The 42504-nt window shown below is 48.8% G+C and carries 32 protein-coding genes; 1 reads left to right on the top strand and 31 read right to left on the bottom strand.

All coding sequences use genetic code 11. From position 1 onward, the window contains the following. The 4 genes from KKC1_RS10405 to KKC1_RS10390 all read right to left on the bottom strand — a co-directional run. Positions 1 to 981 (bottom strand): Wadjet anti-phage system protein JetD domain-containing protein (locus KKC1_RS10405; RefSeq protein ID WP_088554397.1); only part of this gene is annotated, 981 nt, incomplete at its 3' end. A gap of 11 nt (positions 982 to 992) precedes the next feature. Continuing rightward, on the bottom strand, positions 993 to 4310 hold the full coding sequence (locus KKC1_RS10400) for an ATP-binding protein (RefSeq protein ID WP_088554396.1): 3318 nt from the start codon (positions 4308 to 4310) through the stop codon (positions 993 to 995). Next, on the bottom strand, positions 4288 to 4905 hold the full coding sequence (locus KKC1_RS10395; protein WP_088554395.1) for a DUF4194 domain-containing protein: 618 nt from the start codon (positions 4903 to 4905) through the stop codon (positions 4288 to 4290). The genes KKC1_RS10400 and KKC1_RS10395 overlap by 23 nt, the downstream gene beginning before the upstream one ends. Beyond that, positions 4902 to 6329: a Wadjet anti-phage system protein JetA family protein gene (locus KKC1_RS10390; RefSeq protein WP_088554394.1), complete on the bottom strand. Its 1428-nt coding sequence runs from the start codon at positions 6327 to 6329 to the stop codon at positions 4902 to 4904. Before KKC1_RS10390 ends, KKC1_RS10395 begins: the two co-directional genes overlap by 4 nt. Positions 6330 to 6517: 188 nt before the next feature. Between KKC1_RS10390 and KKC1_RS10385 the strand changes: the two genes are divergently transcribed. Beyond that, positions 6518 to 10015: a UvrD-helicase domain-containing protein gene (locus KKC1_RS10385; RefSeq protein WP_088554393.1), complete on the top strand. Its 3498-nt coding sequence runs from the start codon at positions 6518 to 6520 to the stop codon at positions 10013 to 10015. A gap of 35 nt (positions 10016 to 10050) precedes the next feature. Here KKC1_RS10385 and rnr read toward each other — a convergent pair whose 3' ends face one another. From rnr to ftsX, 27 genes are all read right to left on the bottom strand, one after another. Then, positions 10051 to 12168: a ribonuclease R gene (rnr, locus tag KKC1_RS10380; RefSeq protein WP_088554392.1), complete on the bottom strand. Its 2118-nt coding sequence runs from the start codon at positions 12166 to 12168 to the stop codon at positions 10051 to 10053. A gap of 74 nt (positions 12169 to 12242) precedes the next feature. Continuing rightward, the gene (locus tag KKC1_RS10375) at positions 12243 to 12794 is read right to left on the bottom strand and encodes an HDIG domain-containing metalloprotein (RefSeq protein ID WP_088554391.1); all 552 of its coding nucleotides are present in this window, start codon (positions 12792 to 12794) and stop codon (positions 12243 to 12245) included. A gap of 22 nt (positions 12795 to 12816) precedes the next feature. Then, on the bottom strand, positions 12817 to 13212 hold the full coding sequence (locus KKC1_RS10370) for a PaaI family thioesterase (RefSeq protein ID WP_088554390.1): 396 nt from the start codon (positions 13210 to 13212) through the stop codon (positions 12817 to 12819). Between the two features lie 133 nt (positions 13213 to 13345). Next, positions 13346 to 15361 (bottom strand): sodium-translocating pyrophosphatase, encoded by a 2016-nt coding sequence (locus KKC1_RS10365; protein WP_088554389.1) that lies wholly within the window; start codon positions 15359 to 15361, stop codon positions 13346 to 13348. Between the two features lie 44 nt (positions 15362 to 15405). Next, positions 15406 to 15627 (bottom strand): preprotein translocase subunit SecG, encoded by a 222-nt coding sequence (gene secG / locus KKC1_RS10360; protein WP_088554388.1) that lies wholly within the window; start codon positions 15625 to 15627, stop codon positions 15406 to 15408. Positions 15628 to 15795: 168 nt separating this feature from the next. Further along, positions 15796 to 17091 (bottom strand): phosphopyruvate hydratase, encoded by a 1296-nt coding sequence (gene eno, locus KKC1_RS10355; RefSeq protein ID WP_088554387.1) that lies wholly within the window; start codon positions 17089 to 17091, stop codon positions 15796 to 15798. A gap of 23 nt (positions 17092 to 17114) precedes the next feature. Beyond that, entirely contained in the window at positions 17115 to 18647 is a 1533-nt protein-coding gene (gpmI, locus tag KKC1_RS10350) for a 2,3-bisphosphoglycerate-independent phosphoglycerate mutase (protein ID WP_202820039.1), read from the bottom strand. 39 nt (positions 18648 to 18686) lie between these two features. Next, positions 18687 to 19442 (bottom strand): triose-phosphate isomerase, encoded by a 756-nt coding sequence (tpiA, locus tag KKC1_RS10345; protein ID WP_088554385.1) that lies wholly within the window; start codon positions 19440 to 19442, stop codon positions 18687 to 18689. 18 nt (positions 19443 to 19460) lie between these two features. Continuing rightward, entirely contained in the window at positions 19461 to 20645 is a 1185-nt protein-coding gene (locus KKC1_RS10340) for a phosphoglycerate kinase (protein WP_088554384.1), read from the bottom strand. Positions 20646 to 20726: 81 nt separating this feature from the next. Continuing rightward, positions 20727 to 21734: an ArsJ-associated glyceraldehyde-3-phosphate dehydrogenase gene (locus tag KKC1_RS10335; protein WP_088554383.1), complete on the bottom strand. Its 1008-nt coding sequence runs from the start codon at positions 21732 to 21734 to the stop codon at positions 20727 to 20729. A gap of 330 nt (positions 21735 to 22064) precedes the next feature. Then, complete coding sequence (gene rpoN / locus KKC1_RS10330; protein WP_088554382.1) at positions 22065 to 23453, bottom strand: RNA polymerase factor sigma-54; 1389 nt, start codon at positions 23451 to 23453, stop codon at positions 22065 to 22067. A 97-nt stretch (positions 23454 to 23550) separates the two neighbouring features. Beyond that, positions 23551 to 24150, bottom strand: coding sequence for a DUF1405 domain-containing protein (locus KKC1_RS10325; RefSeq protein WP_088554381.1), 600 nt, complete (start codon positions 24148 to 24150; stop codon positions 23551 to 23553). After that, positions 24131 to 24658, bottom strand: coding sequence for an acyltransferase (locus KKC1_RS10320; RefSeq protein ID WP_088554380.1), 528 nt, complete (start codon positions 24656 to 24658; stop codon positions 24131 to 24133). Before KKC1_RS10320 ends, KKC1_RS10325 begins: the two co-directional genes overlap by 20 nt. 13 nt (positions 24659 to 24671) lie before the next feature. Continuing rightward, complete coding sequence (gene whiA / locus KKC1_RS10315; RefSeq protein WP_088554379.1) at positions 24672 to 25628, bottom strand: DNA-binding protein WhiA; 957 nt, start codon at positions 25626 to 25628, stop codon at positions 24672 to 24674. A 40-nt stretch (positions 25629 to 25668) separates the two neighbouring features. Continuing rightward, positions 25669 to 27003: a gluconeogenesis factor YvcK family protein gene (locus KKC1_RS10310; RefSeq protein WP_238134275.1), complete on the bottom strand. Its 1335-nt coding sequence runs from the start codon at positions 27001 to 27003 to the stop codon at positions 25669 to 25671. 2 nt (positions 27004 to 27005) lie between these two features. Then, complete coding sequence (gene rapZ / locus KKC1_RS10305; protein ID WP_088554399.1) at positions 27006 to 27878, bottom strand: RNase adapter RapZ; 873 nt, start codon at positions 27876 to 27878, stop codon at positions 27006 to 27008. Between the two features lie 90 nt (positions 27879 to 27968). Further along, a complete protein-coding gene (locus KKC1_RS10300) occupies positions 27969 to 28703 on the bottom strand; it encodes a PHP domain-containing protein (RefSeq protein ID WP_088554378.1) in 735 nt (244 codons plus the stop codon). A gap of 102 nt (positions 28704 to 28805) precedes the next feature. After that, positions 28806 to 29609: a Cof-type HAD-IIB family hydrolase gene (locus KKC1_RS10295; RefSeq protein ID WP_088554377.1), complete on the bottom strand. Its 804-nt coding sequence runs from the start codon at positions 29607 to 29609 to the stop codon at positions 28806 to 28808. A 46-nt stretch (positions 29610 to 29655) separates the two neighbouring features. Next, positions 29656 to 29994, bottom strand: a complete 339-nt coding sequence (locus KKC1_RS10290) for a phage holin family protein (protein ID WP_088554376.1) — start codon at positions 29992 to 29994, stop codon at positions 29656 to 29658. 11 nt (positions 29995 to 30005) lie between these two features. Further along, complete coding sequence (gene uvrC, locus KKC1_RS10285; protein ID WP_088554375.1) at positions 30006 to 31832, bottom strand: excinuclease ABC subunit UvrC; 1827 nt, start codon at positions 31830 to 31832, stop codon at positions 30006 to 30008. Beyond that, the gene (gene uvrA / locus KKC1_RS10280) at positions 31795 to 34659 is read right to left on the bottom strand and encodes an excinuclease ABC subunit UvrA (protein ID WP_088554374.1); all 2865 of its coding nucleotides are present in this window, start codon (positions 34657 to 34659) and stop codon (positions 31795 to 31797) included. Before uvrA ends, uvrC begins: the two co-directional genes overlap by 38 nt. Further along, complete coding sequence (uvrB, locus tag KKC1_RS10275; RefSeq protein ID WP_088554373.1) at positions 34649 to 36664, bottom strand: excinuclease ABC subunit UvrB; 2016 nt, start codon at positions 36662 to 36664, stop codon at positions 34649 to 34651. The genes uvrA and uvrB overlap by 11 nt, the downstream gene beginning before the upstream one ends. A gap of 113 nt (positions 36665 to 36777) precedes the next feature. Further along, on the bottom strand, positions 36778 to 37809 hold the full coding sequence (locus KKC1_RS10270) for a bis-aminopropyl spermidine synthase family protein (protein ID WP_088554372.1): 1032 nt from the start codon (positions 37807 to 37809) through the stop codon (positions 36778 to 36780). A gap of 109 nt (positions 37810 to 37918) precedes the next feature. Then, positions 37919 to 39163, bottom strand: coding sequence for a PDZ domain-containing protein (locus KKC1_RS10265; protein WP_143288733.1), 1245 nt, complete (start codon positions 39161 to 39163; stop codon positions 37919 to 37921). Positions 39164 to 39247: 84 nt separating this feature from the next. Then, on the bottom strand, positions 39248 to 40423 hold the full coding sequence (locus tag KKC1_RS10260) for a S41 family peptidase (RefSeq protein WP_088554370.1): 1176 nt from the start codon (positions 40421 to 40423) through the stop codon (positions 39248 to 39250). Between the two features lie 137 nt (positions 40424 to 40560). Next, a complete protein-coding gene (locus KKC1_RS10255) occupies positions 40561 to 41712 on the bottom strand; it encodes a murein hydrolase activator EnvC family protein (RefSeq protein ID WP_088554369.1) in 1152 nt (383 codons plus the stop codon). A gap of 13 nt (positions 41713 to 41725) precedes the next feature. Next, the coding region (ftsX, locus tag KKC1_RS10250; protein ID WP_088554368.1) for a permease-like cell division protein FtsX at positions 41726 to 42504 on the bottom strand (779 nt) is incomplete at its 5' end.

The following is a 42504-nucleotide window of genomic DNA, read 5'->3' as shown; positions in this document are numbered from 1 at the left end:
TATGCCCCGCCTGTAACGGCACGCGAAGTCGTAGATTTTGCGCAGGAATTGTCTCCTTTGGCGATTGTGGTAACCGCCAAGATAGATTACCAGATGGTCTGCCGGCCCTTCATCAACATAGTGATAAAAGGAAGTAAGGTTCTCTACCGTTACCACTGCTTTCGCTTCCAATCCCGTTATCTCCAGATCTTCAACCATCTGCGGCGCCAGGCCCAGGTCCGGGTAAAAGGAAAAAAGGTTGATCTCGCCCCGCGGAGTACGAAACTGAAGCGGTCCGGCAATGTTGATATGCCCGGGATTATCCAAAAGCCCCAGTTCGGAAAAAATCTCCTCATCCTCTAGTTCCTGGTCCTCTGGTGACAAACAATAATTCCTAAGTACCCAGAGCACCGGTTTTTCCAGCTGGTCCCAGCGTTTTGAATCCCCGAAAAGTTTTACACTGAAACGACGTTTGGGCACCTCCTGTTTCAGTTCCAGCAGGGCATTGAGAGCCCGAAAAAGCTGAGACCAGTCTTCAAGACCTTTCAAGGAGTTGAGCCCCGGAGGCAGCGTCTCATAAGCAGAAAGACGTTCCAGCAAGTCCCGGTAAAAGGGCTGTAAGGCCTCAGGAGCGCTTTCTTGCCATTGGAGAACAAGCTCCTGCAGTCTATGGTAGCGGTCTCTTTTAGCTTCGCGCCCCAGCTCCCGGTAAATAGAGGGTAGTTCTTCTGTATTAAGGATCACGCGTTTCAACGTCTGGTTCCGCTCAAATTCCTCCCATTCTAATTTTACCCAACCCCGGCGCTCTAATTCCCGCATCTCCATGTTGAAGCGGCGGCGAAAAGAGGCATCACTGATATGGAAATAATCGGGGTAGTTTCTGGCATTTATCCTGAGCATGGTACGGCGGTTATTCACCTGAATTTTGCCGTAATCCCGGCGGGATTCATATTTATCTAGCAGTTTACTCATTTCCCGTTTCTGCAATTCCGTAAGTTCCATACCTCACCACCCTACTGCTTTTGCGCCCAGTTTTCTATGTCCTTACGGGTAACCCGTTCCACGAAGCTGTGATATCCTTCCCTCATAACAATGATGTTAGTATTGACATGAGGCACTATTAGCTGGATTTTCCCGGTGGGCGCCACAATCAGCGCCTGGAATCCCAGCTTCCGGATAAACCGCACGCACTCCTCCACGTTGTCGGCATCCATGCGGTTGAAGGCTTCGTCAAATACTACCAGACGCAGCGTGTCTTTCTTGCGGTAGAGGTGATAAGCCTGGTAGAAGGAGGCCAGGATGGCCACATAAAAGGGTACTTGGGTCTCGCCCCCCGATTTATCCCGGGAAACCCTGGAAAAATAGCTCTTGTTACCCTGTTCGTCAGTAATGACTATCTCAAAGTCTAGGTAGGAGCGATAATCAGTAAGCTGCTGCATCCTTTCCTGGAAATCCTCGTCTTTGACGGTAATCTCCCGGAAAAGGCGGTCCAGGGTGTCACCGTGCCTGTCCCGGAAGGCCTGGCTGAAAAGAGTCTCCCCCATGTGCAGGTTAGGATCCATAATCATGTCGTAATATTCCCGCATCCCCGGCCGGGGGGAGAGGCGAAAACTATAAGAATCCTTTCCAAATTTAAGGTCTTTAAGGGCGCGATTGAGCTCTTTAATTTCTTCCCGGGCAAGTTCAATGGACTCCCGCAGCCGAGCCACAAAGTGTTCCTTGAAAGCCTGTTCCGCCTTCTCGCGGGCTTTTCTTGCCTCCTCGCGGTATTCCTGCAGGTGGCTTTCCACCAGCAGGCGATGGCGTTCTTCATAGGCTCTATTGTCCTCTGCCCTGGGATCGCCGGCAAAATTAAACCTGTTGTTGAAGTCCTTTCTCAATTCCACCAGCCTAAGCATGCCGTTATTAATCCTGGTCCGCAGGCGCTGAATATGACTGCCGTAATTGCGTTCCAGTTCTGACGGGACTTTCTTCCGGCTTTCCCGTTCCCATTTCTGCCGGCATGTACCCAGTAGATCGTCTGAAAGACTTTCGGCAAAAGAAAGGTATCTACCGCGGCATTCCTTTTCCTCCAGGGAAAGGCGTTTTAGCTTCTGGGCCAGGAAATCGAGTTCTGTTTCCAGTTGGCCTTCTTCCTTATCAAGTCCGGATCTTTTCACCCGGCATTCCTCGATCGCGGCCTCTTTTTCCTTTTTCTCCTCTTCCAGCCTGTCCAGCTCAGAGCGGTCCAGGGAAAGGAGCTCCTGGTTAACCTCGTACAGTTCTCGGCCCAGCTCATCCAGCTCCCGACATGCCGTGAACTCCTCGAGCCATCTCTGGTAACGGTCTGCTTTACTGCTCTCCAAGTTGGAAACGCTCGCCACCGCTTCAAGCCGTTCCTTTAAAAGCGACAGTTTCCTGCGACATTCCTCCCATTCTTTTTGCTTTCTAGCAAGTTGTACCTTCACCGCTTCCCGCCCGATATAGGGCACCTCGTAACGGCTTTTAGGAATTTGACGGGCCGTGTGATTCTGGTAGAGCATACAGGTGGGAGTAATAGCCCGGCGGTGCCGTTTTAATTCTTTTTCGGTTTCACACTTCATTACTGCTCCCAGAAGCCAGTTGGCATAGGCAAGGACATAATCTTCATCGGCTACGATTTCTTCGGCAAGGCTTCCCTTGCGCGCAGGTTTCGCTTCCAGTAACAGTTTTTCCGTGTTGACCAGTCCCACGTTTTCGATGCCGTGGGTAAATTTGTACCGTTCATAAATATCCAGCGCCTGGTCAAAATATCCCGGCGGCACCAGAAGGTCGAATTTCTGGGTATGGAGGTAACCTTCAATAGCATTCTGCCAGCGCCGGTCACGGATGTCGATAGCTTCACAGAAGACATAGACCGGAATACTTTCCCTTCCGTCGTTGGGTATCATGTGCTCCTGCAACAATTTCTTCAACTTCATGGCGGGAGAAGCGCTACTTAAAACCTGGTTCTTCTGCAATTCTTCGATTGTCTGCTTCAGTTCAGCCTCTTTTTCTTCCCACCTCTTTTTTTCTTCCTCCCAGCGGGCCTCCTGCCGGGTAAGCCAGGTCATGCACTCGTTCCAGTTGCGGGACTGCTCTTCAAGGTCGACCGGGAAAGAAGTCCCGTCGTCGAGAAAACGCTGCCAGTCCTCCCGCCCTCCGAGCAGGGCTTCTGTCAGCTCGAAGGGGGCATCTACCCGGCGCAGCACTTCCAAAAGCCGTTCCCTTTCAGCGATCTCAACCCTTACCTGGTGGAATAGATTGGTCCGTATTTTTTCCAGTTGTTGGATTTGCTGCTGCAACCTCTGTTTCCGCTCACTGAGTTCCCGCTCCCGCCGGGCAACCTGGTGGTCGGCGATCTTTGTCTCGATTTCTTCCTTTTCACTTACCAGTTGTCGGCGCCGGTTTTCTAACAGCTCCATTTCCCGACGCAGGTCTACAAGCCTCTCCCGTATCTGTTGTTGACGTTCTTGCGCTTGCACCAGTTCCAGTTTTTTCTGTTCCCATCGAGCCCGGTATTCCATGTACTGGCTGATTTGTTCCTGCCGTCGAAGGTTTTCAATTTCACCGTACTCTTGGGATATTAGTTCCAGCGCCTTTATTTCCTGTTCCGTCTCCAAAATTAGGTTCTCCACCTGGCGGAATTTTTCGAAGTAGTCGCGCATGGTATCAACATCTATACGGCGCTCTTCCAGGATGTATTCGTAGACGAAACTGCGCAGATTGGTTATGGGCGAAAAGGAAATCCCCTTACCAAAAAGGGAAAAGAAAGATTCTTTAACCCCACCGAATAACTGACGCAGGTCGCTTAGGTAACCCTCAATATCGTTACGATACTGACGAAATTTAAGCTTTTTTACTTTTAGGTGGTGGAAAAACTGCTGCCTGTTTCGAGGCACGCCATCCTGGAAAAATAGACTGTCCTCCAAGGGGTGCTCGTCCACCCGGAAAAAGACGTGTTCCTCTTCCCCCGAAGAGCTAAAGTAATCAAAAACCACACCGATCAGGTAGGGCTTCTGGGTAGGCGTATGGGTTATCTCCAGCACGACATAGCTGGAAAAATCCCTTTCCCCCCGCAGGTAGGTGTTCCCCTCGGCGCCGGTCTTACCGCGGAGATAGCTCTTGAGATCCCTGGTAGTTTTCTCATCGAAAGCGGAAGAGTTAAACTTGATCTTCTTTAAATTGGCTATGATGACCACTTGCAGGGCATCAATCAAGGTGGATTTGCCTGCGCCGTTATCGCCCGTGATAAGGGCACTGCCCTCCAGAGGAATAGTTTCATTGGTAAAATAATGCCAGTTAATCAGTTTAATCTTGGTCAGAGATCTCATCCTCCAGCCCCTCCTTTACCCCTTGTTCAGCAATCCACTGAGCCAGGTTTTCCATACCGGTTATGTCCAGTACCAGGGTCAGCGAAGGGTAGAGGACGTAAACGGCATCTGTTTCCTTCCAATGGCCCCGCTTGAGATCTAAAAGAGAAAAACGGTTGAACAGCCTAAGTATTCTCTGCATATCCTCCTGGGCCGGCAGGCGGTTTCTGATTTGTAAAGCCATGTATTTTTCCTGGATATCCCGCCCGGATACCAGTACCTGTTGAGTCAAACGCAGGTCCCGCTGTTTTTCCTCGTAAAGTAAACGAAGGATGAAAAGAAAAATGGTTTCCTGCAGGGTAAAATTATAACGGTTTTTTTCATAACGGTTATAAAGCTGAATAACTGCCAGGCGTTTTATATGCATCAAATCCCATCCGGAGAGGAGAAAGTAACCGGTAAATACCTCAAGATAACGTTCTACAAAACGATAATAAGGACGGTCCGCCTCCCGCTCACTAACGAGGAATGTCTGTCGCAAAAGCAGGTTGGCTGCTTCCCGGAAGGTCTCTTTTTCTTTGTTGGTAAATTCCTCATACTGCTGGTACCAGCTCAAGCCTGTTTCTCCTTTCTCTTAATGACCAGATTGGGAACTTCTACCTGCCCGCCTTTAAGGGTTACGGTTTCTCCCCTTTTCCCTTCCAAGCGATAGAGAGCACGGCGGGAGCGGCTGAAAAGGATAATATAGATGAGCCTGACCCACTGGTCCGGCGTTTCCAGCGGAACCTCATGGAGGGGCATGGTTTCCCTATCCCCCAGGATTCTTTTCACGTAATGATTGATCTGTTCCACCGTAACCTCCTGGGCTACCCGTTTACCGAAACGGGACAACTTCTTGGAACGGACCTCGGTGGAAACAGAGATTGCGGCCAGGGGTTCCGGCCGGTGGGGCTGCCGAGCCGCAGGAGGTTTTTTCGGGCTGAATTCGTCCACGACCCGCTGGGGAAAAAGACAGATATACCGGCTTATTTCTTCCGGTGTCAAGGCCTTTTCTCCCCACCGCCTGGCAAGTTCAGCCAAATAAGCCAGGACGGTAGACAGCTGGTTGCCGATCCCTCTGCCGTGACGCAGTTGAAAGCGCAGCCGTTCCGCCGCAGCCCTAGCGTAAAGGGCATTGCGGTAGTCGATTTCTTCCAGCAGTTCATCCATTTGAGTAAAGGATTTTTCAATAAAATCCAGCCATCCATAAATCATGTTCTCGGCGGTAAGCCTGTCGGGGGCCTGCTTTTCCTCCACCATAAGAGCGGCCTGGTTGAGAATTTGCGGCCTGTTGGACTGCCAGTCCCTGACCCGCCGTATAATAGCGGTACGGTATTTAGAAATGTGTTCTGACGTCTTAAGTCGGTAGTACTGCTCGCCTAGCACTTTGACCTGGTATTCATCAAATATCTGGCTTAGGATGGCCCTGGCATCTTCTGCTTCCAATAATTTTTCCGTGTAGTGCTTGATGCTGTGGTTAAGGCGCTTGAGCCCATCAATCAATTCCCCGGTAGATTCGTAGGCCTGGTGCAGGGCCACGTAAGAAAATCCCTCTTCACCGGTAAGGTTCTGGAAAATGCTCAGCACCCTGCCTTTGAACTCCATTCGGTAGCCGGTGCGGATTTTGTCTAGAGTTTCCAGAATTCCCACAGCATAGTCGGGAAGAGTCAGCTTGAACGTGTAATCAAAATGCTGCTCCTGGACGATCCAGCCCGCGTCGACCAGCCGCCGGAGAAGTTGAAAGGCCCGCTCGCGGGCGCTTTTTGCCACCTCTTCCTGATACTCTTCCTCCTCGAGGTGCCAGACTGCTTCATCCAGGGATTCCAGGTATTCAGTAAAGAGGTCAATAATCAACTCCCGCGGAAGAGTATAGATGGTTCTGCGATACTGCTCGTAGACCAGAAGTAACAGATCGGCGTAGACTTCTTTCAGTTGTCCGGCGAAGACGGAAAAAAGAGTGGGTGGGATGCGTAGAAAAAGTTCAGCACCAGGTCTAGACATAAGTTCTCCCCTTCTATAAAAGGGTATGTTCAGTTTTTCGACATCAAATGCCATAATCCTTCGTTGCTGAAAGACCCGATTCGATCCCTCTTTAACCCTAACCCTTGCATATTACATCCTTATCAGGTAAAATTTTTTTAAAATTTGAGGGTTGAACATATGTATCAGCAGAAATAAGGTGATGGCTTATGAAATTCGTGGCTGACCTCCATCTCCACTCCTGTTACTCTAGGGCAACCAGCAAAGAGGCTAATCCGGAAAACTTCTACCGGTGGGCAATTTATAAAGGTGTAACCCTGGTGGGTACCGGTGACTTTACCCACCCGGCGTGGCGGGAAGAGTTAAAGGAGAAGCTTGAGCCGGCAGAGGAGGGGCTTTATCGCCTTAAAGAAGAATATAGGAGACTGGTGGATGGAGTACATACAACCGGATCTGAGGCGACAGGGTTTTCCGCCGGTTTGGATTCTTTCGGCGAACCTCTTGTCCGCTTCATGATCTCTGGAGAAATTAGCACTATATACAAAAAAGGCGGACGGGTACGGAAAGTTCACCATCTCATCCTCTTACCGAGCCTGGAGGCGGCCGATGAGCTCAGCCGGCGTTTGGAAGAAATCGGCAACATTCGCTCCGACGGCCGTCCTATTCTTGGTATTGATAGCCGCCAGCTACTTGAGATGACCCTCGACGTGTGTCCGGAGGCTCTATTTATACCGGCCCATATCTGGACGCCGCATTTCTCCCTTTTCGGTGCCAAGTCGGGGTTTGACGCTATTGAAGAGTGTTTCGAGGATCTAACCGACCACATCTACGCCGTTGAAACAGGACTGTCTTCAGACCCGCCTATGAACTGGCGTCTCTCAGCACTGGACCGTTTTGCCCTGGTATCCAACTCCGACGCCCATTCCCCCCGAAACCTGGCCCGCGAGGCCAACCTCTTTAATACAGAACTTTCCTATTATGCCATATACCAGGCTTTGAAGGAACGAGACGGCACGCGTTTTTTAGGAACCCTTGAATTCTTCCCGGAGGAAGGCAAATATCATTACGACGGACACCGGGGCTGTAATCTCCGCTGGAAGCCTTCCCAAACGCGGGCCGCAGGAGGAGTTTGCCCTGTATGCGGCCGGAAAGTGACGGTGGGCGTGCTGCACCGCGTAGAAGAGCTAGCCGATCGCGAGGATAACGTTCGCCCTCCGGCAGCCCGTCATTTTGAAAGCCTAATTCCTCTCCCGGAGGTAATTGCCTCAGCTCTGGGCGTGGGAGCATCGACCAAACAGGTTACCCAGCGTTATTTCTCCCTAATCCGTAATCTAGGTCCCGAACTGGTAGTACTGCGTGAAACGCCTCTGGAGAAGGTGTTAAGGGTAGGCGGCCCGCTGATTGCGGAGGCCGTCCGGCGCATGAGGACCGGAGAGATAGAAATCCTACCGGGATATGATGGAGAATACGGTAAAATCATCTTGATGCGTCCGGAAGAAAGACAGGACCTCTTCCAACAAGCCACCCTCTTTACACATACCGTACGGGAAACCGCCTCGTCCGCCGTTCCGGCAAAAGAAGAGACTTCTGTTCCTCCTGTGGCGGAACAGAAAATATCCGGCGAACTGCCTGTTTATGAAAGTAACAGCGGCCAATCAGCGCAAGAGAAGGGAATTCTTGCCGGCCTTAATCCTCAGCAGCAAGAAGCAGTTACCGCTAAAACAGGCCCGGTGATTGTAATTGCCGGACCGGGGACGGGCAAGACGCGTACCCTGGTTCACCGTATTGCCTGGCTTATCGGAGATCAGGGAATAGCACCTCATCAGATCACGGCCGTTACTTTTACCAATAAAGCAGCTATGGAGATCCGGCAACGGGTGGCTAAGCTTTTAAACAAGGTCGAAGGTATTGAAGAGCTAACCGTGGGGACGTTTCACAGCATCTGTCTAGACATACTCCGCAGTTGCCGGCGGCAAAGTCCTACAAATCACCGTGATTTTTCTGAGCTCCTTGAATTAACCGTTCTTGATGAAGCCGACTCCCGCGAAGTTCTGGAAGAAGTGCTACGGGAAAAGGGCAGGCGCGGACACCAGGAGGGGCTTAAGGTCCTGAAGAGAATTTCCTTCCTCAAGAGCCGCGGTATCTTACCTTCCTCTCCTGAAGTCCCCGCAGATCTAAATCCTATTTACACAGCTTATCAAGAGAGGCTGGGCGAGTACCGCGCCCTTGATTACGACGATATTCTTCTGCAAACGGTCAATCTGTTTGAAAGGCTCGAAAAAGAAAACGTGCCCGAGCTACAACATATACGAAGCCGGTTCACCCACCTCCTAGTTGATGAATTTCAGGACGTTAACCCTGTCCAGTATAAATTGGTCAGACTTTGGGCCGGAAAAGGCAAAAACCTCTTCGTCATAGGTGATCCCAACCAGGCTATTTATGGCTTTCGCGGGGCAGATTACCGGTTTTTCAAGAAATTAAAGGATGACTTTCCTGGAGCGCAGATTTTCAAATTAACCTTAAATTATCGCTCCACTCCCACCATCATTCGCGCCGCCTCGGCCGTAGTCGCTAAAAACTCGGAAAATAACTTTATTTCCGGGTTAGAGAGTACGATTGTGGCTACAAAAACCAAGGGCCCTAAAATCATCCATTTGCAGGTGCCCAGCGAGATGGCCGAGGGTATTGCTATTGTAAAAGAAATCGGCCGCATGGTAGGAGGTACTACCATGCTCCAGGCGCATGATCAACCCAGTGGAGCATCAGAGCGAACCTGGAGCTTTTCTGACATAGCAGTCCTTTTTCGGACCGGACGTCAAAGCGAAACCCTGGAGGAATGTTTTCTTAAAGAAGGCATTCCCTACCGCATTGTAGGGCGAGAAAGCTTTTTGGAAGAACAGCCCGTCCGGGAGACTCTGGCCTTTTTCCGGTGCGTAATACAGCCAGAAGATGATTTTCATCTCTATCGATGTTTGGGCAGGGGCCGTTTCGACCTAGGGCGGGAGGGTATAGCTTTGGTCCGGGAAACAGCCAGAAAAATGAACTGTTCAGCCTGGAAGGCGATAACAGAATTAACGGAAGGCGGGAGAGCGTCCGGGACAGCCCTTACGGACAGGCTGTTGGCCTTCAGAAATGCGCTGGAAAAATACAGGTCTTTGATAAAAACCGAACTTCCGAGTAAAATCCTGGCTCATTGGATAGAAGAAAATAATCTAGGGCAGATACAAGCTATGGACCGGCTGCTGCAAGTGGCATCCCGTTTCAGCGACCTTCCTGCCTTTCTACACAGGATCGTCCTGGCACAGGAGGCCGACTATGAGCGCATGGGCAATAATAAAGCTTCCGTGGAGACAGTATCTCTGATGACCTTACATGCCGCCAAAGGGTTGGAATTTCCCGTAGTATTTATTGCCGGTGTTGAAGATGGATTGATTCCCCTGACCGAACGGAAAACTTCTACGGCAAAAGAGGATACCCTGGCGGAAGAACGCCGCCTGTTCTACGTTGGCCTGACCCGGGCCAAAGACATGCTCATCCTGTTATCCGCCAGGAACCGGGCGCGCTTCGGGTCGAAGGCTTCCTCCTGCTGTTCTCCATTTGTCCGGGAAATTCCTCCGGATTGCCTGGAACAGAAAAGCTGGGTAGAGCAGGTTAACCAAAAAAATGTAAATAGCAACCCAAAATTTAAACAGTTGAGCCTGTTCTGAAGAAGCGGACTGTCTCCAACCTATCTATATAGCGTCTAGCCGGAAACCAACTCACAATCTATCCTACGGGCTTCGGTATCCACCCGCACCACCTGTACCGTAACTATATCTCCAATGCGATAGCTCTTCCTGGTATGCTGCCCCAACAAGCAAAACTCCGCCTCCTGGTATTCATAGTAGTCATCCGTCAAGGTAGAAACATGGACAAAACCTTCCACCAGGTTTTCCATTTCCACAAACATACCGTAGGGGACTACGTTGCTGACTACCGCCGGGAAAACATCGCCCAGGTGCCTCTGCATGTATTCCACTTTTTTCAAATCCAGGGTTTCCCGTTCCGCCTCTTCCGCCACCAATTCCCTTATGGAAGACTGCTTCGCATAATCCGGCATCTTTCTCTCCAGCTTGGCTTTGCGCCGAGAAGAAAGAGCTCCTTTATTCAATATCTCACCGATCACCCGGTGGATAACCAAGTCCGGATAGCGCCGGATGGGGGAAGTAAAGTGACAGTAGTAGGGAGCAGCCAGTCCAAAATGCCCCAGGCACTGCGAGGCGTAACGGGCATGTTTCATGGAGCGTAACATTACCGTATTAATGATTCTGGCCGAAGGCTTCCCTTCTACCTGCTCAACCACTTCCTGAAAAGCCCTCGGATGTATTTCATTCTCGACTCCCTTGACGTGGTAACCAAATCTTTTTAAGAATTGATTGAGTTGCTTCACAGCTTCTGGGTCGGGTTTCTCATGCACCCGGTAAACAAAAGGAGCTTCCAGCCAGTAAAAATGTTCGGCCACCGTTTCGTTAGCCAGTACCATAAATTCCTCAATAATCTGTTCGGCAATGCTTCGTTCCACTCTAATAAGCTCCACAGGCTTACCCTGTTCATCAAGCCTTACTTTGACTTCGGGAAAATCAAAATCAATAGCCCCTCTCTCGAGCCGCCGCCGGTATAAAATCCGGCAGAGCTGTTCCATCAGGCGAAAACTACCTATTAGTTCCCCGTACCGTTCCATCAATACTGGATCTTCTTCCAGTAGTATTTTCCTTACATTAGTATAGGTCATACGCTCTTTAACTCGGATTACGGACTTAAAAATATCATAGCGAACTACCTGTCCCTCCCGGTCAACCTCCATGAGAACCGTTACCGTCAACCGGTCTTCTCCGGCGTTTAGGCTGCAAATACCATTGGAAAGCCGAGGAGGTAACATGGGAATCACCCGGTCGACCAAATAAACACTGGTTCCCCGCCGGTAGGCCTCGCGGTCCAACTCACTTCCTTCTTTAACATAGTGAGATACATCGGCAATATGCACGCCCAGCAGAAAGTTGCCGTTGTCAAGTACTTGTATGGAAACTGCGTCATCAAGATCCTTGGCATCTTCTCCGTCAATAGTCACAATTGTCCAATCCCGTAAATCCTTCCGGCCTTGGAGATCCTCTTCGGAGATAGTAAGGGGTATCTTCTCCGCCTCCTTCATGACCGGTAGAGGAAATTCTTCCGGCAACTGGTATTTCCGCATTATGGATATAATATCTACTCCTGGCTCTCCCCGGCGACCCAGAATTTCAACCACTTTTCCTTCCGGGTTGCGTCTTTTTTCGGGCCACCGAACAATCTCCACGACCACCTTATCGTTTTGACGCGCCCCATTAAGGTCGTTCCGGGAAATAAATATATCTTGAGCAATCCTGGTTTCGTCCGGTACTACAAATCCAAAATGGCGGCTTCGTTCCAGAGTTCCTACTACAAACCGGTTGGCCCTTTCCAAAATACGAATTATCTCTCCCTCCGGCTGCTGCCCATCAACCTGTCTCCGATGGACACGGGCCACCACCCGGTCATTGTGCATAGCTCCGTTGAGACCATCGGCACCAATATAAACGTCCTCCATCCCCGGGGTGTCGGGAATAACGAAAGCAAACCCCTTCGGATGTCCGTGAAGTCTCCCTACCACCAAGCCCATCTTCTCCGGCAAACCATACTTTTTTTTCCGCGTAAAGATTATTTTACCCTCCTGCTCCAATTCCCGCAGAAGGGCCAAGAAATGTTCAATCTCGCGGACCTCTAGGGCATTAACCAGTTCTTCTGCCGTCATCGGTTTGTAAGTTTTTTCCCGCATGAAGGCGAGTATTTCTTCTTTGGTAATCAAACTAAAGCCTCCCTGAAGAAATAAAAATTTTGATTATGTATAAATATTACCCTGATTTTATGAATTTAAACTTTTTACAACCCTAGCTCATTGCTGATGCCCCGCATGGCCTCTAGTCCCAATTCCATAAATTTTTCCAGCGAAAGGCCCATTTCACTACAGTAATCAATAGTTTCCCGGTCGGCACCCCGGGCAAAGGATTTTTCCTTATACCGATTTATTAAGAAAGGTACATCAATGGCCGCCAGTTTCTTTTCCGGGTGAATAAGAGCCGCCGCCACTATTAACCCGGTTAGAGGGTCCGTGGCGTAAAGAGCCTTGTCCATAAGACTTTTAAGGGGGAGACCATGATAATGGTTATGCGCCCTGACCGCGTAGACAACCTCTTCGGGCAGTCCTTCTTCCGCCAGCAAATCTGCACCTACTTGGCTGTGACGCTCCGGATTGTCCTTAGTATCTTCATAATCAATATCATGAAGAAGTCCGGCTAGACCCCAGAGTTCCTCATCCTCGCCAAAATGTTTCGCCAAGCGACGCATAACTGCTTCTACGGCCAGACAGTGTTTTCTCAAATTTTTATTTTTGAGATGTCGCTTTAGCAATTCCCAGGCCTGATCTCTAGTCATGATTTATCCCCTCCTCATAATTTTACCTCTTAACCAGCAAAAACTTACCCCGGGCCTCGGCAGCCTTTTCACCGTTCGGCAGTTCTATCCAGGCTTCCGCTGTAATCAATCGCCTGGTTTCATCTACCACCTTTCCGTAGGCTCTGACCGTTTCTTCCACCGGTATGGGTTTAAGAAACCTCACCTGCAGCTCAACGGTCACCGAGGATAAACCTTTGGTGTAAAGATAATGACCCATCACTTCATCCAAAACGGTAGAGGTGATGCCTCCATGCAGAATGCCTGCCCAACCCTGAAATTCTTTTCGGGGAGTGAATTCAGTCATATACAACCCATTCTCTTCCCGGAAACTCAATTTCAAACCAATAGGATTATCCACTCCGCAGGCAAAACACATGGTATCGCCCTGGAGTTTCATTTCACCTTCCCCCTTTTACACGGAAATAAAAGAGCTCCGTATGGAGCACCTTACTAATAGTATACCAATTTCTGCTATGAATTCAAAAAGTGTTGGGAGAACTTTTCTCCCAACACTTTTGATTACGTGAACGCTACATAAAGAGCGGGGCAAACACCAGAGATACAATAGTCATCAGCTTGATCAGGATGTTCAAGGACGGTCCGGAGGTATCCTTGAAAGGATCTCCTACCGTATCGCCGTTAACAGCCGCAGCATGCGCTTCCGATCCCTTTCCGCCGTACTGACCGCCTTCGATGTATTTCTTGGCGTTATCCCAGGCTCCACCGGCATTGGCCATCATAACTGCAAGCAAGAAACCTGAGACTAATGCTCCAGCCAGCAGTCCACCTAAGGCCTCTTTGCCAAGGCCTGGTATAAGTCCTACGGCCAGGGGTACAACCACCGCCAGCAGACCCGGAATAATCATTTCCCGCAGAGCCGCACCAGTACTAATACGCACGCAGTTAGCATAATCCGGTCTAGCTTTGCCTTCCATCAGACCCGGTATGGACCGGAATTGACGGCGCACCTCCTCAATCATATCGAAGGCCGCCCGTCCAACTGCCTGCATGGTTAAAGCTGAAAACAGGAAGGGAAGCATGCCGCCTATAAACAGACCGGCAACCACATTCGGCTGGGTTATATCAATAGCTTGAATATCCGCCGCTTTGGTATAAGCGGAAAACAACGCCAAAGCGGTCAAAGCAGCAGAACCTATGGCAAAACCTTTTCCGATGGCGGCTGTAGTATTACCTACTGCATCCAGGGCATCGGTTATCTTACGAACTCCCGGCTCGAGACCGGACATTTCAGCGATTCCCCCGGCATTGTCGGCAATGGGACCGTAAGCATCTACGGCCACCACCATTCCGGTAGTAGAGAGCATTCCTACCGCGGCCAGAGCAATGCCGTACAGACCTGCCAGTTTATAAGCCAATAAGATGGCCACCACTATAACAACTATAGGCAGAGCCGTACTCATCATTCCGGTGCTGATTCCGGCAATAATGTTGGTAGCAGTTCCCGTCTGCGAAGCCTTGGCTATTTCTTTAACTGGATTGAAACGGTCGGCAGTATAGTATTCAGTAATCTTACCAATAAGAACCCCCGCCAGCAGGCCAGCAACTGTGGCTCCAAATACGTTTAGGCCGATATCCGGTAACAGGCTGGTGGATAAGAAATAGGTGAAAGCGATAGCTAGGATACTGGCCACCAAAGTTCCTGTATTCAGGGCACTCTGCGCCCGGGCGCCTTCGTTGGTACGCACGAAGAAAGTACCGATAATCGCCGCTATTACACCGGCAGCCGCTATGTATATCGGCAACAAAGCGGCGTTAACGCTGTTGCTGCTCATGGCAGAACCCAGGGCAATTCCCGCAATAATGGAACCGACATAGGATTCAAACAAGTCGGCACCCATACCGGCTACGTCACCGACATTGTCTCCCACGTTGTCGGCAATAACCGCCGGGTTACGGGGATCGTCTTCCGGAATACCGGCCTCTACTTTACCCACCAGGTCGGCACCTACGTCTGCCGCCTTGGTGTAGATACCGCCACCAACCCGGCCGAAGAGAGCGATGGAACTGGCTCCCAAAGCAAATCCGTTGATAATAGCAGGGTCTTTAAAAATGATACTGATAATTCCTAAGCCTAAAAGTCCTAACCCCACAACTGACATTCCCATAACGGCGCCGCCGGAAAAAGCTACTCCTAGAGCCTGGTTGGCGCCTTGCCGGGCTGCATTGGTAGTCCGCACGTTGGCTAGGGTAGCGACGTTCATTCCAATAAACCCGGCTCCCAACGAGCAGATGGTACCCACCAGGTAGGCAATGGCGGTGGCAGGCTTCATACTACCGGCGCCCTGGGTCATAACTCCTGCCACTACAATAACTATAGTCATGGCCAAAATAAAATAAATCAAGGTTCGGTATTCTCGGAAAAGAAAAGCCATAGCTCCTTCATGAATAGCTTCCGCTATTTCTTTCATTTTCTCTGTCCCGGGATCTACTCGTTTAATCCTTGCCACCAGGTATCCAGCAAAGATGAGGGCAATAATCCCGGCAATAGGAGCTACATATAAACCTCCGGAAAATGACTCAGGCATGCCCATCTACCTCCTCCGATATATTTACCTAACCCTAAAAGGCTTTAGACCAATGATAACAACAAAGTTAATACCAAAAAAGCAATAGCTAGAACAGCAGAAATCTTATTCAACAGTTCATCAATACCTTTTTTCTTGCCGAAAAAAGCTTCAGCACCCCCGGCGATAGCCCCAGAAATCCCGGCACTTCTACCCGACTGCAACAGGACCGAAGCTATCAGTGCTAGAGCGACGACTACTTGAAATACTGTAAGTACTATTTTCACCGCCTGTCACCTCCTGCCGATGATAAGACAAATATATTCTAGCACAACCCAACCTTGAATACAAGAAGAAGGAGTGCCGGCAGGTAAGCTGCAATCCCCCCTTTCTATTTTCGCAAAATTTTGACTTTAAAATGATTCTAGCCTAAGGTAGAATTTCCTGCCTGTTAATTAATAATTTGGCGAAGAAAGATTATAGAAAGCCTGCCTGCCGCGGTACAGAGCCAGATAATCCAATTCTTCGGCTATACGAAGCAATTCATTGTACTTGGCCACCCGGTCGGTACGGGAAGGAGCACCGGTCTTTATTTGTCCGGCATTAGTGGCTACGGCAATATGAGCAATAGTGGTGTCTTCCGTCTCTCCGGACCGGTGAGAAACTACTGCGGTGTAACCTGCCCGCTTGGCCATTTCGATGGCTTCCAGAGTCTCGGTAAGAGTTCCTATTTGGTTTACCTTGATAAGAATCGCGTTAGCCGTACCGCTGGAAATCCCTTTCGCCAGTCTCTCCGTATTGGTGACAAAAAGATCGTCGCCTACCAGTTGTATTTTCTTGCCTAGTTTTTCCGTCAGCTGGCGCCATCCCTCCCAGTCATCTTCCGCCAGGCCATCTTCGATGGAAATTATGGGATACTGTTCTACCAGCCGGCTATAGAAATCAATTAGTTCTTCCGAAGTCCGGGTTATACCCTGCCCGGGGAAAACGTATTTCCCATCATCATAAAGCTCGGTGGCGGCTACATCCAAGGCCAGCAATATATCTTCTCCCGGTTTATACCCAGCCCTCCCTATAGCCTCCATGATTACGTCCAGGGCTTCTTCATTGGAGCTGAGATTAGGGGCAAAACCGCCTTCGTCACCTACCGCCGTGTTCAAACCTTTTTCCTTTAGCACTCCCCGGAGATGGTGAAATACTTCTACCCCCATCCTCAAGGCTTCCGGGAAGGTATCTGTGCCCACAGGCATGATCATGAATTCCTGGATATCCACGTTATTGTCCGCATGTTTGCCTCCGTTTAAAATGTTCATCATAGGTACCGGGAGTTCCCGCGCGTTGACTCCTCCTATATATTGATAGAGCGGTAACCCCAGTGCGTTGGCGGCAGCTTTAGCCACGGCCAAGGAAACCCCCAAGATAGCGTTGGCACCCAACTTACCTTTATTAGGAGTCCCATCCAGCTCTAACAGCAGGCGGTCAATCCCGTTCTGGTCTATAGCGTCCATGCCTACAACCTCGGGGGAAATAACCTCGTTAATATTCTCTACTGCCTTGCGGACGCCTTTCCCCAAGAAACGCTCTTTGTCACCGTCTCTTAACTCCAGCGCCTCATGCGCCCCAGTAGAGGCTCCGGAAGGTACCGCTGCTCTCCCTACAACTCCACTTTCCAGATAGACATCTACCTCTACGGTAGGGTTTCCTCTAGAATCTAAAATTTCCCGACCTACCACGTCAGTAATGATCGTCATTTCTATCTCTCCTTTCCATTAGTTTATTTATATTTTTCCTGCAACAGACTTTCTCCAGTCATTTCGGAAGGCTTGCTTATATTCAAAAGTTGTAAAAGAGTTGGCGCTATGTCCTTCAGAGCACCTTCCTTAAGGCGCGCATGCTTATACTCGTCGCTCACGAGTATGAACGGCACCGGGTTATCCGTATGAGCGGTGTGAGATTCACCAGTTTCAGGATCGACCATTTGCTCCGCATTCCCGTGATCGGCCGTTATAATAAGAATCCCGTCCCGTTCCCGGACCGCCTTCCAGATACGCCCTATACATTCATCGACCGCTTCCACGGCCTTAACCGCTGCTTCCATGATCCCGGTATGGCCGACCATGTCGGGATTGGCAAAGTTGAGAATAATCACATCGTACTCACCGGTTCTAATTTTCTCCAAAACCGTTTCTGTAACTTCGTAAGCACTCATTTCCGGCTTCAGGTTATAGGTAGGAACTTTAGGGGAAGGAATTAAAATGCGGTCCTCTCCCGGATTCGGTTCCTCCACACCCCCGTTAAAGAAAAAGGTAACATGAGCATATTTTTCCGTTTCAGCAATCCTTAGCTGTCGCTTCCCTTCTTTGGCCAGAACCTCCCCCAATGTATTGATCAAGTTCTGGGGAGGAAAGGCAACCGGTGCTGGGATCTCCACATCATACTGGGTCATGCAGACAAAATGGACCCCCAGATATCCTCCAGGACGATCAAAAGCGGTAAAATCTTTCTCTACAAAAGCCCGGGTTAATTGCCGGGCCCGGTCGGCCCGGAAATTGTAAAAGATCACTGCATCTCCCGGTTTGACCGTAGCCACCGGGTTCCCGTTTTCCCGTACTATGACCGTAGGTGTAACAAACTCGTCCGTTTCCCCGCGATTATAAGCTGCCTCCAGCGCATCCAGGGGCATGGCAGCTTTCAATCCTTCACCGGCGACCATAGCCCGGTACGCCTTTTCCGTACGGTCCCACCTTTTATCCCGGTCCATAGCGTAGTAACGGCCCATGACCGTCGCCACGGAACCAAGGCCTGTTTCCTGTAACTTCTCGTTTAAAGCCAAAAAATATTCTTTAGCGTTGGCAGGAGGTACATCTCTGCCGTCCAGGAAAGCATGGATAAAAACCTGTTCCAGGCGGTGCTGCCGGGCCAGGTCCAATAAAGCAAACAGGTGGCGGATATGACTGTGTACTCCTCCGTCGGAAAGAAGCCCCATCAAATGAAGGGCCCGCTTATTCCTTTTGGCATGCTCTACCGCCTGCAACAGTACCTGGTTTCGAAAGAACGTGCCATCCTCAATAGCACGGCTTATACGGGTGAGTTCCTGATAAACTACCCGGCCTGCTCCGATATTAAGATGACCTACCTCCGAATTTCCCATCTGTCCTGCCGGCAGTCCGACGTATTCACCGGAAGCTTTTAAGGTAGTAAAAGGATATTCTTTTTTAAGATACCGGTAGTTGGGCAGATGGGCTTGAGCAATGGCGTTTCCGCCGGTTGCCTCTCTTAATCCCCAACCGTCAAGGATAACCAGCATCAGAAATTGCTTCGTTTTTGCCACTAATTTTCGCCCCTTTTATCCTTCAAATCGAACAATCTGTGCAAAGGACTGGGCCTTAAGACTAGCTCCTCCCACCAAGGCCCCGTCGATATTGGGTTGTTCCATCAGTTCTTTAATATTGTCCGGTTTTACACTTCCCCCGTATTGAATTCGCATCTCCCCAGCAGCTTTTTCTCCATACATCCCGGCTACCACCGACCGGATATAGCTGATAACCTCTTCCGCATCCCGAGCCGATGCCGTTCTGCCGGTACCTATGGCCCAAACCGGTTCGTAAGCTACAACCACCCTGGAAACCTGGTCGTCCTTCAAGGAAGCCAAACCTTCCTCAACCTGTTTCCGGCAGACCTCTGCTGTTATACCCGCTTCTCTCTGTTCCAACGTCTCCCCAACACAAACGATGGGGTATAAACCGCAGCTTAATGCCGCTTTCACCTTTTTGTTGACCGTTTCATTGGTTTCCCCGAAATATTGTCTTCTTTCCGAATGCCCCACTATCACGTACCGGCAGCCCAGGTACTTGAGCATTTGGCCGGAAATTTCTCCGGTATAAGCCCCTTCTTTTTCCCAATGCATGTTTTGAGCCCCAACGGTCAAGTTTGTACCGCGACATAATTCAGTCACCGTCTCCAAAGCGGTAAAAGGAGGGCATACTACTATCTCTACGTCCTCAACCCCGGCTATTAATTCCTTTAATTCCTCTACCAATTGTTTCGCCTCTGCACCGGTTTTGTGCATTTTCCAGTTTCCGGCTATTATGGGCTTACGCACTTCCCTCCCCCTCTCATTTTACTTATCAGACAAAGCCTTTACTCCAGGTAGCTCTTTTCCTTCCAAAAACTCTAGAGAAGCACCTCCGCCGGTGGAAATGTGGGATAGCCGGTCCGATACTCCAACCTTTTCTACCGCCGCAACAGAATCGCCTCCACCTACAATGGTAGTGCCCGGCGATTCGGCCATAGCCCGGGCTACTGCTTCCGTTCCCCGGGCAAAGGGTTCCAGTTCGAACACTCCCATAGGTCCGTTCCAAATTACCGTTTGAGCTCTTCTAATTGCCTCGCTGAAACGCTCTGCCGTCTTAGGTCCTATGTCCAAAGCCATCCACTCCTCGGGAACCTGGTCCACCGCTACTACCCGGGAAGAAGCATCAACCGCCATCCTATCCGCTATCACCAGGTCTTCCGGCAGGTAAAGGCTCACACCCTGCTCTTCCGCCTGCCTCATCAACTCTTGGGCCAGGTCTAGCTTATCTGCTTCATACAGAGATTTGCCCAAGGAATATCCTTTAGCCACGAGAAAGGTGTTGGCCATCCCACCGCCAATAACCAGAGTATCCACCTTGTTTAACAAGTTACGGATAACCCCAATTTTATCCGATACTTTCGCCCCTCCGATGACTGCCACAAAAGGACGTTGAGGCTCAGAAAGGGCTTTACCCATAATTTCTATTTCCTTTTCCATCAAAAAACCTGCTGCCGCCGGTAAAAACTGGGCTACCCCGGCCGTTGATGCATGGGCACGATGTGCGGTACCAAAAGCGTCATTAACATAGAGGTCCGCCAGTTGAGCCAGCGCCCGGGCAAACTCAGGATCATTTTTTTCTTCTCCCGGATAGAAACGAACATTTTCCAGAAGCACAACATCGCCTGGCTCCATGGCCTCGATGGCCCTTTGGGGTTCTTCCCCGATACATTCGTCGGTTTTCACTACCTGCTGTCCTAGCAGGTCCGCTAAACGCTGAGCTACCGGGTCCAGACGCAGTTCGTCTTTAACCTGGCCTTTAGGTCTCCCCAAGTGGGAAACAAGAATAACCTTAGCCTTATTTTCCCTCAAATAATTAATGGTCGGCAACGCTGCTCTAATCCGGGTATCGTCGGTTATATTACGCTGTTCGTCCAGAGGAACATTGAAATCAACCCTCACCAGTACTCTTTTGCCCGCCACATCCAGATCTCTCACCGTTAATTTTTCCATTACCAACCCTCCTGAAAAAAGGGCCAGAACCGGAGAGCCCAATTACGGACTCTCAACTGACCCCTTTTTTGCTCCCAATAATTACAGTCCTTTCGAGGCTATATAGGCCGCCAGTTCCACAACCCGGTTGGAATAGCCCCACTCGTTGTCATACCAGGCAACAGCTTTTACCATGGTTCCTTCCATGACCATAGTAGACAGGGCATCCACAATGGAAGAGTGAGGATTACCGTTAAAGTCCCGAGAAACCAACGGTTCTTCGGTATAAGCCATTATACCTTTAAGTTCGCCCTCAGCGGCTGCTTTGAGAGCACTGTTGACCTCTTCTACGGTGACCTCTCTCTCCAACTCCGCTACCAGATCCACTACGGATACGTTAGGTGTAGGCACCCTCATGGCAAAGCCGTTCAGCTTTCCTTTAAGCTCCGGCAATACTAGCGCCACTGCTTTAGCAGCACCGGTAGTGGTAGGAATAATGGATTCGCCTGCCGCTCTGGCCCGGCGCAAATCCTTGTGCGCCTGGTCCAGTATGCGCTGGTCGTTGGTATAGGAATGAACCGTGGTCATCAATCCCCTTTTTACGCCGAAGTTGTTATGAAGAACTTTAACCAGCGGAGCCAAACAGTTGGTAGTACATGAAGCATTAGAAATTACATGATGGTTTGCCGGATCATATTTGTCTTCATTGACACCCAAAACAATGGTTATATCTTCATTTTTGGCCGGAGCCGTAATGATAACCTTTTTGCTTCCGCCTTCCAGGTGAGCCGAAGCCTGTTCCTTACTACGAAACAGTCCAGTAGACTCGACCACTATATCAACACCTAGTTCCCCCCAAGGAAGTTGCTTAGGATCCCTTTCCGACAAAACTTTAACCGGTTGCCCGTTAACTATTATTTGGTCGTCTTTAGCCTCAACCTGGGCATTTAACATACCGTGTACGGAATCGTATTTTAGGAGATAAGCGTTTGTTTCCGCGTCCGTCAGGTCGTTTACCGCTACCACTTCTACGTCCGGATTATTTAAAGCAGCCCGGAAGACCATTCTCCCAATGCGACCAAAACCGTTAATACCAACCTTTACTGCCATAAAACATTCCCCCTTCTTTATTTATTTTTTTATATAGCTACCCTTTCAGGAAGTTTTACTACCGTAACTAGAATAGTCAAAGGTCACCTCCCTTTATGCCTCATCTTTAGAAGACATAAAAAACAATTTCCTATTCCATTTTCTTTCAACTTAGTATTCCTAAATTAATTTTCTTCTATAACGCCTATTGAGCGATGAGAATGCCTTGAAAAGGTATTCAACACTAAGGGCTTGGATTCCTTTTCCAAGATTAGATAAAAAGCAGAAACACGAAGCGCCTGCTACACGAAAAAGAAAAAAGCCTACTGCTGTTCCGCAGTAAGCCTCTTCCTAATAACGCTTTCTTTTTAAAGCGGAAAGTATACCTAATTCGTCCCGGTATTTAGCTACTGTCCTCCGGGCTATTTTAATGCCTTGTTGTGCAAGGATCTTGGCGATTTCTTGATCGGTAAGAGGTCTTCGAGGATCCTCCTTTTCAATTAGTTCCCGGATCGTTCGTTTGATACTCTCTGCCGAAATAGAATTACCGGCCATACTTTCCAGTCCACTGGCAAAGAAAAATTTCAATTCAAAGACTCCCTGGGGAGTCTGCACATACTTATTTGCCGTAGCCCTGCTCACTGTAGATTCATGCATTCCCAGGACTTCCGCCACCTGACGCAGGTTCAAAGGTTTTAAATATTTAATACCTTTTTCTAAAAATTCCCGTTGAAACTCCACTATACAGTTTACTACCCGGTATAGGGTAAGCCTTCGCTGTTCTATACTCCTAATAATCCAAACTGCCGAATTTAAACGACGTTCCAGAAACTTCCTGGTTGTATCGTCACAACTCGCGCCTGCCTGAAGCAAATTTTTGTAAACAGGATTAATCCCCAATCTGGGTGTGAGCGTATCATTGACCAGGACAACAAATTCACCGCCCACTTTTTCGATCACTACATCCGGTATCACGTATCGGACATCGTTTGGGCTGCCAAATTTCCGGCCCGGTTTGGGATCTAGCTGTTTAATCTGATCGGCAATTTCCTGTATCTTGCGCGGGCTCACTTCAAGCTCCTGGGCAATTTTATTAATACGCCCCTCGGCAAGGTCTTTAAGATAAAATTTTATTATTTTTTCTGCCTCCGGCTGGTAATGTCCGAGATCCTTTAGCTGGATCAATAAACATTCAATCAAGTTCCGGGCCCCCACTCCGGGAGGATCAAAACCCTGCACCAATTTAAGAGCTTCTTCCACTTCCGCTTCGGAAGTATTAAAATGCCGGGCGACCTCTTCGGTAGAAGTCTGCAGGTAACCCTCTTCATCGATGTTACCGATCAAAAACTCTCCGAGGCGCCGAATTTTTTCCGGCACCCGAGACAGGTGAAGCTGGAACATGAGGTGGTCATGCAGAGTCGGGGCCTGGGTCAAAAAATGTTCGTAAGAAAACTCATCCTTTTCTTCCCTCGGTTGGGGAACATATCCCAGGTCGCTGCCGTCCTCAAAATATTCCTGCCAATCGAGGTCAAATTTATCTTCCACAGCCCCATCAGAGGCTTCCTCATCCTCCTGCATCTCATCCTTGATTTCCAGGACCGGATTTTCCAAAACCGCCTGCTGTAAATATTCCGCCAACTCTAGCGTCGATAGTTGTAGAATAACGATGGCCTGCCTTAACTCGGGAGTCATAATCAATTTTTGAGTTTGTTCTAAGGTCAGGCCGTAACCCATCCGCATTTTCTCCAACTCCCTGAAGTCAAAAAATTTCGTTAATTTATATTATTCTTTTCTCCCTGACCTTTTTCCTGCTTTCAAAAGGCTGGTAAATATTTATTCAAGAACTACGCTTGAACACCATCTTCCTCGAACTCAATAATCCGAGATAAGCAGCTAACAATCCGGTAAGAGCTACAGCGGAAAGCAATGCCAAGGGTAACTGCCCGGCAGTGAAAAGATAAGGGTGCAATCCAAAGCCGTAATCCATCAAATCATTGAAGGCCAACCAGGCAACAGTCAATCCTATTTCCGAGTAACCGGGCCGCATGTAGCGAAGGTAAATAAACCCTTCCAGAGCCATACCTATGTGGGAAATCAACAACAACCATTCCATGTAACTTTGGGAACCCCCGGAAAACCAGTATGAGAGAATGATTACCCCGGCCCAGATTCCGTATTTAATAACACTACAGAAAGCAATCAACTCCAAGACGGGAACCCTTTTCCCGAACCACCAAAACAACAAAGTCAAACTGAAAAAAGTGGCCGACAGCGGGCTGTCCGGAACCACCGGCCAATAAATGAACGGGGTCTCTTGCAACTGGCGGACATACCACAGGTAACCCAGCAGAGCGCCCGGCAGGTTAATAACCAACAACAACTGAACAAACCAGCTCTGAAACGGGTCTCGAAGGGCGCTAACTAACTTCTTCCTCATGCTTTGTCTCCCCTTTTGACCGGGAAACCGTCCCTATACTCCTGGCCGGCACTCCTCCCACCATGGTATAAGCGGGAACATCTTTATTCACCAATGAACAGGCGGATACAATTGCTCCCTCACCGACGGTAACCCCGGGAAGAATAGTAGTGTTGGCCCCGATAGTTGCATTGGCGCCAATTATCACTTTCCCCAGCCGGTATTCATGCCTTAGAAATTCATGACATAAAATAGTACAATTATATCCTATCGTAACATTGTCTCCCAAAACAATCAGTTCGGGGAAAAAAATATCAAACATGGCCATCAAGCCCACCGATACATTTTTGCCGATCTTGAGGCCTAGAAGGTTGCGGTACAGAATATTTTTTAGCTTTAAAGAAGGTGAATAGCGACAGAACTGAATGACGGCAAAATTGCGCATAACCTTCCAGGGACTAACAATTTTAGTCCAGTACTGCAAGGCATTTTTATCTCCCGGCAGAGAATATCTCTTGTAATTTCTCATTTATCATCAAACCTCATTTCTGCTGCCAGCTACCTTTTCTTAATTCTTCAGCTATTTTTTCCAGTTTACGCATTCTATGATTAACTCCCGATTTTCCTACCGGAGGAGTCAAAAGCTGTCCCAACTCTTTTAGACTAATGTCGGGATAACGCAGGCGCAATTCTGCAATCTCCCGCAAACTACGAGGTAAACTTTCCAGGCCTACAGCTTGTTGAATATAATTTATATTTTCCAGTTGTCGCAAGGAAGCATTAATCGTCTTGTTAAGATTGGCAGTTTCACAGTTGACCAGCCGGTTGACTCGGTTGCGCATATCCTTACGGATACGAACATCTTCAAATTTAAGCAGAGCGGAATAAGCTCCTACCACATTTAAAAAACCAATAATCTGTTCGCTTTCTTTAAAATAAATTACATACCATTCCTTACGCCGGGCAACCTTAGGTTGGAGGTTAAACCGGCTAATAATGTCCTTTATTTTACGGGCATGAAATTCATCTGCCGTTACTATTTCCAGGTGATAATTCCCTTCTGGATCACTGACAGAACCCCCTCCAAGAAATATACCCCTGAGATACGCTTTGCTACAACAAAAATCCTTAGCTACCTTCGGGTTCCAATAATCGCTTCCTAAACCGCCGGTCTCCCCGTCGATACCTAAAATTTGAAGTAAGGCCTTTACTTCCGGCTGGGAAAAAATTTTTACCATGTAGGTATTATTTTTACGGGGACGAACTCCCCTTCTTACTACAATCTCCGCTCGGATTTTAAATAACTTCTTGGTTAAAGTAAATATTTTACGGGCCACCGCAGCGTTTTCAGTGGAGACTAAAATTCCTATATCCTCTTTCCCCCGTATTTGAACTGTTCCATCCATGCGGATTAACCCTGCTAGCTCAGCCAGTTGACAACATTTCCTTGGTGAAAGCTTGCGGGCAAGTTCATTTTTAACCTTTTGGGAAAAAGACATTAGCAGCCCCCCACTTTAAATGGGTAATACTATTCTGTTCCTACCCTTTTGCCTCCCGGATCCTCTCTGCCAAATAGTGTTCTAAAATCTTAAGCCTGGCCGCCGGATTCCTGCCTGCCAAAACCTGTCTGATAATACACCGGGCCAGTTTATCCGGATCATGACGGATCAGGTTGCTCTTGTCTATCAGTCGTTCTTCCATCACTTTTACTCCCTGACGGGCCAGAGCAGCGCGGTTAACCCGGACCGGATATGCCCCCTGCTCCCGGTAACGAGCCAAAAGCTTTCTCGGTATCGGTGCCACATTAACCACTACGTAATCCACCAACCCGGGACCACAGTGGTCAACGAGGGCTTTAAGATGGTCATAAGCAGTGTAACCGGTTGTTTCTCCCGGCTGGGTCATTACATTACACACGTAGAAAATAGGAGCCTTCGTCCTCTCTAAGGCCTCTCTTAAACCCCTGACTAACAAGTTAGGCAAGACACTGGTATAAAGGCTGCCCGGTCCCAAAACCACGGCATCCGCTTGTTCGATAGCCTCTATGGCCTCTTTCAGAGGAGCAACATCAGGAGGTTTTAAGAATACTTTCCGAATACGGCCACGGGAGGAAGAAATCCTGGTCTCCCCTTCCACTATAGTTCCATCCTCAAGTTCTGCACAGAGAACTACATTATCCAGAGTCGAAGGCAATACCCGCCCTCGCAAGGCCAGTACTTTACCTATCTCTTTTACCGCTTTATCAAAACCTCCCGTTATGTCGGTAAGCGCTGCTAACAAAAGATTACCCAAACTGTGACCGGCTAAACCTTTTCCCTGGTCAAACCGGTAATTGATCAGTTTTTCCATTAAGCTTTCCGTATCGGCCAGAGCTACCAGACAATTGCGTGTATCACCAGGAGGCAGAATACCCAATTCTCCCCGCAGTCTCCCCGAGCTCCCGCCATCGTCAGAAACCGTTACTATAGCGGTCAAATTACTGGTGTAATTCTTAAGTCCCCGCAGCAGTACGGAAAGACCAGTCCCTCCACCGATCGCCACAATCCGGGGGCCTTTTTGCAAATGGCGCTTCTGGTAAACAACTTCCACAATCGGGCCCTCATTTTGGGGCAGCATAACCGCCAGGATAGAGCGAACCATACGGCGGAAGCCGGTAAGAAATAAAAAAGTTCCCAACAGCATCAAAATTATTCCGCCGGCTAAAGGCGCTGTCTGGCCGCTTCCCAAAAATCTCTTCGCCGTCGGCAATAGGGCAATTAACCTGGGGGCCACAACCAAGGCCAGCCCTATACCAGTCAGAAACATACCGACGAAAGCCAGGCCCAACCATCGTTTGATTTTCAGTCCTGGATAAAGCCATTTAATGGCGTTCACCGTTAACAACCCGCCCCTGTAGCTCGCAAGATGTCTCGGTGTTTAACCGAAACGCGAAAATCTTCTCCCTTCAGTTCCTGACCAATCCTATTAGCTATAGCCACCGAACGGTGCTGTCCTCCCGTACAGCCTATGGCTATGACCAGGTGACTTTTTCCTTCTTTCGCATAGTAGGGAAGCAAAAATTTTAAAAGATCGATAAATTTGTCTAAAAAGGCTGCTGTCACCGGAGAATTCATAACGAATTCCCGCACCCGCCGGTCATGACCGGTAAAAGAGCGCAGTTCCTGAACGTAATGGGGATTGGGCAGAAATCTCACGTCCATAACCAAGTCGGCATCCAGAGGAACACCATACTTAAATCCGAAAGACATAACCGTTATAATTAATTTATAATCCTTAACTTCACCAAATAATTCCGCTACCTGTTCTCTCAATTGCCGGTTGGTCATATCAGAGGTGTCAATAATTTTACTTGCTCTCCCTCTCAATTCCTGAAGGCGCTTTCTTTCTTCTATAATCCCTTCCAGAATTCGCTGGTCGGGAGCTAAAGGATGACGCCGGCGGGTCTCTTTGAAACGGCGAACCAGGGTTTCATCAGAAGCTTCCAAAAATAAAATTTCATACTTAAAGTTCTTTTCATCGAGGTAATTTAAAGCTTCAAACAGGCTGTCAAAAAATTTACCTCCTCTTATGTCCATTACCAGCGCCACTTTATCGATCTTGCCTTCGGCCTGCTCAAAAAGTTCTGCAAACTTGGGTATTAAGATGGGCGGCAGGTTATCAACACAAAAAAACCCAAGGTCTTCCAAACAGCGAACTGCCTGGGTCTTACCCGCTCCTGAAAGCCCGGTAATAATCACCAATTTTTGTATATTCGTTTTCTTCTGTTCTTCCGCCACCCTGAAACCCCCTAGTGCATATATTCTCCAATTTTACTTCGCTCTTGAAGAACAGGTTTCCTTCTATTGATAAACATTGGCTACCTGCTCGCGAGGGACTTTGGCTCTTTTTAGAAGGTCCAGGCCTTCCTCCACCTTCCCTACTGTCTCCGGAAAATGAGCATCGCTGTTCACTACAAAACGGACACCCTCCTTAGCCGCCTGGTGAATATCACCGATGTCCAGGTAGAAATGTCCCGTATTAATTTCAAAAAGAGTTTCGGTTTTTACACACGCCCGGGATATTTCTGAGATATCTACCGGCATCTTCAGACCGGGATGAACTAATATATCGACATCATGTCGATAAAGAGCTTCCATCAGACACTTGGTGTTGTCGTTAACAACACTACGCCTGATTCCGCTGCTCCAGGTACACGTCTGGTTCTTTACTAACAATCTCCACCCGCTCCTTACATCTACAGGGCGAACATAAGGATGCAGTCCCACCAGGAGCAGGTCCAGTTCCTGATAAATACGGCGGGGAACATCTATTTCTCCTCTCATCCCTATAATATCGGCTTCCGCGCCTACCAAAATATCTATATCCCCGTATATGCCTTGCAAACGTTCTATTTCCTTTTTCACCGCCAAATAGGTATCCGGAGTTTCTACGCCGACTCCAATGTTGTCCGGCCCGTGATCGGTGATGGCTATCGCGCGCAGGCCCTTCCTTCGAGCCGCGTCAACCATTTCTTCCACGGTTCCCCTGCCGTCACTGTAGTCGGAATGGGTATGATAGTCGGCAAAAATACGCATATCGGTCACCTCTAGATTGCTGCTTCATCTGAACCTTCTTTAGCTAGTATGTTATTTGTGATCTCCTCCCATACAACTGACTCCGCTACCGGAACACATCTTTTATCCATCCAGCAGGAACTTTTCCAGTGCTTCCGCTACTCCTTCTTCCCGGTTGGATTTAGTAACGTAGTCGGCCCGTTCCTTAATTTCTGGCCGGGCATTTCCCATAGCTATCGAAAACCCGGCAAAGCGAAACATTTCCAAGTCATTATAGCTATCCCCGATCACCATAATCTTTTCCGGGCCGATTCCCAAATGGGAAGCTACTGCCTCCAGCCCCCTCTTTTTGGTAGCTTCCGGGTGCATGAATTCCAGATACATGGGCTGTGACCTGGTAATATAAAGTTTTCCGCCAAATATCTTTCTACACTTCTCCTCCAGCGCCTGCAGCTTGTCCTCTTCCTGAATAACCAGAACTTTAATAGGGTCTTCCTGTAAGAATTCTAGGAGATCGCCGGCGGGATGAAGAGGCACATTGGACCTCCGGGCATACATTTCCCCTTCCGGCGTAATCTTCTCCACGAACAGCCGATCATCCAAGTATACGTTTATGGGATAACCATATTCATTCACCGTTTGTATTACCTGCCGGGCCAGTTCCAAGGGCACAAAACGGTGATACAGCACTTGACCTCCCTGAGAAGTCTTCACCAGGGCACCTTGGTAGGTGATAAGCGGGATATCCAAACCCAACTGCAGAGCATAGGGTTGAGCTGAAGCAAACATTCTGCCAGTGGCAATAGTTACGTGAACGCCTTGTTGCCGGACTCTCGCAATAACTTCTTGGGTCCGGGGAGAAATCTTTAAATCATCATCCAACAGCGTACCATCTAAATCTATGGCTACCAGCTCAAACCTCGGCAACGGCCACACCCCCAGTTTATACAATTATCTTCCAACTTCCCATGGCTTAACTCAGGAAAAAACTAATTACCCCGCTGACCAGGGACAATACCAGGGCCCCCACCACTGCGGCCCAAAAGCCTTCAACGTTAAACCCAGCCACCACCGTAGAAACAATCTTAAGCATTAGCCCATTAATAACCCATGTAAAAAGTCCCAGAGTTAAGATATTTAGAGGAAGAGTCAGAAGAATAACCAGAGGTCGAATAAAGGCATTTACTATACCCAGGATCAGGGAGGCGGTCAGGGCGGAAACAAGCCCTTCCAACCGTATTCCCTCAATAATTCGGGCAGTAATCAACAGGGCAACGGCATTTAATAACCACCGCCATATTAAACCTCCCATGGCCATCCTCCTTATTTTAGTCCCTGCAAATACCGGTATACTCTATCCGCCAGGCGGTTGTTCATTCCCTCTACCGCCGCCAGTTCTTCCTTGGTCGCCTTCCGCATGTGGGCAACGGAACCGAAGTGAGCCAGTAGAGCTCTCTTTCGCTTAGGACCAATGCCGGGAATTTCGTCAAGAATCGAACCGTAACTCTCCTTTCGGTGTAGCTTGCGGTGGTAGGTAATGGCGAAACGGTGGGCCTCGTCCCGGATGTGCTGCAGTATATGCAGGGCCGAAGAATCGCGAGGCAATTTAACCGGACTGGAGCTTCCCTGCCGGAAAATCAATTCTTCTTCTTTGGCCAAAGCAAATACCGGTATGTCTTTAATTCCCAACCGTTCCAGCACTTCCAAAGCTGCCGTGAGCTGTCCTTTGCCTCCGTCAATGATAATTACGTCCGGCAGGCGGGAAAAAGAAGTATCCTCAGCCGAATTTGTAGCCCTTCGAAAACGCCTCTCCAGGACCTCCTGCAGGCAGGCAAAGTCGTTAGGTCCCTGAACTCCTTTTATGCGAAACCGGCGGTAGTCAGAGTTCTTTGGTTGGCCGTTCTCAAATACTACCATGGAACCTACCGCTGCGTGGCCCTGGAAGTTCGAAATGTCGTAACATTCTATCCGTTCAGGAGGACGGGGCAAATCCAGTACCTTTTGCAAATTCCTCAGGGCCTCCTGCGTTTTCTTTAGCTGTTGCTGGGCAGCTTTCTCCGCTTCTTCTAAGGTCAGCCGGGCATTTTCAGCCACCATTTCCACCAATTGGCGTTTTTTGCCCCTGCGGGGAACAATCAGGTTAACTTTCTTCCCCCGTTTACGGCGAAGCCATTCTTCTATTACTTCCTTATCCTCAACATCTACCTGCAGGATCACCTCTTGGGGCACAAAATCCACCTTGCTGTAGTACTGTTTGAGAAAAGCAGTCATGATGTCCTTTTCCGTTTCTTCCGGTGAACTGGTAAGCCAGAAGTAATCCCTGCCGACCACTTTCCCGCCCCGAATAAAAAAGATCTGCCCGCAGGTCTTATCGCGGCCACGGGCTAGGGCCAGTACATCCTGGTCCTCCTGGCGGTCCGAAACTATTTTTTGGTGAGCCAATACCTCTTTGATTGCCGCTATCTGGTCCCGCAGTTCAGCAGCCTTTTCAAATTCCAGATTGGCTGCCGCCTGCCGCATCCTTTCCTCCAGATCCCTTATCAGGTCATCCTGGCGCCCCTCCAGGAAAAGAATTACTTCCCGTATTACCTGCCCGTATTCTTCTGGCTTCACCCGGCCACTGCACGGAGCCAGACAACGCTTTATATGGGCATTCAGGCAGGGACGGCTCTGTTCCCGCGGGTCAACTTTCTTGCAGGTGCGTACGGGAAAGAGGCTGCGCAACAGCTTCAAGGTCTCGCGCATGGCACCGGCACGAGTGTAAGGGCCGAAATACCGGGAGCCGTCTTTCTGCATGGAACGGGTGACCATAATCCGAGGAAATTCTTCTCCCAGGGTTATTTTCAGATAAGGATAATGTTTATCGTCTTTGAGGTTAACATTATATTTCGGCCGGTGTTCTTTGATAAGATTGCACTCGAGAATCAGGGCTTCCACTTCGGAATCGGTGACAATATACTGTAAATCCGTCACCTGCTGCATCATAACCCTAACTTTGGGCGGCTGATGCTTATCCGACTGGAAGTAGGAGTTTACTCTTCGCTTGAGCGATGCCGCCTTACCTACATAAATGATTTCTCCGGATTTATTTTCAAACATATATACACCGGGCTTATCCGGTAGCTGTTTTACTTTCTCCTTTAGGCTCATGTTTCTCACGCTCCAAAACCTGCCGCAGAAACTGCCCCGTATAGGATGCCTTCACTTCACTGACCTCTTCCGGGGTACCGGTGGCTACAATCTTGCCGCCCCGGTTGCCTCCTTCCGGTCCGAGGTCTATCACATAATCCGCCGTCTTTATCACATCCAGGTTATGCTCTATGACCAAAACCGTGTTACCGGAATCGGTAAGTCTTCCCAAAACCTCCAAAAGCTTATGAATATCGGCTATATGCAATCCGGTAGTAGGTTCATCCAAAATATACAGGGTTCTACCGTTGCTACGCCGACTAAGCTCCGCCGCCAATTTGACCCTCTGGGCTTCGCCCCCGGAAAGGGTGGTAGCAGGCTGGCCCAGTTTAATATATCCCAGACCCACATCTTGCAGCGTTTTTAACTTCCGGTAAATCTTGGGGATATGTTTGAAAAATTCCACCGCTTCATCTACCGTCATGTCCAAAACGTCGGCAATGCTTTTACCCTTATATTTTATTTCTAAAGTCTCCCGGTTGTACCGTTTACCCTTGCAGACTTCACAGGGCACATAAACGTCCGGTAGAAAATGCATTTCTATTTTAATAATACCGTCTCCCCGGCAGGCTTCACAACGTCCACCCTTGACGTTGAAGCTAAAACGCCCCGGTCGGTAACCCCGCATCCTGGCCTCGGGAGTTTGGGAAAAAATCTCCCGTATCCCGTCAAAAACGCCGGTGTAGGTGGCCGGATTGGAACGGGGCGTGCGCCCGATAGGTGACTGGTCAATATTTATTACCTTATCCAGATGCTCAAAGCCTTCAATGCCATCATGTTCACCGGGCTTCTCCTTGGCTCCGTGAAGGCGCTGGGCCAAAGAACGGTAAAGAATCTCATTAACCAAGGTGCTCTTCCCGGACCCAGAAACACCGGTTACACATGTAAAGACCCCCAACGGTATCCGCACATCTATATTTTTTAAATTATGCTCACGGGCCCCTTTAATGGTCAACCATTTTCCGTTACCCTGACGGCGAAAAGAAGGTACCGGAATGCGTTTTCGACCGCTCAAATATTCCCCGGTAATCGATGCCCTGCAATCCATAATATTGTCTAAACTTCCCGCAGCCACCACTTTTCCGCCTTGAGCACCGGCACCCGGCCCTATGTCGATGATATAGTCGGCTGACCGAATAGTCTCTTCGTCATGTTCCACGACTATCACGGTATTGCCTAAATCCCTCAAACGCTTCAAAGTTTGAATCAGCCGGGCGTTATCCCTCTGGTGAAGCCCTATACTGGGCTCGTCCAGTATATAGAGCACCCCTACCAGGCTGGAGCCGATTTGAGTGGCCAGGCGAATCCGTTGGGCCTCACCCCCGGAAAGGGTGCCGGCCGAACGACTTAAGGTCAAATAATCCAAACCCACATCTACCAAAAACTTCAAGCGTTCCCGAATCTCTTTCAGTACCTGCCGGGCAATTAGTTCTTCCCGCTGGCTAAGTTCCAGGGAAGCAAAAAATTCCAACGCCTCAGCGACCGACATCTCGGTAACTTCATAAATGTTCCTTCCTCCCACCAGCACCGATAAACTTTCAGGCCGCAGGCGCGTTCCCCCACAGGCAGGACACGGTTTGACGCTCATGTATTCTTCCAAATCTTCCCGGGCATAATCCGACTGAGTTTCCCGGTAACGCCGTTCTAAATAGGGAATTACTCCTTCGAAACTGGTACCAAAATAACGGATTTGTCCAAATCGGTTTACGTAACGGACCCGTATCTGTTCTCCACCGTTCCCGTAAAGCAAGATATTTAAGAACTCCGGGTCTAAATCCTTAACCGGGACATGCATACTTGCCCCGTAGTGCTCCGCCAGTGCCTCCAGCAGTTGCTGGTAGTATCGGGTAGTCGCCTTACTCCAGGGCACTATAGCGCCCTCGGCCAGAGAACGATTCTTATCGGGAATGACCAAGTCAGGGTCAACTTCTCTCTTGGTTCCCAACCCGCTGCAGGCAGGACATGCTCCGTAAGGACTGTTAAACGAAAACATACGGGGCGCTATTTCCTCAAAGCTAAAACCACAAACCGGGCAGGCAAACCTTTCACTGAATACCAGCTCCTCCCGACCTACTACGTCCACCATTACCGTACCTTCGGCCAGCTTTAACGCCGTTTCCAGAGAATCGGCCAACCGCTTTTCTATTCCTGCCTTTATGATGATCCTGTCGACCACCACTTCCAGAGTATGCTTCTTATTCTTTTCCAGTTCTATTTTATCGCCCAACTCCCTAATTTCTCTGTTCACCCTTACCCGTACAAACCCTGCTTTACGCAGGTTTTCCAGGACCTTCTGGTGCTCTCCCTTACGACCCCGCACCACCGGAGCGAGAATCTGCATACGAGTTCCCTGCTCATAAGTCATCAACCGGTCAACTATTTGAGAAACGGTCTGCTGACTGATGGGCCGCCGGCAGTTGGGACAGTGAGGCCGTCCCACTCGCGCAAACAAAAGGCGCAGATAGTCGTATATCTCGGTAACCGTACCTACTGTAGAACGGGGGTTTCGGCTGGTAGTCTTTTGGTCAATAGAAATGGCCGGTGAAAGTCCTTCTATATAATCTACATCAGGTTTATCCATCTGCCCCAAGAATTGCCGGGCATAAGCCGACAGCGATTCCACGTAGCGCCTCTGTCCCTCGGCGTAAATAGTATCGAAAGCCAGAGACGACTTTCCGGAGCCACTAAGTCCCGTAATAACTACCAGTTTATCCCTCGGGATTTGCACATCAATATTTTTTAAGTTATGTTGTCTCGCTCCCTTTATAATAATTTTTTTATTTCCCATGGACATGCCTCCGCCTGGTAGAATTCCTGCTCAATTGTTGCCGCAAATCGATAATCAAATCCCGCAATTCCGCTGCTTTTTCAAACTCCAGGGCACGGGCGGCATCCTGCATTTGTCTTTCCAGGTCCCGGATGAGCTTCTCGGTCTCCTTCTTGGATAAATTAGATACTTCCCGCCGGGTAACATAACGGGCTGGTTTCTCGGCCGCATAAGTGGCCTCAATCACATCCCGTACCGCCTTGCGAACCGTTTCCGGCTTAATGCCGTGCTTCCGGTTGTACTCCATCTGCAGCTTCCGGCGGCGGTTTGTTTCATCAATAGCCTTCCGCATGGAGGCGGTGATGGTGTCGGCATACATGATTACCATCCCATCCATATTGCGGGCAGCACGACCAATGGTTTGGATCAGGGAGGTTTCAGACCGCAGGAAACCTTCCTTGTCGGCATCCAGAATGGCCACTAGAGATACTTCGGGCAGGTCCAATCCTTCCCGCAATAGATTTATACCCACTAACACGTCAAACTCGCCCAACCTCAAATCCCGGATTATTTCCTGCCTTTCCAGGGTATCGATTTCTGAATGAAGGTAACGTACTTTGACCCCAACTTCTTTTAGATATTGGGTTAAATCTTCCGCCATACGCTTGGTAAGAGTAGTTACCAGCACCCGCTGGTTTTTCTCTACTCTCAAGCGGATTTCGTACAGCAAATCGTCAATCTGCCCCTGGATGGGACGGACCTCTACCCTGGGGTCCACTAAACCCGTCGGCCTAACTATCTGCTCTGCCACCTGCTCGCTGTGCTCCAATTCATATGGTCCTGGAGTAGCGGAAACGAAAATCACCTGATTTATTTTGCTCTCAAACTCCTCAAACTTCAAAGGCCGGTTGTCGATGGCCGAAGGCAGCCGGAAGCCGTGTTCCACTAATGTTTTCTTCCGCGAATAGTCTCCCTCAAACATTCCCCTTAATTGAGGAATGGTAACGTGAGATTCATCGATAAATATCAAGAAGTCGTCCGGAAAATAATCCAATAAAGTATAAGGCGGTTCCCCCGGCCTGCGCCCGGTAAGGTGCCGGGAGTAATTTTCGATACCCGGACAGAAGCCCATCTCCCGCATCATTTCCATGTCATACCGGGTACGCTGTTCCAAGCGCTGAGCTTCCAGCAGTTTGCCCTGAGCCCGCAATTCAGCCAACCGTTCCTCCAATTCCTCTTCAATAGCCTGCAGGGCTGTCTTCATCCGGTCCGGCTCAATAACATAGTGACTGGCGGGGAAAATAGAAACATGTTTTCTTTGACCAAGTATCTCGCCCGTGAGGGTGTCAATCTCCAAAATTCGTTCAACCTCATCGCCGAACATTTCCACTCGGATGGCTTTTTCTGTAAAAGAAGCCGGAAAGATTTCGATAACGTCTCCGCGTACCCGGAAAGTCCCGCGGCGGAAATCCACGTCATTGCGGGCATACTGAATTTCTACCAGCTTGCGCAGGATGCAGTCCCGGTCATACTCCTGTCCCTGCCGAAGGGAAAGCATCAGATGCCGGTAATCTTCGGGCGAACCGAGTCCATAGATACAAGATACGCTGGCCACAATGATGACGTCCCGACGTTCAAATAAAGCCGCCGTAGCCGAGTGGCGCAGCTTGTCTATCTCCTCATTGATAGTGGCTTCCTTTTCAATATAGGTGTCCGTTTGAGGAATATATGCCTCCGGCTGATAATAATCGTAATAGCTTACAAAGTACTCCACCGCATTTTCCGGAAAAAACTCCTTAAACTCACTGCAAAGCTGAGCGGCCAACGTCTTATTATGGGCAATTACCAGCGTCGGCTTTTTAACCTGCTGAATGACATTGGCCATGGTAAAAGTCTTGCCGGAACCGGTTACGCCTAGCAAAGTCTGGTATTTCATACCGGATTTTATTCCTTGAACCAAAGCTTCTATGGCTTTGGGTTGGTCTCCTTTAGGAGAAAAATCTGTCTTCAGGCGGAATTCAGACACTGGTCTTCACCTGCCGCAGCTTTAATTGCACTATTATAATATTATAACATTTGTTAAACAAAAAACCCAGGTTCTACTTGTGAGACCTGGGTTATAAATAAACCTTTCTAGTGTTAAGGCAGGGTAGCATAAGATTCATTATCAAAATAAAGCTCCCGCCCTAAAGAAGATTTTTTATCGGTAGCCGGTTGAGGAACTCCCACCGCTTCAAGGCGGAATAGGTTGGAAGTATACCAGTTCACTTGCGGAACAGGCAGGGGAACCGGTGCCTTTTCCACCACCGGATAGTTCTTCGTTACAAATTTCTCTCTTTCCAGAATATATCTGTGGAAGTCGTGAACCAAATCGGTTATGACAAAGTTCATATCCAATATCATCTGTTGGATGGCATACCACTTTTTACGCGAAGCTTCTAAATGAGTCAAGCCGAAATAGCCGGCTGAAGATTTCCCCTTAAGGGCCTGAATACAGCGCGAAAGGAAAAGCTTTAGGCCAGGTATGGTCTCCACCGGGTCGGTGACAAAAACATCAAATTGTCCCTGCAGTTCTTCCGGCAAAGGATTTCTCACATCGTACTTTACCACCTGCACATTTTTCCATCCTTGCCGCTCGACAACAGTAGTTATGAATTCAACTATCCGTTCGTCTATTTCCGCTACCACTATCCGCCGCGGCATTTGAGTCAGGGCTGCCGCGATGGTGGTAAGGTCATCATCTCCCAGAATGAAAATGTTTTTGTTCTCCAGATCCCCTCTGGCATACATAAAAGCAACCCGAGCTACCGTATTCTCTGGTTCCACAAAGCCCTGATCAAATTCTGCAATGGCCGGCGGACGGTCCTTGGTCAGCTGGCGAAATTGTTCCAATACCTCTTGAAAAATTCCTTGCAGTACCAGGCCTTTACCTTCACACCGAGAGCAGATAATATCTTGCAGGGGTTTTATTCTGTTCCTTCCGGCCCACTCTTGTCCCTTTTCGGTAAGAGTAATTTTCTGGTCATCCGCCTCGATAATTCCTTCTTCTATCAATTGTCCGATCTCCTGACAGTAACTCGACAAATCTCCATCCTGGTCGCGTATCAATTCCCAAAAGGACTTCTCCCCGGCCAATAGGCTCCGTATAATTTGCATCCTAGTCCGTTCCAATAGCCTCACCTCCAAACATTGTTTCTTACTTAAGGGGATCAACCATCAACAGCATATAAAAAATGTTTTCAGAATGCAAGAGGGTTTATGGAAATCGGACGGCCAGATTTTACTTTCTTAAAAGACGTTCCCAAAAGCGCGGGAGAAACCCTTTTTGGCCAAACTCTACATGAGGACTGTCGTAAGGCTCGGGAGCTAATATGACACCGAAAGGTTCATCCACCGGCTTCCTGCCCTGCCGGCGCACAAATTGCTTTTGGTCAAAGCTGATAAAGTCTACTTCCACAAAAAACGGTGAAATAGCCAGAGCTTCCGCCAGGTCGTAACGAGAGTTCACACGATAGCCGTTAACAGATATTAATATGTCACCGCTTTTCAATCCCATAGAGGCCGCAGGAGAGCTCCTCAATACATCAAGTACCATTACTCCTTCCGGCGGGGCGACATACAACGGCTTTCCATTAAGTTCCCGGCGCTGACCTAATTTGATGATGTATTCATGTCCCAGGGGACCAAAAAGGGCCGGAACGATAGAAAACACGGGATAATAAGAGGCAAAAACAGATAATCCCAGCAGCAGGCTATAGACTGCCAGGTTAAAAGCCGATATTCTGCTTTTCCTTTGGGGGACCGAAGTTACAGCCAGGTCGCCATACCCCAGCCCCGCAATAACCGGCAGAATGGCATAAATAACGTTATCCAAATTCCCCGCGTGCATGGGACGGATTAAAGGCCACCAATCAGGCATCTGTACCATATCAGCCGGGTTAACCTGCCCGGTCAACGGTACCGCCAATAAAGCCACAATGGGTATGGGCCAGAACTTCTGCAGGTTGAAAGCTCCGACTACCCGGCCGGTAACATTTCTGGTGTAAACCGGCAAGGCACCCAAATGACCGCTAATCAGAATAAGTATACTCTCTACCATATGTAGTATGGCAACCAATCCCATTAAATGAGGTACATCGGTCTTGGGAAAGCCGAGCAGGATGGAGCTCAGGGAAATTATCCCCCCGGCATAAGAAAAACAAAGAAACCGGGGACTGATAAGCATTAAGGAAAAGGCAAGAATTAAAAGCCAGACAATCGGTATTTGAGATAGGGATATCCCGACCAGGATCATCAGAAAACTCCCCAACAGCCCTCCCAACAGGCCGTGAAAGGTGGCCAGCAACGTATGCTGCCATACCGGTTCGTCAGTCACCCCGAACAAACGCTGCTTGGTCTGGGCAAAGCGGCGGTATTGGGCTCCTACCAGCAAGACAACCAACCAGAATAAAGGATTGGACAATGCCTGCCCGAAGGCAACCAGGATCATAGGCAATATTTGTTTTACGGGGAACAAAATAACCACCCTTTCCCACTTCTAAACCTGTTCACCCCGTGCGGTCACCGCATGCAACAATACGGCCATGAGTGTTCCCTCATGGCCAATCCTTCAGATCTCTTTTTGTAAAATCTCTATGGCCTTGAGCAGTTGAGCGTCCTTTTCCGTATCAGGTGCATGCATCAATATTTGACTTTCCAGTTCCGGATCCAGCTTTACCTCAACGTCCGGCTTAATACCTTTCTCGTGAATGTCATTTTTGGCTGGAGTCAAATACTTGGCTGTAGTAAGCTTGACGGCTGCTCCTCCGTCCAATTGAAATACCGTTTGTACCAGCCCTTTGCCAAAAGTAGTCTCGCCAACTATAATTCCCGAATTAGTATCCTTAATAGCCCCGGCCACAATCTCAGAGGCGCTTGCACTTCCTTTATTAACCAACACCACCAGCGGGTATTTTTCCCGCCGTCCTTCCGTATTATGCGGTATCGTTTCATGCTTGCTGACCAGGTAAACCACCGGTCCCTTGGGGATAAAGTATCCGGCCACGTCAATAGCAGCCGAGAGCGATCCTCCCGGGTTATTGCGCAGGTCCAAAATAATGCCTTTAAATTCTTTTTCTTTCAATTCCGCAAGAAGTTCTCCCAATTCCCTGCCTGTATGTTCATTAAACATGGTGATGTTAATATAGGCAATTTCCGGATAGTCCTCTAAAATTTGTCCATTCACCGAGGGTATTTTAATTTTATCCCGCGTTACTTCAAATTTTAACAGCTTATCTACTCCTTCCCGCTGAACCCAAAGGGTAACCTGCGTTCCAGGATGCCCTTTCATCAAGTTGGCGGCCGTTTCAATATCCATATCTACCGTTTCCCGGTCGTCTATTTTCACAATAACATCCCCCGCCTTAATCCCGGCCCGATGGGCCGGCGTACCTTTAAAGGGGGAAACCACCGTTAACTTATTGCCTTTCTCCATAGTAATCAGCAGGCCTACGCCGCCGTAGGTTCCCTTAATATGCGTTTCCAAATGCTTGTACGCTTTGGGTTCCATGTAAACCGAATAGGGATCCTTTAAAGCCTCAACCATCCCTTTCATGGCACCATCTACTAGTTCGGCCATAGAAACAGGCTCTAGCGCCTGAGTCTTAATCAAAGAAACAACCTTGACAAATCGCCCCAAATGGGAGTAATTGCTGGCAACAACTACTCCTAGCGTTGCCGTAATTACTATAAAGGTAACTACAATACCAATAATAATACCCCGCCAGAGCCTGTTATTACCGTTCAATGATAATCACCTGCCAGAAATTACTGTTATACAACCTTATGTATATGTATTATCTTACTAGATTATTTATAAAAACACAATAGAAAGCAAAAGACGGGGGAACTGCAGTCGGTAACAGTTCCCCCATTCTCTTCCATTTAACGAAGATAAGGCCACGGGTTGACAGGGTCACCGTTGATTCTTACCTCAAAATGGAGGTGCGGCCCGGTACTTAAGCCGGTACTGCCAATGCGGCCAACAGTCTGCCCCCGGCGAACCTCCTGCCCTTCCCTCACCAGGTAGGAACTGAGGTGCGGGTACATGGTAGATATGCCCCCTCCGTGGTCCAGTATCACCGTATTGCCGTAAGCACCAAACCAGCCGGCATAGATTACTATACCGTCCTCAACCGCAACCACCGGGCTGCCATAAGGAGCTGCTATGTCCACACCTGTATGGAAACGTCGCGTTTTCAAAATAGGGTGTATTCGCCAGCCATAATCGGAAGTTATCCGCGTATATCCCGGCGTCGGCCACGTAAACCTTCCGCCCCGGCCAGCCCTCTGCCGCTTGAGCCGGGCCTGTATCTCCCGAATTTTAGCAGCTATCAGCTTAGACGCTTTCTCTTTTTCCTCCAGCGCCCTCAGGGCAGCTTCCTTTTCCGTCCGGATAGCCGTCAAAATCCGCTCCTGTTCTTTTTTGCGTCCTTCCAGTTTTCTCTTCTTGTCCTCCGTTTCTTTCTTAAGCAGGGCAATTTCATCTCTTTTTACCTCGAGATCTGCTTTTCGGGCTTCTATTTTTTTTCTCTCCGTCTCCACCTGACGAATCAATTGGATATCCTGTTCCACTATTTTTTGCATAAAATCGTACCGAATCAAAAAATCGGTAATACTGGTTGATTGCATAAGAACTTCTAAATAATTTACGGAACCGTTCATGTAGATACCTTTAATTCTGGCTGCCAGAGTATCCGTAAGCTGCGCCAGTTTTTTTTCAGCTTCTTCAAGTTCCTTTTCCGCCTGCTCCACCTTTTTCTGGGCAACTATCAACTGGCCTCGCAAGTCGTTTAGTTCCCGGGTCAAAAGTAAAATATCATTTTCCAACCTTTCAACCTGTTCACTCAGGCTCTCAATTTGCCTGTTCTTCTGCTCGATTATATTCTTCTGTTCTTCTATTTCCCGGTTAATTTTTCTCTGCTGCTCCTTAAGCCGATCCAGTTCGGAACCATACACCGGTATGAGTAAGGTTCCTAGAAATGCCAGTACGGTGAGCAGTCCCAAAACAAGGCGATACTTCCGGCAGCGCGACATAGCCCAACCCTCCTCACACCCGTAAAAAACGCCGTACGGAAATTGCGCTGGCCAGCGCCCCCATCAATGTACCCGCTAAAGCCAGGAGTCCTACCACCTGCCACAAAAGAACCGGATCTTCCAAAACTGGAACAAAAGGAACCGTTTCCTTCACCCGGCGAACCAGGGCGTCGTAAGTAAAGTACATGCTGCTTCCGGCCAGTAACGAACCAAGAAATCCTAAAATCATACCTTCCAAGAAGAAAGGCCACCGGATAAACCAGTCACTGGCACCCACATACTTCATAATGTTTATCTCTTTGCGGCGGGTATAGACAGTTAGACGAACACAAATGGCTATTAAAAAAATTGCTCCCACAGAGAGTAATATCAGTATCAATGTTCCTATCCAGCGCAACCAACTTATTACGGCAAATAGCTTCTCTACCACACCTTTCCCGTATTTGACTTTTTCTACAAAGGACATCTGTTCAATGGCATTAGCCAAAGCAGGTACGTTCCGGGGTTCCCGGGCCTTCACAATATATACATCCGGCAAAGGATTCCGCCCCGCTAAAGCCTTTAACAAGTCATGTTCCTCTCCCAGTTGCCGGTTGAGAAACATGAGCCCCTCCTCTTTGGGTATAAAACGAACTTCGGCCACATTGTACATTTGAGATAATTCCTCACCTAACTCCTCAACTGCTTCTTGAGGAGTATTTACCTCTACAAAAACTACTATCTCCAAAGAGGATTCAATTACTTTGGCTGCATAGTTTGTATTAAGCAGTATTAGAAGAAAAAGCCCAAGAA

The organism is Calderihabitans maritimus, assembly GCF_002207765.1.
Taxonomy (GTDB): Bacteria; Bacillota; KKC1; order Calderihabitantales; family Calderihabitantaceae; genus Calderihabitans; species Calderihabitans maritimus.
The sequence above is the reverse complement of the archived record's forward strand: the minus strand, read 5'-3'. Positions and strand labels throughout refer to the sequence as shown.

Bases quoted from the DNA above. Each gene is read 5' to 3' on its own strand.
- KKC1_RS10400 (WP_088554396.1), bottom strand. From the start codon at position 4,310: ATGAGATCTCTGACCAAGATTAAACTGATTAACTGGCATTATTTTACC.
- eno (WP_088554387.1), bottom strand. From the start codon at position 17,091: ATGACGATCATTACTGACGTGGTAGGTCGGGAAATTTTAGATTCTAGA.
- uvrA (WP_088554374.1), bottom strand. From the start codon at position 34,659: ATGGGAAATAAAAAAATTATTATAAAGGGAGCGAGACAACATAACTTA.
- KKC1_RS10335 (WP_088554383.1), bottom strand. From the start codon at position 21,734: ATGGCAGTAAAGGTTGGTATTAACGGTTTTGGTCGCATTGGGAGAATG.
- KKC1_RS10290 (WP_088554376.1), bottom strand. From the start codon at position 29,994: ATGGGAGGTTTAATATGGCGGTGGTTATTAAATGCCGTTGCCCTGTTG.
- whiA (WP_088554379.1), bottom strand. From the start codon at position 25,628: ATGTCTTTTTCCCAAAAGGTTAAAAATGAACTTGCCCGCAAGCTTTCA.
- KKC1_RS10365 (WP_088554389.1), bottom strand. From the start codon at position 15,361: ATGCCTGAGTCATTTTCCGGAGGTTTATATGTAGCTCCTATTGCCGGG.
- KKC1_RS10390 (WP_088554394.1), bottom strand. From the start codon at position 6,329: ATGTCTAGACCTGGTGCTGAACTTTTTCTACGCATCCCACCCACTCTT.
- KKC1_RS10300 (WP_088554378.1), bottom strand. From the start codon at position 28,703: ATGCGTATTTTTGCCGACTATCATACCCATTCCGACTACAGTGACGGC.
- KKC1_RS10385 (WP_088554393.1), top strand. From the start codon at position 6,518: ATGAAATTCGTGGCTGACCTCCATCTCCACTCCTGTTACTCTAGGGCA.
- KKC1_RS10255 (WP_088554369.1), bottom strand. From the start codon at position 41,712: ATGTCGCGCTGCCGGAAGTATCGCCTTGTTTTGGGACTGCTCACCGTA.
- uvrC (WP_088554375.1), bottom strand. From the start codon at position 31,832: ATGAGCCTAAAGGAGAAAGTAAAACAGCTACCGGATAAGCCCGGTGTA.
- KKC1_RS10370 (WP_088554390.1), bottom strand. From the start codon at position 13,212: ATGAAACTCCAGGGCGATACCATGTGTTTTGCCTGCGGAGTGGATAAT.
- gpmI (WP_202820039.1), bottom strand. From the start codon at position 18,647: ATGCTGGTTATCCTTGACGGTTGGGGATTAAGAGAGGCAACCGGCGGA.
- KKC1_RS10320 (WP_088554380.1), bottom strand. From the start codon at position 24,658: ATGAGAAATTACAAGAGATATTCTCTGCCGGGAGATAAAAATGCCTTG.
- KKC1_RS10375 (WP_088554391.1), bottom strand. From the start codon at position 12,794: ATGACTAGAGATCAGGCCTGGGAATTGCTAAAGCGACATCTCAAAAAT.
- rpoN (WP_088554382.1), bottom strand. From the start codon at position 23,453: ATGCGGATGGGTTACGGCCTGACCTTAGAACAAACTCAAAAATTGATT.
- KKC1_RS10325 (WP_088554381.1), bottom strand. From the start codon at position 24,150: ATGAGGAAGAAGTTAGTTAGCGCCCTTCGAGACCCGTTTCAGAGCTGG.
- KKC1_RS10340 (WP_088554384.1), bottom strand. From the start codon at position 20,645: ATGGAAAAATTAACGGTGAGAGATCTGGATGTGGCGGGCAAAAGAGTA.